Annotated in this window: 57 protein-coding genes and 1 pseudogene (1 of these 58 cut by a window edge); 24 read left to right on the forward strand and 34 right to left on the reverse strand. The window is 67.4% G+C overall.

Going from position 1 to position 57,001, the window contains the following annotated elements; all coding sequences use genetic code 11:
- The first annotated feature begins 56 nt into the window (after positions 1–56).
- Both JK358_RS15345 and JK358_RS15350 read left to right on the forward strand, forming a co-directional pair.
- Positions 57–851 (forward strand): DsbA family protein, encoded by a 795-nt coding sequence (locus tag JK358_RS15345; RefSeq protein ID WP_232851287.1) that lies wholly within the window; start codon positions 57–59, stop codon positions 849–851.
- Positions 848–1,417 (forward strand): vitamin K epoxide reductase family protein, encoded by a 570-nt coding sequence (locus JK358_RS15350; protein WP_201948133.1) that lies wholly within the window; start codon positions 848–850, stop codon positions 1,415–1,417. The genes JK358_RS15345 and JK358_RS15350 overlap by 4 nt, the downstream gene beginning before the upstream one ends.
- Here the strand turns inward: JK358_RS15350 and JK358_RS15355 are convergent.
- Positions 1,414–2,535 carry a S1C family serine protease gene (locus JK358_RS15355; RefSeq protein WP_201948135.1) on the reverse strand — a complete coding sequence of 374 codons (1,122 nt, stop codon included), beginning with the start codon at positions 2,533–2,535 and terminating at the stop codon, positions 1,414–1,416. The two genes, JK358_RS15350 and JK358_RS15355, sit on opposite strands and share 4 nt — an antisense overlap.
- Positions 2,536–2,598: 63 nt before the next feature.
- Positions 2,599–3,330 (reverse strand): ZIP family metal transporter, encoded by a 732-nt coding sequence (locus JK358_RS15360; protein ID WP_201948137.1) that lies wholly within the window; start codon positions 3,328–3,330, stop codon positions 2,599–2,601.
- Between the two features lie 107 nt (positions 3,331–3,437).
- Between JK358_RS15360 and JK358_RS15365 the strand changes: the two genes are divergently transcribed.
- The 3 genes from JK358_RS15365 to JK358_RS15375 are packed head-to-tail and all read left to right on the forward strand — an operon-like array spanning position 3,438 to position 5,943.
- Positions 3,438–4,490: an NAD(P)-dependent alcohol dehydrogenase gene (locus tag JK358_RS15365; RefSeq protein WP_201948140.1), complete on the forward strand. Its 1,053-nt coding sequence runs from the start codon at positions 3,438–3,440 to the stop codon at positions 4,488–4,490.
- Entirely contained in the window at positions 4,490–5,638 is a 1,149-nt protein-coding gene (locus tag JK358_RS15370) for an AI-2E family transporter (RefSeq protein WP_201948142.1), read from the forward strand. The genes JK358_RS15365 and JK358_RS15370 overlap by 1 nt, the downstream gene beginning before the upstream one ends.
- 56 nt (positions 5,639–5,694) lie before the next feature.
- Positions 5,695–5,943, forward strand: coding sequence for a hypothetical protein (locus JK358_RS15375; RefSeq protein WP_201948144.1), 249 nt, complete (start codon positions 5,695–5,697; stop codon positions 5,941–5,943).
- Positions 5,944–6,041: 98 nt separating this feature from the next.
- On the opposite strand, the gene JK358_RS15380 is transcribed toward JK358_RS15375, so the two are convergent.
- From JK358_RS15380 to JK358_RS40015, 3 genes are all read right to left on the reverse strand, one after another.
- On the reverse strand, positions 6,042–7,931 hold the full coding sequence (locus tag JK358_RS15380) for an FAD-dependent oxidoreductase (RefSeq protein WP_201948146.1): 1,890 nt from the start codon (positions 7,929–7,931) through the stop codon (positions 6,042–6,044).
- Between the two features lie 102 nt (positions 7,932–8,033).
- The gene (locus tag JK358_RS15385) at positions 8,034–8,231 is read right to left on the reverse strand and encodes an antitoxin (RefSeq protein ID WP_307817536.1); all 198 of its coding nucleotides are present in this window, start codon (positions 8,229–8,231) and stop codon (positions 8,034–8,036) included.
- 89 nt (positions 8,232–8,320) lie between these two features.
- The gene (locus JK358_RS40015; protein WP_269811814.1) at positions 8,321–8,446 is read right to left on the reverse strand and encodes a hypothetical protein; all 126 of its coding nucleotides are present in this window, start codon (positions 8,444–8,446) and stop codon (positions 8,321–8,323) included.
- 172 nt (positions 8,447–8,618) lie between these two features.
- Between JK358_RS40015 and JK358_RS40020 the strand changes: the two genes are divergently transcribed.
- The 3 genes from JK358_RS40020 (at position 8,619) to JK358_RS15400 (ending at position 10,418) form a co-directional block, all read left to right on the forward strand.
- Positions 8,619–8,885, forward strand: coding sequence for a hypothetical protein (locus tag JK358_RS40020; protein ID WP_201948148.1), 267 nt, complete (start codon positions 8,619–8,621; stop codon positions 8,883–8,885).
- 146 nt (positions 8,886–9,031) lie between these two features.
- The gene (locus JK358_RS15395) at positions 9,032–9,439 is read left to right on the forward strand and encodes a hypothetical protein (protein WP_201948150.1); all 408 of its coding nucleotides are present in this window, start codon (positions 9,032–9,034) and stop codon (positions 9,437–9,439) included.
- 109 nt (positions 9,440–9,548) lie between these two features.
- Positions 9,549–10,418 (forward strand): AraC family transcriptional regulator, encoded by an 870-nt coding sequence (locus JK358_RS15400; protein ID WP_201948152.1) that lies wholly within the window; start codon positions 9,549–9,551, stop codon positions 10,416–10,418.
- A 41-nt stretch (positions 10,419–10,459) separates the two neighbouring features.
- On the opposite strand, the gene JK358_RS15405 is transcribed toward JK358_RS15400, so the two are convergent.
- Together JK358_RS15405 and JK358_RS15410 are read right to left on the reverse strand one after the other, a co-directional pair.
- Positions 10,460–10,873, reverse strand: coding sequence for a VOC family protein (locus tag JK358_RS15405; protein ID WP_201948154.1), 414 nt, complete (start codon positions 10,871–10,873; stop codon positions 10,460–10,462).
- 431 nt (positions 10,874–11,304) lie between these two features.
- Positions 11,305–12,324, reverse strand: a complete 1,020-nt coding sequence (locus JK358_RS15410) for an aldo/keto reductase (RefSeq protein WP_201948156.1) — start codon at positions 12,322–12,324, stop codon at positions 11,305–11,307.
- Positions 12,325–12,474: 150 nt separating this feature from the next.
- On the opposite strand from JK358_RS15410, the gene JK358_RS15415 reads away from it, so the two are divergent.
- The gene (locus JK358_RS15415; protein ID WP_201948158.1) at positions 12,475–13,059 is read left to right on the forward strand and encodes a TetR/AcrR family transcriptional regulator; all 585 of its coding nucleotides are present in this window, start codon (positions 12,475–12,477) and stop codon (positions 13,057–13,059) included.
- Between the two features lie 74 nt (positions 13,060–13,133).
- Here JK358_RS15415 and metE read toward each other — a convergent pair whose 3' ends face one another.
- The 7 genes from metE to JK358_RS15450 form a co-directional block, all read right to left on the reverse strand.
- On the reverse strand, positions 13,134–15,446 hold the full coding sequence (gene metE / locus JK358_RS15420) for a 5-methyltetrahydropteroyltriglutamate--homocysteine S-methyltransferase (RefSeq protein WP_201948160.1): 2,313 nt from the start codon (positions 15,444–15,446) through the stop codon (positions 13,134–13,136).
- Positions 15,447–15,723: 277 nt separating this feature from the next.
- Entirely contained in the window at positions 15,724–16,611 is an 888-nt protein-coding gene (locus JK358_RS15425) for a 3-hydroxybutyryl-CoA dehydrogenase (protein WP_201948162.1), read from the reverse strand.
- Between the two features lie 341 nt (positions 16,612–16,952).
- Positions 16,953–18,242, reverse strand: a complete 1,290-nt coding sequence (gene aceA / locus JK358_RS15430; RefSeq protein WP_201948164.1) for an isocitrate lyase — start codon at positions 18,240–18,242, stop codon at positions 16,953–16,955.
- 448 nt (positions 18,243–18,690) lie between these two features.
- A complete protein-coding gene (locus JK358_RS15435) occupies positions 18,691–21,819 on the reverse strand; it encodes a molybdopterin-dependent oxidoreductase (protein ID WP_201948167.1) in 3,129 nt (1,042 codons plus the stop codon).
- Entirely contained in the window at positions 21,816–22,634 is an 819-nt protein-coding gene (locus JK358_RS15440; RefSeq protein ID WP_201948169.1) for an FAD binding domain-containing protein, read from the reverse strand. The genes JK358_RS15435 and JK358_RS15440 overlap by 4 nt, the downstream gene beginning before the upstream one ends.
- Positions 22,635–22,764: 130 nt before the next feature.
- Entirely contained in the window at positions 22,765–23,076 is a 312-nt protein-coding gene (locus tag JK358_RS15445) for a hypothetical protein (RefSeq protein WP_201948170.1), read from the reverse strand.
- Positions 23,077–23,078: 2 nt separating this feature from the next.
- Positions 23,079–23,483: a hypothetical protein gene (locus JK358_RS15450; protein ID WP_201948172.1), complete on the reverse strand. Its 405-nt coding sequence runs from the start codon at positions 23,481–23,483 to the stop codon at positions 23,079–23,081.
- A gap of 280 nt (positions 23,484–23,763) precedes the next feature.
- Between JK358_RS15450 and JK358_RS15455 the strand changes: the two genes are divergently transcribed.
- Complete coding sequence (locus JK358_RS15455) at positions 23,764–26,595, forward strand: tetratricopeptide repeat protein (protein ID WP_201948174.1); 2,832 nt, start codon at positions 23,764–23,766, stop codon at positions 26,593–26,595.
- Between the two features lie 7 nt (positions 26,596–26,602).
- On the opposite strand, the gene JK358_RS15460 is transcribed toward JK358_RS15455, so the two are convergent.
- From JK358_RS15460 to uraD, 5 genes are all read right to left on the reverse strand, one after another.
- Positions 26,603–27,850 (reverse strand): M20 family metallopeptidase, encoded by a 1,248-nt coding sequence (locus JK358_RS15460; protein WP_201948176.1) that lies wholly within the window; start codon positions 27,848–27,850, stop codon positions 26,603–26,605.
- Between the two features lie 2 nt (positions 27,851–27,852).
- Complete coding sequence (locus JK358_RS15465; RefSeq protein WP_201948178.1) at positions 27,853–28,551, reverse strand: 2OG-Fe dioxygenase family protein; 699 nt, start codon at positions 28,549–28,551, stop codon at positions 27,853–27,855.
- A 251-nt stretch (positions 28,552–28,802) separates the two neighbouring features.
- Positions 28,803–30,170 carry an 8-oxoguanine deaminase gene (locus JK358_RS15470; protein WP_201948180.1) on the reverse strand — a complete coding sequence of 456 codons (1,368 nt, stop codon included), beginning with the start codon at positions 30,168–30,170 and terminating at the stop codon, positions 28,803–28,805.
- Positions 30,171–30,172: 2 nt separating this feature from the next.
- The gene (uraH, locus tag JK358_RS15475; RefSeq protein ID WP_201948182.1) at positions 30,173–30,493 is read right to left on the reverse strand and encodes a hydroxyisourate hydrolase; all 321 of its coding nucleotides are present in this window, start codon (positions 30,491–30,493) and stop codon (positions 30,173–30,175) included.
- Positions 30,490–30,999 carry a 2-oxo-4-hydroxy-4-carboxy-5-ureidoimidazoline decarboxylase gene (uraD, locus tag JK358_RS15480; protein ID WP_201948184.1) on the reverse strand — a complete coding sequence of 170 codons (510 nt, stop codon included), beginning with the start codon at positions 30,997–30,999 and terminating at the stop codon, positions 30,490–30,492. The genes uraH and uraD overlap by 4 nt, the downstream gene beginning before the upstream one ends.
- A 140-nt stretch (positions 31,000–31,139) precedes the next feature.
- On the opposite strand from uraD, the gene JK358_RS15485 reads away from it, so the two are divergent.
- Together JK358_RS15485 and JK358_RS15490 are read left to right on the forward strand one after the other, a co-directional pair.
- Entirely contained in the window at positions 31,140–31,874 is a 735-nt protein-coding gene (locus JK358_RS15485) for a nucleotidyltransferase family protein (protein ID WP_201948186.1), read from the forward strand.
- A 13-nt stretch (positions 31,875–31,887) separates the two neighbouring features.
- The gene (locus tag JK358_RS15490) at positions 31,888–32,901 is read left to right on the forward strand and encodes an XdhC family protein (RefSeq protein ID WP_201948188.1); all 1,014 of its coding nucleotides are present in this window, start codon (positions 31,888–31,890) and stop codon (positions 32,899–32,901) included.
- Here JK358_RS15490 and JK358_RS15495 read toward each other — a convergent pair.
- From JK358_RS15495 to JK358_RS15540, 11 genes are all read right to left on the reverse strand, one after another.
- Complete coding sequence (locus JK358_RS15495; protein ID WP_201948190.1) at positions 32,874–33,971, reverse strand: ABC transporter substrate-binding protein; 1,098 nt, start codon at positions 33,969–33,971, stop codon at positions 32,874–32,876. The two genes, JK358_RS15490 and JK358_RS15495, sit on opposite strands and share 28 nt — an antisense overlap.
- A gap of 79 nt (positions 33,972–34,050) precedes the next feature.
- Entirely contained in the window at positions 34,051–34,845 is a 795-nt protein-coding gene (locus JK358_RS15500; protein ID WP_372440675.1) for an ABC transporter permease, read from the reverse strand.
- Positions 34,846–34,886: 41 nt separating this feature from the next.
- On the reverse strand, positions 34,887–35,648 hold the full coding sequence (locus JK358_RS15505; protein WP_201948192.1) for an ABC transporter permease: 762 nt from the start codon (positions 35,646–35,648) through the stop codon (positions 34,887–34,889).
- Positions 35,645–36,451 carry an ABC transporter ATP-binding protein gene (locus JK358_RS15510; protein WP_201948194.1) on the reverse strand — a complete coding sequence of 269 codons (807 nt, stop codon included), beginning with the start codon at positions 36,449–36,451 and terminating at the stop codon, positions 35,645–35,647. The genes JK358_RS15505 and JK358_RS15510 overlap by 4 nt, the downstream gene beginning before the upstream one ends.
- Positions 36,452–36,523: 72 nt before the next feature.
- A complete protein-coding gene (locus JK358_RS15515) occupies positions 36,524–36,931 on the reverse strand; it encodes a hypothetical protein (protein WP_201948196.1) in 408 nt (135 codons plus the stop codon).
- Between the two features lie 58 nt (positions 36,932–36,989).
- Positions 36,990–37,937 (reverse strand): hexose kinase, encoded by a 948-nt coding sequence (locus tag JK358_RS15520; protein WP_307817537.1) that lies wholly within the window; start codon positions 37,935–37,937, stop codon positions 36,990–36,992.
- A gap of 137 nt (positions 37,938–38,074) precedes the next feature.
- The gene (locus tag JK358_RS15525) at positions 38,075–38,902 is read right to left on the reverse strand and encodes a class II fructose-bisphosphate aldolase (protein ID WP_201948198.1); all 828 of its coding nucleotides are present in this window, start codon (positions 38,900–38,902) and stop codon (positions 38,075–38,077) included.
- Positions 38,893–39,855: a hexose kinase gene (locus tag JK358_RS15530; protein WP_307817538.1), complete on the reverse strand. Its 963-nt coding sequence runs from the start codon at positions 39,853–39,855 to the stop codon at positions 38,893–38,895. The genes JK358_RS15525 and JK358_RS15530 overlap by 10 nt, the downstream gene beginning before the upstream one ends.
- A complete protein-coding gene (locus tag JK358_RS39265) occupies positions 39,852–41,006 on the reverse strand; it encodes an N-acetylglucosamine-6-phosphate deacetylase (RefSeq protein ID WP_232851291.1) in 1,155 nt (384 codons plus the stop codon). The genes JK358_RS15530 and JK358_RS39265 overlap by 4 nt, the downstream gene beginning before the upstream one ends.
- A gap of 114 nt (positions 41,007–41,120) precedes the next feature.
- Positions 41,121–42,074, reverse strand: a complete 954-nt coding sequence (locus JK358_RS15535; protein WP_232851292.1) for an ROK family protein — start codon at positions 42,072–42,074, stop codon at positions 41,121–41,123.
- A gap of 11 nt (positions 42,075–42,085) precedes the next feature.
- Positions 42,086–43,030 carry an SIS domain-containing protein gene (locus JK358_RS15540; protein ID WP_201948206.1) on the reverse strand — a complete coding sequence of 315 codons (945 nt, stop codon included), beginning with the start codon at positions 43,028–43,030 and terminating at the stop codon, positions 42,086–42,088.
- A gap of 119 nt (positions 43,031–43,149) precedes the next feature.
- Here JK358_RS15540 and JK358_RS15545 point away from each other — a divergent pair, with 119 nt between their 5' ends.
- From JK358_RS15545 to JK358_RS15595, 11 genes and pseudogenes are all read left to right on the forward strand, one after another.
- Entirely contained in the window at positions 43,150–44,403 is a 1,254-nt protein-coding gene (locus tag JK358_RS15545; RefSeq protein ID WP_307817540.1) for an extracellular solute-binding protein, read from the forward strand.
- Positions 44,400–45,296, forward strand: coding sequence for a carbohydrate ABC transporter permease (locus tag JK358_RS15550; protein ID WP_232851293.1), 897 nt, complete (start codon positions 44,400–44,402; stop codon positions 45,294–45,296). Before JK358_RS15545 ends, JK358_RS15550 begins: the two co-directional genes overlap by 4 nt.
- Entirely contained in the window at positions 45,293–46,180 is an 888-nt protein-coding gene (locus JK358_RS15555; protein WP_201948208.1) for a carbohydrate ABC transporter permease, read from the forward strand. The genes JK358_RS15550 and JK358_RS15555 overlap by 4 nt, the downstream gene beginning before the upstream one ends.
- Positions 46,181–46,202: 22 nt before the next feature.
- A complete protein-coding gene (locus tag JK358_RS15560) occupies positions 46,203–46,991 on the forward strand; it encodes a DeoR/GlpR family DNA-binding transcription regulator (RefSeq protein ID WP_201948210.1) in 789 nt (262 codons plus the stop codon).
- 264 nt (positions 46,992–47,255) lie between these two features.
- Positions 47,256–48,866: a CocE/NonD family hydrolase gene (locus JK358_RS15565; protein ID WP_201948212.1), complete on the forward strand. Its 1,611-nt coding sequence runs from the start codon at positions 47,256–47,258 to the stop codon at positions 48,864–48,866.
- Positions 48,863–50,494, forward strand: coding sequence for a beta-N-acetylhexosaminidase (locus JK358_RS15570; protein ID WP_201948214.1), 1,632 nt, complete (start codon positions 48,863–48,865; stop codon positions 50,492–50,494). Before JK358_RS15565 ends, JK358_RS15570 begins: the two co-directional genes overlap by 4 nt.
- Complete coding sequence (locus JK358_RS15575; protein ID WP_201948216.1) at positions 50,491–51,297, forward strand: esterase/lipase family protein; 807 nt, start codon at positions 50,491–50,493, stop codon at positions 51,295–51,297. Before JK358_RS15570 ends, JK358_RS15575 begins: the two co-directional genes overlap by 4 nt.
- 86 nt (positions 51,298–51,383) lie before the next feature.
- Positions 51,384–51,827, forward strand: coding sequence for a DUF4254 domain-containing protein (locus tag JK358_RS15580; RefSeq protein WP_201948219.1), 444 nt, complete (start codon positions 51,384–51,386; stop codon positions 51,825–51,827).
- 280 nt (positions 51,828–52,107) lie between these two features.
- A pseudogene (locus JK358_RS15585) lies at positions 52,108–52,751 on the forward strand (dihydrofolate reductase family protein).
- A gap of 94 nt (positions 52,752–52,845) precedes the next feature.
- Positions 52,846–53,331: a DUF4265 domain-containing protein gene (locus tag JK358_RS15590; protein WP_201948221.1), complete on the forward strand. Its 486-nt coding sequence runs from the start codon at positions 52,846–52,848 to the stop codon at positions 53,329–53,331.
- A gap of 36 nt (positions 53,332–53,367) precedes the next feature.
- Positions 53,368–53,682: a hypothetical protein gene (locus tag JK358_RS15595; RefSeq protein ID WP_201948223.1), complete on the forward strand. Its 315-nt coding sequence runs from the start codon at positions 53,368–53,370 to the stop codon at positions 53,680–53,682.
- A 141-nt stretch (positions 53,683–53,823) separates the two neighbouring features.
- Here the strand turns inward: JK358_RS15595 and JK358_RS15600 are convergent, their stop codons facing one another.
- The 3 genes from JK358_RS15600 to JK358_RS15610 all read right to left on the reverse strand — a co-directional run bounded on the left by JK358_RS15600 (position 53,824) and on the right by JK358_RS15610 (position 55,702).
- Complete coding sequence (locus JK358_RS15600; RefSeq protein ID WP_201948226.1) at positions 53,824–54,162, reverse strand: hypothetical protein; 339 nt, start codon at positions 54,160–54,162, stop codon at positions 53,824–53,826.
- A gap of 89 nt (positions 54,163–54,251) precedes the next feature.
- On the reverse strand, positions 54,252–55,181 hold the full coding sequence (locus JK358_RS15605; protein ID WP_201948442.1) for a LysR family transcriptional regulator: 930 nt from the start codon (positions 55,179–55,181) through the stop codon (positions 54,252–54,254).
- A gap of 2 nt (positions 55,182–55,183) precedes the next feature.
- Entirely contained in the window at positions 55,184–55,702 is a 519-nt protein-coding gene (locus JK358_RS15610; protein ID WP_201948228.1) for an SRPBCC family protein, read from the reverse strand.
- A gap of 483 nt (positions 55,703–56,185) precedes the next feature.
- On the opposite strand from JK358_RS15610, the gene JK358_RS15620 reads away from it, so the two are divergent.
- Positions 56,186–56,644, forward strand: a complete 459-nt coding sequence (locus JK358_RS15620; RefSeq protein WP_201948232.1) for a hypothetical protein — start codon at positions 56,186–56,188, stop codon at positions 56,642–56,644.
- Between the two features lie 325 nt (positions 56,645–56,969).
- Here JK358_RS15620 and JK358_RS15625 read toward each other — a convergent pair whose 3' ends face one another.
- A protein-coding gene (locus JK358_RS15625) for a hypothetical protein (RefSeq protein WP_201948235.1) crosses the window boundary here: on the reverse strand, positions 56,970–57,001 show its end. The gene runs 373 nt beyond the window's last position; only the last 32 of its 405 coding nucleotides appear in the window; its start codon lies off the right edge, out of view — the gene reads right to left on this strand; its stop codon occupies positions 56,970–56,972.

Below are 57,001 nucleotides of genomic sequence, written 5' to 3' on the forward strand. Positions count from 1 at the left end.
TGCGCGTCTCACGGAGAGTTCTCAGGTTTTCGGGCGAAGATGGCCACTGACATTCGTTGACGACGAAAGGCGTGGTGAGCGCGCAGGTGAGCAGCAAGCCGGGTGACCGTAAGAATCCGCTCGCTAAGGCAGAGCGTGCCGACCGGAACCGCAAGATCCTCATTCAGGCGGGCGTTGTCGCCGTGCTGGTCGGCCTGGTCGCCGCCATCATCATCGGCATCGCCATGAAGAAGGACGACAAGGACAGCGCCGGGTTCGCGCCCGTCGTCACCACCTCGAGCGCGGTCCCGCCGGGGCTCACCGAGGGCGGCGCGATCCGCGTCGGCAAGGCGGATGCCAAGGTGAAGGTCCAGGTCGTGGCCGACCTGCAGTGCCCCGCCTGCCAGATGTTCGAGAACTCCAACTCGAAGACCATCGAGGAGGAGGTGGCCAACGGCACCGCCGTGGCCGAGTACAACATCATCTCCTTCCTGGATCGCGCGTCGAACGGCAACCAGTACTCCACCCGCGCCGCGAATGCCGCCTACCTGGTCGGCACGATCGCGCCGGACAAGTTCCAGCAGTGGCTGGGCGTCATGTTCGAGAAGCAGCCCCAGGAGGGCGCGAACGGCATGACCGATGAGCAGCTGATCCAGATCACCAAGGATGTCGGCATCACCGATCCCGCTGTGGCCGAGGGCATTACGAGCCAGAAGTACGTGGGCTTCGTGAAGGACGAGACCCAGGCGGTGTTCAAGACCGGTCTGCAGTCGACCCCGTCGGTGTTCGTGAACGGTGAGCAGATCCAGGACTCCAAGGCGCTGATGAGCCAGGGCGGTCTGAAGCCGGTCATCGAGGCCGCGGCGAAGTGACGATCTCGGCTCCACCCCGGTCCGCGTGGCCGCTGCTGCTGCTCGGATTGGTCGGCTGGGGAGCGTCGGTGACGCTGCTGGTCGAGAAGTTCAAGAGTCTCACCGAACCCGGCTATGTGCCGGTGTGCAGCATCGATTCGGTGGTCTCGTGTACGACGGTGATGGATTCGGCGGAGGCCTCGGTCTTCGGTTTCCCGAATCCGATCATCGGCGTGGTCGGGTTCAGCGTGGTGGTCACGCTCGGCGTGCTGTCGGTGGCGGGTATCGGTTTCCCGCGCTGGATCTGGGGCAGTCTGTGGTTCGGGCTGCTGCTGGGTGTGGTGGCCGTGTTCTGGCTGATCTACCACGCGGTCTTCATGATTCACGCGCTGTGCCCGTGGTGCATGGTGGTGTGGGCGGTGACGCCGCCGCTGCTGGCCCTGGTGACGGGGCAGCTGTGGGGTAAGGCGCGCGGGTTCGCGCAGATCGTCGTGGAGTGGCGGTGGACGATGGTCGCCGTGTACTACGCGGTGGTCATCCTGATCGTGTACATCCAGTTCCAGGACTACTTCAACTCACGTCTCTAATTGGGCGGGCCGACGGTGAGCGTCACGCTCACCGTCCGCTGCGTCCCCCCGGGTTCGGTCAGGTCGAGCCGGACCACCTCATCGGGTTTGCGGGTGTTGAGCACGGCTTTGAGCGCCTGCACGCCGTCGATGACGCGGCCGTCGACAGCCGTGATCACCTCTCCTTCGAGCAGTCCCGCCGCCTGGGCGGGCATGCCCTGCACGGTCACCTCGATGCGCGCGCCGGCGGGCCGCTGCGAGTCGGCGGTCATGACGCCGAGGGTGGCGGTGGGGCCTATGTGCACGGTGTCGGTCGGTGTGCCGGAACGGATCTGCTCCACGATGTGCATGGCGGTGTCGATGGGCACCGCATATCCGTTGGGGCCCTTGCCCAGTGCCTTCTGCACCTCGCCCGAGGCGGCGGTGACGACGCCGACGACCGCGCCGTAGCGGTTCACCAGCGCCCCGCCGGACTGCCCGGCGGCGACGGCGGCGGCCACTTCGATCATGCCGCGCAACTGTTTCCGGCTCAGGTCCGAGGAATTGCGGGCGACGATGCTGTTGTCGAGTCCGGTGATCTCCCCGCCGACCGCGGTGGGCGAGCCGGTGCCGCCCGCGTTGCCGATGGCGAGCACCTCGTCGCCGAGTCGCAGGATCGAGGAGGTGCCGAGGCGGGCGGCGGGCAGTGCGTCCGCGCCGGACAGCTCGAGCAGGGCGATATCGGCTCCGGAGTCGTAGCCCAGCACCCGCGCCGGATAGGTCTGTCCGGTGCCGATATCCGAAACCGTCACGCTCTCAGCGCCTTTGATGACGTGATGGCTGGTGAGCACCTGCCCCTGCGCGGTGAGCACGATGCCGGATCCGGCCGCGCCGAGCCCGAAGGGTCGGACGGTCGAATTGATGTTCACCAGGGTGGGTTCCACGACCCCTGCGACCAGCGCGGTGTCCAGCGGCGGCAGCGGCGGCGCGATGAGGGTGTAGGAGAGGTAGTCGTCGCGCAGGGACCAGCGGGCGAGATCGCCGTTGTAGCCCAGGAACGCGGTGACGCCGAGCAGGGCGGCGAAGAGCAGGGCGAGGAGGCGGCCGCCGCGGCCTTCGCGGCGCGGGCCCGGCGCATTCGGAAGGGTGTCGTCCCGCATGAACGCCTCCGACTCTCGTACGTCCATCGCAGCTGGACGTCTGTATCTATTGGTGTACCAGGGTCAGTGGCTCAACGCAGCCACTCCGAGCATGAACAGCACACCCCCCAGAGTGCACAGCATCGGCCATTTCGAGGGTTTGCCCGCGTGCGCCTCGGGCAGGATGTCGGCGGTGGCGAGGTAGAGCAGGAAGCCCGCGAAATAGCCGAGGTACATGCCGACCAGTTCGGTGGGCACCTTGACCAGCGTGCCCACGATCGCGCCCACCACCGGCGCGATGGCGTCGGCCCCCAGCAGGATCAGCCCGCGTCGGCGCTCGTTCCCGTACAGCGTGGTGATGGTGAAAGTATTGAAACCGTCGGCGAAATCGTGCGAGATGACCGCGATGGCCACCGCGATACCCACCGCCGAACCCGCCTGGAAGCCGAATCCGAGGCTGAGCCCGTCCAGGAAGCTGTGGAACACCAGCCCGGAGGCCGCCAGTATGCCCACGGTCGCGAAATCGTGGTGGTGCGAACCGAATTCGTCCTCGTGCCCGGTGTGCAGCGCCACCGACTTCTCCATGATGTGCACGGTGAAGAAGCCGACCACCGCGGCCAGCAGCGGCACCGGCACGCCGAGCGCCACCCGGGTGTCGGCTTCGAGCGCCTCGGGCATCAGGTCGAAGGCGACCACCCCGAGCATCACACCGGCGGCCAGTCCGAGGACGAGCCGTTTGCGGTCGCCGATGCGCACCGCGACCAGTCCGCCGATGAGCGTCGAGCACATCGACACCAGAGCCAGCAGGATCGCCATCGCCCCAGCATGCCGACCGTTCGCGAGAGCGCGGGCACGCCGCGCCGAACGTGTGAAATCGAACCGATGCTTGGTGAATCGACGCGTGCGCAGGTAGGCATGTAACCATGAGCACTGCTGCCGCGTATGCCGTGAACGCCCCCGACGGGTCCTTCGAGAAGCAGGCCATCGAGCGCCGCGAACTCGGACCGCACGATGTGCTGATCGATGTGAAATACGCCGGTATCTGCCACTCCGACATCCACACCGCCCGCGACGAATGGGGCGGCACCAGGTACCCGTGCGTCCCCGGGCACGAGATCGCGGGCCTGGTCGCGGCGGTCGGCTCGGCCGTCACCAAGCACCGGGTGGGCGATCGGGTGGGCGTGGGCTGCATGGTGGACTCCTGCGGCACGTGCGAGGCCTGTCTCGCGGGTGCGGACAACTACTGCGTGCCCGGCGCGACCATGACCTACAACTCGACGGTGTCACCGGATCTGCAGCCCGGCGGATACACCATGGGCGGCTACTCCACCCAGGTCGTCGTCACCGAGAATTTCGTGCTGTCCATTCCCGAGGGCATCGGGCTGGATGTGGCCGCGCCCCTGCTGTGCGCGGGCGTCACCCTGTTCTCGCCGCTGCGGCACTGGAACGCCGGCCCCGGCAAGCGGGTCGCCATCATCGGCATGGGCGGGCTCGGCCACATCGGCGTGAAGATCGCCGCCGCCATGGGCGCGGAGGTCACCGTGCTCAGCCATTCGCTGAGCAAGCAGGAGGACGGCAAGAGGTTCGGCGCGCACCACTACTACGCCACCAGCGAGCGGCAGACGTTCAAAGATCTGCGCAGCCACTTCGACCTGATCCTCAACACCGTCTCCGCGGACCTGCCGATCGACCACTACCTGAAGCTGCTCCGCCTGGACGGCACCCTGGTGATCCTCGGGCTGCCCGAAAACCCGCTGGCGGTAAAGCCTTTCACCGTCGCGGGCTACCGCCGCTCATTGTCCGGCTCCATGATCGGCAGCATCGCCGAAACGCAGGAGATGCTGAACTTCTGCGCCGAGCACGGCATAGGCGCGGAGATCGAGCTCATCTCGGCCGACCGCATCGACGAGGCCTACGACCGGGTCGTGGCCAGTGACGTGCGCTACCGCTTCGTCATCGACGCCGCCACCATGTGATGACGGATCCGAGCACCGAACCATCGAATGATTCGGAGCCGCAGCCGGTTCCGGTCTCGAACCTGATTCCGCCGTGGCTGCCGCGGGCCTATCTGCTGGCGGCGGTCACGGTGGCGGGGATCTTCACGGCGTACTGGGCGATCACGAAACTGCAGGGGCTGCTGACGGTTCTGGTGGTGTCGCTGTTCCTGGCGTTCGCCATCGAACCGGCGGTGAACTGGTTGTCGGCGCGCGGCTGGCGGCGCGGCCCGGCGACGGGGCTGGTGTTCACGCTGCTGCTGATCGCCGTGGTCGCCTTCGTGTGGACCATGGGCGAGCTGGTGGTGGACCAGGTCACGGCCATCATCAACAATGCTCCGGACTATGCCGAAGACGTTGTGCGCTGGATCAATTCGACGTTCAACACGGATCTGTCGGGGATCGACATCACCAAGAAGGCGACGGAGATGAGCTCGTCGCTGGAGTCCTATGTGCTGGGGCTGGCCGGGGATGTCTGGGGTATCGGCACCACCGCGCTGGGCGTGCTCTTCCAGGGGCTCGGAGTACTGCTGTTCACCTTCTACTTCGCCGCCGACGGGCCGCGCTTCCGCAATGCGGTGTGCTCGGTACTGCCCCCGCGCCGGCAGAAACATGTGCTGCGCGCCTGGGACATCGCCGTGGAAAAGACCGGCGGCTATCTGTATTCGCGGGCGCTGCTCGCCCTGGCGTCGACCATCGCGCACTACCTGGCCATGCGATTCCTCGACATGCCACAGGCTTTCGCGCTCGCGCTGTGGGTCGGCGTTGTCTCCCAGTTCATTCCGACCGTCGGCACCTACCTGGCGGGTGCGCTGCCGGTGATCGTCGCGCTCGCGCAGAGCCCGCGCACGGCGCTGTGGATTCTCGGCTTCATCGTGCTCTACCAGCAGTTCGAGAACTATGTCCTGCAACCGCGGATCACGGCCACCACCTTGGACATGCATCCCGCGGTGGCCTTCGGCGCGGTCATCGCGGGCGCGGCCCTGTTCGGCGCGACCGGTGCGCTGCTGGCCATTCCGGTGACGGCGACCGCGCAGGCCTTCATCGGCGCCTACATCCGCCGCTACGACGTTGTGTCGGCGCCGACACACTCCCAGCGCCAACCGGACGACAGAGAACAATCGCGCTGAGCAGCACTATTGCTGGCAAGGGAAATACCCGAAGCACAGCACCAGGAGCACAGCACATGTCGACCAAGCGCCTCGTCACCGTCCTCGCGGCCGCCCTGTTCACCCTCCCGGTGGGCGCGGGCGTCGCCTCCGCCCTCCCCGTGGGCGCGGGCACCGCCGCCGCCGACCGCGACGAGAACTACTGGTACCACTACTACTGCGACAGCAACAGCAAGGGCTACGACTGGAACTACTGCTGGAGCCACTACCGGGACTGGTACCAGCGCGATCACGGTCGCAACAACAACGGCGGACGCGGCTACTGATGCGTTCCGAAGCCGCGGCGACGAAGCCGCGAAGAGCGGTGCGGCGGTAGCGAATCCGGCGGCGATGGGGCCGTCGGCGCTCGACGAGGAGCATTCGCCTACCGCCCCGCCTCTCCATCCGAAATACGTTGTGCGCGTGGCAGGATCTGCGCGCCCAGCACATCTTCCAGTCGTTCCCAGCGGGTGACGAGATCGGTGAGCATGCTCATCATGACGTCGGGGAACGCGTAGAGGAATGTCTTGTACCGGTAGTGATCCAGGTGGTAGACGAGGACGTCGTCCATCGCGGTGACGCTGGTGGTGCGGGCATTGAAGAACAGGTCGTGGCCACCGGCCAGGGTGCCGCGACCGAGGGTGGCGGGTTCGTAGATGCCACCGAAATCCACCTCGACCGTACCGTCCGCGACGAGGTAGACGCCGTGCGCGGCATCGTCCTCGCGGCAGATGGATTCCCCTGGGGCGAAGGACAATACGTCGAACATGGAGCCCAGGATCTCCAGTTCGGCATCGGTCAGGGATTCGAACATGCGGACGCCGAACGGGTCCAGGCTCTCGCTCAGGCAGAGCATCCGGGTGCGCAGTTCCGCGGTGTCGATGGTGGAGATGCGCAGTCGCGCGAACCGTTTCATCCGGTCGATGTCCCGGCGCTGCCGCCGTGAGATCTCCGTGGTGGGCGGCAGGTACAGGGTGCCGTCACCGCTGATCCGGGCGGCCTCCCGCAGCCCGGACTCGTAGGCGCTGTGCACGCAGCCCCAGTGGTAGCTGTTGGTCGCCTCGCCCGCGAAATGGATTCGGCCGCCGACCGGTTCGGCGAGGACGTCGATATCGCGGGGCGTGGCGTTGAAACCGATACACGCGTACGACCCGTGCGAGTACGGGTCCGATGACCACGCCGTGCGCGTGATCCGCTCGGGCGCGGGCACATTCGCGCCGAAGATGTCGGAGACAACGGTGGTGGCGTAGTCGTGGACCTCGTCGTCGGTCCAGCTCTCCATCCGGCGGCCGAGGGATGCGCCGAGCAGCATCACCAGGATGGGTTTACCGTGCGACCGCCACATATTGATGACGACCGTGGGGTAGCGGTCGGTTTCGCGGCACAGGTATCCGAACACGTATTGCTCTGCGGGCCAGAACCTTTCGGGATAGTGCAGGGCGATCTTGTTGAGTGTGCCGAACCCCAGCTGCTTGATGGCCGCGAGTTTGGCGTCCGGCAGCGGCGGCACGAAGTTCACGTCGCCGTGCTTGAGCACGCCCAGCGGCACGGTGACCAGCACCCGGTCGGCCCGGAATTCACGCTGTGCGGTGACGACCCGGGCCGACGCGGACTCGTCGCCGTATTCGATCCGGGTGACGGCGTGGTTCAGGTGCACGGTGAGCCCGTCGGCGAGCGCGTCCACGACGGGCTGATATCCGTTGTGCAGCACGCTGTCCCCGTACCCGTAGACGAGGTAGCCGTCTTCCCAGTGCTTGAAGGACAGCAGCGCCGGATCCTCGCCGACGTCCTCGCGCAGCACCACATTGAGGTGGTAGCGGACGGCTTCCTCATCCTCGGGCGCGTGGGCGCGTTCGCGCAGCACGGCGTCGATGGCCGCCGCGAGCGGCATATCGGGCAGGTTCTGCCGCCGCGCCACCTCGGCTCGCTTCTCGAGTTCGTGCAGCAGGGCGTCGGCCAGTTCGAGGGTGCGGTTCTTGGCGGCGCGCGCGGCGGGCGCGTGGTCCACGCCGAAGAGGTTCAGGCAGTCGAAGCCGCCGGTGTAGGCGCTGTCGCCGCCGACGTAGCCGTACGAGATGTCGTGCTGCTCGGCCAGTTCGGTGATCGGGTTGCCCTCGGTGCCGTGTATCCAGTGCGCCCCGCGATCCACGCCGTCTTCGTCGGTCCAGATGCGGCCGCCGAGGCGGTCGCGCGCCTCCAGCACCGTCACGGCATGACCGAGTCGGTGGAGTGCGCGTGCCGCCGCGAGGCCCGAGATGCCTGCACCGATGACCACTACGCTGGGTTTTCCCTCTGGGCCCATTGCCAGAGTATGACCCAGGTCACATCGTCACGGGAGCCGGATCGACGGTACGCGCACGTTCCAGCGATCGGCGGGCTACTTCTGCGCCTGCTCGCGCAGCGCCTTCTTGGCGGCGTCCTGCGCCTTGTCCACCTGCTCGGCGTACTTGCCCTCGGTGCGCTGATCCACCAGGTCTCCGGCCTTGTCCACCAGCGGGTCCAGCTTGTCCGCGTGCTGGACCGCGAGATCGGCGGCCTTGCCCGCGGCATCCTTCAGATTGTCGAACAGTCCCACGGTGGTACTCCTGTCTGCGAATCGAGTTCGTGCACAGGCTAACCGGCCCCGGGACCGGGGCCGGTCAGGTCCGAATGCGTTGTTCGCCACTACCGCGGTCCCGGTTTGGCGGTCTGCGGACTGTGCGTCCGATCGCCCTTCTCCCCCGCGGACTCGTTGTACTCCTTGGGCGGCTGCGCCTCTTCGGTGCGGTCGCCCTTGCCCGTCGGATCCATCCCGTTCGCCTCCTCGAATCAGCCCGAAACAACCTGGAGCACAAGCTATCCGGCGATTCGTGAAGCAATCGTGATCGCACCCGCGGGCCGCGCGCACAGTACCCGGGTATGACTCCGGAATCGCGCTTCAGCGTGAGGTGGACGTGGGTGCGCGCCTCATAGCTTCATTCCCATGCCGAAGATCGAATCCCCCGCCACCGCCCGGAACACCCGCGCCCCCTGGGCCCGTCGCCTCACCCTCACCCTGGGCGCGGCCGCCACCACCATCGGCGCGACCCTGATCCTGGCCACCTCGGCCCACGCCACCCCCGCCGTCGCCCGCCCCGACACCGAATTCGACTCCTACTGCGTGGGTTCGCAATTGGTCGAGGGCACCGCCTACTCCGACCGCGGCCCCACCTGGTGCCCGCCGGACGCGGTGCTCTGGCCCGCCCCCTGACATCCCGCGCATCGGTGTCAGTCGACGTGTCAGCCGCCTGTCAGACCGGTGTCAGCCGCCCCCGCCAGAGTGTGTACATCGAACGAAGCGACCTGAACCACCGGGGTTCCGGTCACTCCCACAACGGATTTCGAGGAGTACACACCATGTCCATCACCACCGCCGCCCCGACCGCCGACACCCAGAGCACCATCCGCACCGCCGCCTACGGCGCGGTCTCCCTCCTGGCCGCCGCGGGCGCTCCCCACAAGGGCATCAAGAACGCCTCCATCGCCCTGACCTCCGCCACCGGCCTCGTCGGCCACACCCTCTCCACCAAGTCCAAGGACATCCATCTGACCGGCAAGAACACCGCCGAACTCGCCGAGCAGGTCCTCCCCGCTCTCTCCGCGGCCATGACCGTTCTCGCCCAACAGGATTCGGCCGAGGCCGCCAACTTCCGCACCACTGTGCTGGTGGCCGTGGAAGCCGCCGTCCAGTCCGGCAAGGGCGTACCCGCCCCCGCCGTGACGGCCATGGCTCGCAAGATCGCCGAGGCCCTCACCGCGGCATGAGCACGGTACCCGGTGAGGTGCATGATCGAATCGACTGATCGGATCGGTTCGCCGCGATCGGGTGCGGCAATGGTGCGATGCACCAGTGTCGATGACGGAAGGAGGCCTCGTGATCGCCGCACTCAACAGGCTCGTCGACCTGGTCGAGCAGCACCTCACCGAAGAGCTCGACCTCGGTGTCCTGGCCCGGGATCTCGGCACCACCGAGTACCACCTGCGCCGAATGTTCTCATCCCTGGCCGGCATGCCACTGTCGGAGTACCTGCGCCGACGCCGCATGACAGTCGCCGCCGCCGAGGTGATCCGGGCCGAATACGACCTGCTGACCATCGCGGTCCGCCACGGCTACGGCTCCGCCGAGGCATTCGGCCGCGCCTTCCGCGCGGTCCACGGCGCCACCCCCGGTGACGTCCGCCGCGACGGAGGCCCCCTTCGCACCCAACCCCAACTCAGGTTCCGCCTGACCGTCGAAGGGACCACCCCCATGACCACCCGCATCGTCGACCACCCCGCATTCCGCCTGATCGGCCACGCCACCCGCGTCCCCCTCATACACGAGGGCGTCAACCCCCACATCCAGCAGCACATCACCTCCCTTCCCCCCGAGGAGCACCTACGGCTGAAATCCCTCAGCGACACCACACCATCCGGCCTCCTGCAGGTCAGCGACGACCTGGACCCCGACAACACCGAGGGCAGCACGCTGACCTACCTCCACGGGGTCGCGGTCACCCCCGAGACCCCCACCCCCAACGATCTGGACGCCATCGAGGTCCCATCCGGAAAATGGGCCGTCTTCCGCACCACCGGCCCGCACCCCCAAACCCTCCAGAACACCTGGGCCGCAACCGCAACCGACTGGTTCCCCTCCAATCCCTGGCGGTTGCGCCCCGGCCCGTCCATGGTCGCGATCCTGGACCATACCGCCGACTTCACCACCGCCACCTGCGAGCTCTGGCTCCCCGTAGAACCCGCCTGACTTCCTAGGTTGCGGCGACCACTTTCTCGATGCGGCGACGGCTACTCGGCGTAGGGCTGATCGGCGCCCTGGGCGCTGTACCCGAGACTCCAGATGTAGCCGTCCGGATCGGCGAAGGTGCCGCCGTACCCGCCCCACGGCAGTGCACCGGCGGGCTTGAGGACAGTGGCCCCCGCCTTCTCCGCCTCCGCCATGATCTCGTCCACCCGCGCCTCGGTGCGGACGACATAGGTCAACACCAGACCGCTGAAACCACTGCCCTCCGGATCGGCCCCCACCTGCCCCGCCAGACCCTCGCGACTGTAGAACCCGACCGGCGAGGCACCGTCCGAAGCGAAGAACACCGAGACCCCATAGTCGTTCTCGACCTTCCACCCGAGCCCCTCGGTGTAGAACTGCTTGGCCCGGTCCATATCCCGGACACCCAGCAGAATCGAACTGACATGCGCTTTCATAACCACTCCTCGCATCGTGAAGGGAATGCGTACCGAATCGATGGATTCGCCGATACTCGCGGCGATTTCGACGTGCACAACACTAAAAGCGGTCCGCCTCGCCCACATCCGTGCCGACCACGTAGCGCACCACGGAAACCGCCACCGTACGACCACGGATCCCCGGCCCAAAGCCATCGCGCGACATAACATGGCACGGTTGTCACCGCCGGACCTGAGATTCACCAACCGCGTTCCGAATTCTCTTGAACCGCTTGTTGATTCCAGTGCCAACCGCACCTTCGGCGCGGTGACAGCGCCGGGGAGGTATCCCTGCTCCGTGCGGGATCCGGTGCGCCGTGAGCGGTTCCGCTCGCTGCTGGTCATCGCGATCGCCACCTTCGGAGTGGGTCTGTCGGCCTTGCCGTTCGTCGTCATCGGCGCAGGTCTGATCAGCGGCGGCGCAGCGCTGCGTCGAGTAGGGCGGGTGGGGTGTCGTTCTTTTCGCTGGGGGCGAGGTCGGTGCCGGGGGCGACGATGGTGTCGATGGCGTCGAGGGTGTCGGTGGAGAGTGTGGTGTCGGCGGCGGCGAGTTGGGAGTGCAGGTGGTCGATTGTTCGGGGGCCGATGATCGCGCTGGTTACGGCGGGGTGTGCGGTGACGAAGGCCAGGGCGAGCTGGATCATTGTCAGGCCGGCGGAGTCGGCGAGGGTGGCCAGTTGTTCGACGGCCGCCAGCTTGGATTGGTTGGAGGGGATGGTGGGGTCGAAGCGGTGGGGCATGAATGTCGAACGGCTGGTGGCTATGTCGCGGCCCGCGCGGATCGCACCGGATAGCCAGCCTGAGGCCAGCGGACTCCAGGTGAGGACGCCGAGGCCGTACTGCTGGGTGACGGGCAGGACGTGAGATTCTATGCCGCGCTGCAGGATCGAGTAGTTGGGTTGTTCGGTGACGTAGCGGGTGAGATGGTTTTCGCGGGCGGCCCACTGGGATTGGACGATCCGGTAGGCCGGGAAGGTCGAGGAACCGAAGTGGCGGATCTTTCCGGAGCGCTGGAGGTCGGTCAGGGCCCGCAGCGTTTCCTCGTCGCTGGTGCGGGGATCCCACCGATGGATTTGGTAGAGGTCGATGTGGTCTACGCCCAGGCGGCGCAGGCTGTCTTCCACCGACGTGGTCAGCCAGCGGCGCGAACTGCCTTGATGATTGCGCGAATCACCCATGGGCAGGCCCGATTTCGTGGCCAGCACGACGGCGTCGCGGCGGCCGGCGATGGCCTTGCCGACCATTTCCTCCGACTCGCCCCGGCTGTACACGTCGGCGGTGTCGATGAGGTTGATGCCGCGCTCCAGGGCGGTGTCGACCATGGTGGTCACCTCGTCCTGGGTGGTGTGTCCCAGGCTTCCGAAGTTCATCGCGCCCAGCGCGAGGGTGCTGACCTGAATGCCGGTGTGGCCCAGGGTGCGGTACTGCATGAGATGGTCCTCCATCAGAGGTGAAGCGACTTCGCGATGCATGATTTGGATCGGCCCGCTTGTTCTGACATCGTGGACAAACGGAACAACGTTCCGCTAACGAATATATGGAACATTGTTCCGCTTGGCAAGAGGACGGGAAGTGATGTGATGACCGGCATCGACAGCGAGGAAGCAGCAGCGCCGCGGAAGCGGGCCGACGCCCGGCGTAACGCACAGGCCCTGCTGGACGCGGCGGCCGCGGCCTTCGTCACGGCGGGTGTCGACGTGCCCGTCCGGGAGATCGCCGCCAGGGCCGGCGTCGGCGTCGGCACGATCTATCGGCATTTCCCGACCCGGGCCGACCTGGTGGTCGCGGTGTACCGGCACCAGGTCGAGGCGTGCGCCGAGGCCGGTCCGGCGCTGCTGGCCGATGGCGGTTCGCCGTATACCGCGCTGTCGCGATGGATCGACCTGTTCACCGATTTCCTGGTCACCAAACACGGCCTCGCCGCGGCCTTGCAATCCGGTGATCCCACGTTCGAGACCCTGCACGCGTATTTCCTCGACCGTCTAGTGCCGGTGTGCGCGCAGTTGCTCGACGCCGCCGCGGCCGCGGACGAGATCCGCCCCGGCATGGACGCCTACGAGCTGCTGCGCGGCGTCGGCAACCTGTGCATCGGCGCCGACAGCGACCCCCGCTACGACGCTCGCCGCATGGTCGAACTCCTCATCACAGGACTACGCGGCCGTTAGCCGGGGAACGACTCGAAAACGACGGCGGCACCGGAGGGAATCCGGTGCCGCCGTGGTGTTTTCGAAGGATGCGCCTACTCGCCCGCCTGCTGGGCTTCGGCCCGCCGGCGCACGCGACGCGCGGCGGCCACCATATTGCGCAGCGACGGATCGAGCTGCCAGTGGTGGCGGGTCTTCAGACCGCCGTCGGGGTTGGCCCAGAGTCGTTGCGGGGTAACGGCTTCCGCAGCGGCGGTGAGCAGTTCGTCGAGTTCGTCGATGTCCGGGATACGGGCGGAACGGGACTCGTAGACACCGGGGCCGACACCGTGGGTGAGGCCGTGGCCTTCGGCGCAATCCTCGGTGAGCGCCTCGAGCACCCATTCGATGGAGCGGGTGGCGACGATGGCGGTGACGTCGGCATCGAGTTCGTTGATCGCGGCGACGACATCGCTACGGCTGGAATAGCCGATGTGCGTGTGGATTTGGGTTTCGGGTTTGACCCCCGCGGTGGCCAGCTTGAACGCGCCGACCGCCCAGCGTAGGTACTCCGGCCGCCCATGGGCGCGCAGCGGCAACAGTTCGCGGATGGACGGCTCGTCCACCTGGATGATGGAGATGCCCGCCTTCTCCAGATCCACGACCTCGTCCCGAATGGCAAGGGCCACTTGGTCGGCGGTCTCGAACAGCGGCTGGTCCTGGCGCACGAACGATCGCGCGATCATGGTGACCGGGCCGGTGACCATGCCCTTGACCGGCTTGTCGGTGAGCGACTGCGCGTAGGCGGTCCAGGACACCGACATGGGTTCGGGCCGCGCGACATCCCCGTACAGGATCGGCGGTCGCACGCAACGGGATCCGTACACCTGCACCCAGCCGAAGTGGGTGGTGGCGAAACCGTCGAGCAGTTCCGCGAAGTACTGGATCATGTCGTTGCGTTCGTGTTCGCCGTGCACGAACACGTCGAGGCCGATGTCCTCCTGCAGGCGGATGGTGGCTTCGATCTCGGCTTCGATGCGCTTGCGGTACTCGTCGAAGGACAGGCGTCCCTGACCGAGTTCGTACCGCGCCTGCCGGGCCGTATTGGTCTGCGGGAAGGAGCCGAGAGTGGTGGCGGGCACCAGGGGCAGTTGCAGTTTGGCCTGCTGGGCGATCTTGCGCGTCTCGTAGGGTTCGCGTTCGCGCATCTGCGGGGTGACGTTGTAAACCCGTTGCCGCACAGCGTGCTTCTGCTTGAAGTGCACGGAGGTGGGCTTCTTGCGCCACTTCTCGGACGGCCCCTCGGTGAGTGCCTTCGCGAGCGAAACCACTTCCAGGACCTTCTGTTTGGCGAAGGCGAGCCGGTCGGCGACATTGTCTTCGATGTCGTATTCGACGAGCAGGTCGTAGGGCACGTGCAGCAGGGTCGCGCCGGTGGACACCACCATGTCCGGGCACACCTTGGACAGCTGGTTCAGGTAGTCCAGGGTGATGTAGCGGTCGGCCTTCCACACATTGGTGCCGCTGATGACGCCCGCGTACAACCGCTTCCGCGAGATGCCCTCGATCTTGGCGAGATCCTCGGGCCGCACCCGGTAGCTGGCCAGGTCGAGCCCGATGGCCTCGACCTTGGTGCGCGCCAGGATCTCGATGGCCTCACCGAAGTCGCCGTACTGTCCGGTGACGAGGATGCGCGGCCGCAGCGGCGCCTTGCCCAGCCGCTGGTAGGTCTTCTCGAACAGCTCCATGGTGGACGGCGACCGGTCGCTGGTGAAGCACGGCTCGTCGAGCTGCACGCAGGTCGCGCCCCGCTTGGCGAGGATCTCGAACAGTTCCTCGTACACGGGTAGCAGCTTGTCGAGCAGCACCAGCTTGTCGAATTCGGTCTCGCCGGGAACGTGGCCGGTCTTCGACAGCAGCAGCAGCGACAGCGGTCCGAGCACGACGGGCCGCAGCTCGATACCGACGGCCTTGGCACGGTCGAATTCGTCGAGCAGCGCCTCGGGGTGCAGCGAGAATTCGGTGTCGAGATCCAGCTCCGGCTGGCGGTAGTGGTACGGCGTGTTCAGCAGCCGCACCAGTTCCAACGGCGGCAGATCCGGCCGCCCGCGTGCCATCAGGAAGTAGAAGTCCAAGGGGTGCAAGCCTTCTCGCTCCGCCTCGAACCGCTTCGGCACCGCGCCGAACAGCAGCGCGTTGTCGAGAATGTGGTCGTAGTAGGAGAAGGTGTTGCCGGGCACCTGGGTGAGCCCGGTGGCTGCCAGTTCCAGATACTGGCTCTCCTGAATCTCGCGGCCGACCGCGAGCAGCTCGTCGCGCGAGAGCGTGCCGTGCCAGTAGGACTCGAGCGCACGTTTGAGCTCGCGGTGCTGCCCGACCCTCGGGTAGCCCAGAACGCTGGACCCGAAGCCGTCGCTGACATTGACCATGATGCGGACACTCCTTCCAAGCTGCCGGTCCGACTCGACCTCTTTGCAGCTTATGCCCGGTAAAGATGGACGCCGCCACTTGCCCGGCGACGCGCCACCTGGAGAAAGAAAGGTCGACACCCTGGGCGGCGCCTAGGGCCGAAGGCCCGGCGAGCCCTGGATCCCAACGCGACAACTGATTTCGCACGGGCCGGGTAACTCGCCGGGGACGTCCGGAATCGGATCGGCACCCAACCGTCGGCACGGGTGCGTGACGCCGACGGCTCTCGGCCGCCCGCTAAGTACGCGGAGAGGCGGGGGAGCCGTACTGGTAGAAGCCCGCACCGGTCTTCTTACCCAGCAAACCTGCCTCGACCATGCGCATCAGCAGCGGAGGCGCGCTGTAGAGCGGCTCCTTGAACTCGGAGTACATGGAGTCGGCGATGGACTTCACGGTGTCGAGGCCGACCAGGTCGGTGAGGGCGAGCGGGCCCATCGGGTGGGCGCAGCCCAGCACCATGGCCTTGTCGACGTCTTCCTTGGTGGCGAAACCGGATTCGACCATGCGGATGGCGGACAGCAGGTAGGGCACCAGCAGCGCGTTGACGACGAAGCCGGAGCGGTCGGCGGAGCGCACGACCTGCTTGCCGAGGATGTCGGAGGCGAACTGCTCGGCGCGCTTGGTGACCGAGTCGGAGGTCTTGAGCGTGGTGATGAGCTCGACCAGCGGCAGCACCGGCACCGGGTTGAAGAAGTGCATGCCCACGACCCGCTCGGGGTTGTTGGTGGCCACGGCGATCTTCATGATCGGGATGGAGGAGGTGTTGGAGGCCAGCACCGCGTTCGGGTCGGTGACGACCTTGTCGAGCTCGGCGAAGATGGCGGTCTTCACGTCTTCGTTCTCGAGCACGGCTTCGACGACGAGCTGACGGTCGGCGAAATCGCCGAGGTCCGAGGTGAAGCGGAGCCGCCAGGCGGCCTGCTCACGCTCCCGCTCGGTGATCTTGCCACTGGACACCCCGCGGTCCAGCGACCGCAGGATGCGGGCACGCCCGGCGGCGGCCAACTCACGGGTCTGTTCGAAAACGAGGACATCGACATGCGCCCGAGCACAGACTTCGGCGATACCCGCACCCATCTGTCCGGCACCGATGATGCCGACGCGCTGAATCTTTTCGTTGCTCACGTCCCGCTCCGTTCCGCCTCCCCGCAACTTTTGCGGGCGGCTAAATACCGTTGCCAGTCAGACACCCGTGCCTACGTCAGGTTCCGAACCGATTTTGGCCGTACCCGGTGAGTTACCCCGACCGGAACGAAATCAGTTGTCGCCTACCGAACGACTCGAAGTCTTTGGTCAAGCTGTGTGAAGGCGTCGTATGGAGACCCTGCGCCTTCGTAAGGTCTTGCGTTTTGAAGTTATAAGAAAAAGCCCTCCCCGCCGGGGCTGTCGACGGGAAGGGCGACCCGGGGCGGCAGCGGTGTGATGCGACAGCCGCCCCGGGTTCAGTTCTCAAGAACCTATGTGGCTCAGTGGAACTGGCCCTCTTCGGTGGAGCCCTTCAGCGCAGCGGTGCTGGTGTTCGGGTCCACGGTGGTGGCGATGGTGTCGAAGTAGCCGGCGCCGACCTCACGCTGGTGCTTGATGGCGGTGAAGCCATGCTCGGCGGCGGCCTTGAACTCGCGCTCCTGCAGGTCGACGAAGGCGGTCATGCCCTCGCGGGCGTAGCCGTAGGCCAGGTCGAACATGCCGTAGTTCAGCGAGTGGAAGCCGGCCAGAGTGATGAACTGGAACTTGAAGCCCATGGCGCCCAGCTCGCGCTGGAACTTCGCGATGGTGGCGTCGTCCAGGTGCGCCTTCCAGTTGAAGGACGGCGAGCAGTTGTAGGCCAGCAGCTGGTCCGGGAACTCGCTGCGAACCGACTCGGCGAACTTGCGCGCGACCTCGAGGTCCGGCACGCCGGTCTCCATCCAGATGAGGTCGGAGTACGGGGCGTAGGCCTTGGCACGCGCGATGCAGGGCTCGATGCCGTTCTTCACGCCGAAGAAGCCCTCGGGGGTACGGGTGCCGTCGAGGAACTCGCGGTCACGCTCGTCCACATCGGAGGTGATCAGGGTGGCGGCCTCGGCGTCGGTGCGCGCGATGATGACCGACGGGACACCGGCGACGTCGGCCGCGAGGCGAGCCGAGGTCAGGGTGCGGATGTGCTGCTGGGTGGGGATCAGCACCTTGCCGCCCAGGTGGCCACACTTCTTCTCGGAGGCCAGCTGGTCCTCCCAGTGCACGCCGGCGGCGCCGGCGGCGATCATGGCCTTCTGCAGCTCGTAGGCGTTCAGCGCGCCACCGAAGCCGGCCTCGGCGTCGGCGACGATCGGGGCCAGCCAGTTGCTGACCGAGGTGTCGCCCTCGACCTTGGCGATCTCGTCGGCGCGGAGCAGCGCGTTGTTGATGCGGCGGACCACGGCCGGAACCGAGTTGGCCGGGTACAGCGACTGGTCCGGGTAGGTGTGGCCGGACAGGTTGGCGTCACCGGCGACCTGCCAACCGGACAGGTAGATGGCCTTCAGGCCGGCGCGAACCTGCTGCACGGCCTGGTTGCCGGTGAGGGCGCCCAGGGAGTTGATGTAGTCCTCGTTGTTGACGAGGTCCCAGAGGATCTCGGCACCACGACGGGCGAGGGTGTGCTCCTCGACAACGGTGCCCTGCAGCTTCACGACCTGCTCGGCCGTGTAGTTGCGGGTGATGCCCTTCCAGCGGGGGTTGGTGTCCCAATCCTGCTGGAGTTCCGCAGCGGTCTTCGGGGTGCCGACGTTCGACATCTCTGACTCCACTTCTTCGTTCGGTCTCGGTTGCCCCGCCGGTCGGACACTCGCGTTGTTCGACCACTGCTGGAGCGGCAATTCGCAGACTTGTTAGGCCCGCGGGGTGTACTTCCACACGATGGCACAGGAAAAAATGTGCGTCTACCTGTTGCAAGTGTGAATCGCCGCTAGCTTTCGCCTGCACTTTGCTAAGTCTGCGAAATTTGCTTGCGAATAGCAGCGGTGGAATCTACTTGCCAGTAGCGCTGACGTGCAGTTTTGCATAACGCCCGTACTGTTTGCGTGATCGGGGCCACCAACACTCGACGCGCCGGGAACCATCCGACTGTGAGCACCTTCACAGCTCATTGTGATCTTGAAGGTTGTGGCGCACGCCACCGGGGTGGTCCCGACAAACCGGACGGCCGACTTCTGTGCGCCGACACCCGTCGAACGTAAGACCAGTTCAGACCGGGTCCGCGGCCGTCACCACGGCCCGTCCGGCCAGACTCCAGATCCGGTCCGCCGTCATGGGAAGCCGATGCGGGCGAACGCCGACAGCATCGCGAACGGCATTGGCGATGGCGGGCGCGACCGGGTTGTAGGGCGATTCACTCATCGACTTCGCGCCCAGCGGCCCGAGCGGGTCGGCCGTCGCGGCGAAGTAGATCTCGGTGCGCGGAATATCCGCGAACTGCGGAATGTGGTAGTGCCGCAGCGTTTTCGTGGTGACCTCACCCCGATCGGTGCGAATCTCCTCGTACAGCGCGGTGCCGACGGCCTGTGCGACACCGCCCTCCACCTGCCCGCGCAACTGCACCGGGTTGAGGACGGTGCCCGCGTCGGCCGCGTGCACGGATTGCAGAATGCGGACCTCGCCGGTGCCCGGGTGCACCGCCACCCGCACGGCGTGCACGTTGAACGCGACCGACCGGGGTGTGCCGTCGTGCGTGGCCTCGGTGTGCAACGGCCCGTCCGCGACCAGGTCGGCGGCGGTGAGGAAGCGATCGAGGTAGCGGATGCCACCGGGTTCGAAGGTGTGCGAGGCCGCGGGGATGCCGGTGAGCGCTACCGCGCGCTGCAGGATGCGCCGCCGCAGTTTCTCGCAGGCGGCGTGCGCGGCCCGCCCGGCCACGGTGATTCCGGTGGAGCCGAACGCACCGGTGTCGTGGTCGGTGGCATCGGTGTCGGCCTGCCGGATGCGCACCCGGCCGGATTCGGTGCCGAGCACCGTGGCCGCCAGCTGCGCCAGCACGGTCGTGGTGCCGTTGCCGAATTCCGCGGTGCCGACCCTGATTTCGTAGGTGCCGTCGGCGAGCAGCGCGGCATGCGCGGTGGAGCGGTGCCCGCGCGGCGGGATGGTGGCGATCATGGACGGGGCCATGCCCTCGCCGATCAGCCACTCCGGACCGGGCGCACCGACTCCGTTCCCGCGCCGCAGCGCCTGTTCGGCGAGGTCGAGACACTGGTCGAGACCGTAGCTGCCGATGGCGAGGTCCGGTTCCCGGTGACAGAATCCGCCGATCAGATCGTCCCCGGGCCGCACCACATTGCGGCGGCGGAATTCGAAGGGGTCCACACCGATTCGCCGCGCGAGTTCGTCGAGCGCGGATTCGACGCCGAACGTGACCTGCCCGAGCCCGTAGCCGCGGAACGCGCCGGAGGGCACATTGTTGGTGTAGACCGCACGCCCGTCGACCTGTTTGGCGGCGCACCGGTAGATGGCCACGGATTCCCCGACCCCGTGGAAAAGCACTCCGGCACTGTGGTTTCCGTACGCACCCGCATCGGAGAGCACATCCACGGCGAGGGCGGTGAGCCGTCCGGCGGCGTCGGCCCCGGCGGTGACCCGCACCCGCATGGGATGGCGGCAGGTGGTGAGGAATTCGTCGCCGCGTGTGAGCTCGTACTGCACGGGCTGCCCGGTGCGCAGGACGGCCAGGGCCACCAGATCCTCGGTGAACATCTCCTGTTTCGCGCCGAATCCGCCGCCGACCCGGGCCGCGAACACCCGCACCCGGTCCCGCTCCAGCCCGAAGATGCGACTCAGTTCATCACGCACCAGAAACGGCACCTGGGTGCTGGTGCGGACCACGAGCCGTCCATGCTCGTCCAGCCATCCGATGCTGCCGTGTGTCTCCAGGTGCACGTGCTGCACCCGCTGCGTCTCCCAGATGCCTTCCACCACATGGTCGGCGGCGGCCAGACCGGCGGCGAAATCTCCCGTCCGCCCGTGTACCTCGGCGACCAGGTTGCGCGCCGGATCGGCGATCCGCGACGCGGTCTTCTCGCCGTGCAGCAGGGGCGCATCGCCGAGCAGCGCCTGCTCCGGGTCGAAGACCGCGGGCAGCACCTCGTATTCGACACGCAGCGCCCGGCATCCAGCGCGTGCGGCGGCCAGGGTGTCGGCAACCACGGCGGCCACCCGCTGCCCGTGGAAGCGGACCACCCGATCCAGCACCCGGGTGTCGTCCGGGTCGTCCGCGCGAATCTCGTGCCGCGCAGTGGAATACAGGAAGTCGGGACTGTCCGCGTGGGTCAGCACGGCACGGACGCCGGCGACGGCCTCGGCGGCCGTGGTGTCGATGGACAGGATGCGCGCGTGCGGATGCGGGCTCCGCAACACCTCCAGGTGCAGCACCGCACCGGGCGGCACCCGGCCCGGATCGGCTGCGTCTTGCGAAACATCCACGCCGCCAACGGCATCCGACATCAGCCGGGGGACGGAAAGGCGCTGGTCCGGCGTACCGAAGCCGGGCGCCGCAGCCGGGACATCCATGGTGAATGGTTCGGTGCCGGTGACGATGCGAGGTCCGGCGGGTGCTCCCACCCCGGTTCCCGCCACCCCGCGTGCCTCGGGAGCGGCGGTGGCCGCTTCGCCGGATTCCCGTCCGGGGCCGGGCCGGACGCTGGTTCCGCAGGAGGAGCTGTGACACGGCAGCGCAGGCAGCGGCGAGGTCGCCGGATAGCGAAACTCGTTGGGCTGACCGCACAGTCGTGGCCCGCCACCCGGTTGCGGCCCCCCACCCGAGTAGGCCCCCTCGCTACCCGGTTGCGGCACACCGCTGCCCGGTTGCGGTTGGCGGTTGCCGGGCGCAGAAGGGGCGGCTGCCCCCTCCCCCGCACCCAGCGGTGCGGCGGCCCCACCCCGCGCGCCCGGCGGGGCGGCGGCGGTGAGGGCGTCGGCGATGGCGCGGTAGCCGGTGCAGCGGCAGAGGTTGCCCTTCAGCGTCTCGGGCAGGGTGGCCGGGTCGAGTGCGCCGTGGATGGCGAGGTCGGTGGCGGTGACGAGCATGCCGGCCGTGCAGAATCCGCATTGGAAGCCCGCGTTCTCCACGAATGTGCGCTGAATCGTGTTGGGCCCGTTGGCCGCGAGCCCGGTGGCGGTGGTGACGGCGCGGCCGTCGGCGCGGTGCGCCGGGTAGACGCAGGAGTGCACGGCAGCCCCGTCGACGAGGACGGTGCAGGCCCCGCAGTCCCCCGCGTCGCAGCCCTTCTTGGGTGCGAGGTGACCGTTTTCTCGCAGGAGGGTGCGCAGGCACTGTCCGGGCCGCACGGTGACGTCGACTGGGTCGCCGTCCACATGGAACCTCATGCGCTCCCTCCCGCGAGTTCGGCCGCCACCTCGATGGCGAGCACGGTGCTGACGTGGTGCCGCCAGTCGGGTGAGCCGTGCGGGTCGTCGAACCAGAGTCGCGGATTCACCGCATCGATGGTTGCCGACAGTTCGCTCTCGCCCGGCACCTCGTCGAATTCGAGGACGACGGGCCGCAGCGTGGCGGCGCTGATGGTGAGGTGGCAGCTCCCGTCGAGATTGCGCCGCCCCATGACGACCGACCCGGATCGCCCGAGCGGCGCGAGCGCGATCTTGCGAAATGCGGTGCGCGAGCGCAGATTGGGTTCCGGTATCCGGATGGCCCGCAACAGGTCCCCGGTGTTGAGCCGAGTGACCCCCGGCCCGAACACGAACTGCGACAACGGTATCCATCGGTCGACGCGCTGCCCCCACACCAGCGCGTACCCGCCGAGCGCGGTGAGCGCCGCCAGCACCGCCCCCGCGGGCAGCGCCAGGCAGACGTTCCCGCCGACGGTCGCGGTGCGCCGGATCTTGTGGGAGGCGAGCAGCGCTCCGCAGGCCTGCCCGAACAGCGCGGTCCCGGTCCACCGTTCCGGATACCGGCTGTCGGTGAGCTGAGCGAGTGTGCAGGTGGCGGCGATTTCCAGCCCGCCGGCGTCCATCTCGACGGGCGTCCACCCGAGTCCGGTGATGTCGACGAGCCGTTCCAGCCCGTCCTGCGGTTCGGAGTACAGCCAGGTCCCCCCGGCCAGGACGGCGGTTCCGGCCCCCAGCCCGCCGAGATCGTCCCGATCCCGGGCCACCACCACTTCGCGGATCGTGTCCAGATCCATCCGTCTCACCCGCTCTCACCTACGGGGCCGCTCCCTGCGGGCGGTCGCGACCTCGTTTCCACCCTAGAACCGGCGGGTTGCGCGGAGATTGCGGAACTCCGCGCCCCTGTTTCAACTTCGTTACTCTTGGTCAGAACGTCCCTGTTGGGGACGTCTCGGTACTGCCCGCGTCGTCCTCGACCGCGCCGCAGAACGGCGCGCAGTCGCCGGCCTCCACCGGTGTCGAGATCCCGGGCACGCCGGGCTCGGTCGCCACCTGGGTCTCGCAGCCGCTGACCACCGCGAGCATGACCAGCACCGCGAAGGCCAGCACCGCCGCGAGCGACCCGAAGAACCAGCTCGCGCTGCCGGTGTAGCTGTAGCAGCAGCAGTGCTGCCACCGGTACCCGTAATGCCGTGCCCGATATCCACAGTGCCATGCGCATTCCCCGCACCCGAACATCGTCAGCTCCCCTCTCTGACACAGTCCTGCGCACGCCGGGAGACCGTGGCGGAAACGCACCGCCCCAGCGGTTTCCGCCACGATCCCCCGTCGTCCCCCTCGTCCGCGTCGCGCCCGCTCATCCGCAGCGCGAGCAAGCACATGACATCGGTGACGCTGACCCCCAGCACATCCGCATGCAGCGCCGCCATCTCACTGTCGAATTCCCCTCCGGCCCTGAGCAATCCGAGCAGGATCATTTCGGCCAGCACGAGACCGGCGAGCGCCTGCTCCTTGTTCAGCCGCATGGCGGTGGGCAAGTAGGACAGCACCCACCGGCCGCGTGCGGATTCGGGCAGGTCGATCCGGAATGCCACCTCCTGCGCGACATCGCTGGTGATGATCCATTCGAATTCGTTGATCGCCATCGTTCCGATCCCTTCTCGCGCCTGGACCGGTCCCCCGCGTCCCCCCGGTCCGCTTGTTGTATGTCAATGGTGGCCGCGCGTGCGGGTCCACTTCGAGACCAGGGGCCGAGGTGATTTCTTCGTTTCGAAAACCTGCCACTACCAGGCATGACACCACCGGAAGCAGTGAAAACTTCACAACCCGCCGGGAGGTTTCTGCTGTTTCCACGGCGACGATGCGACCGAATTCGTGTTGGTACCAAGTAAATTGGGCGTATTCGGGCCGAGCGGGAGGTAACCGGTGCCGAGAAAACAGACCTGCGAGGGCTGCCCCTGCGCTCCCGCCGACAAAGACGAACGCCGTCGGCTCCGCGAGAAACTGCGCGGGTTGGGGCTCTCCGATCGTCAGGTGGACGAGCCGCTCGCCGCGGAATTACGCCAGCGAGGCTATCGTCCGCGGGTGGCGTGGCGGCTGGCCAGGGACTTCAGTCAGCAGACCGTCGCGGACGAGTTCAATACCCTCAGCGACAGCGGCGGTATGCGTGCCAGCCGAATCTCGGAGTTCGAGCGCTGGCCTTTCGCGCCGGACGGTTCGGTGCGACCGGACAAGGGAGCCCGGCCCAGCCTGGATGCCCTGCGCACCTTGGCGACCGTATACGGCACAACCTGGGACCAACTGGTGGATCTGGCCGATCTGGAGCACCTGTCCGAGGAGATTCAGACCGAGTTCCGTACCAGCATGTCACAGCGCACCAACGACCGCTCGGTGGTCTCCGAGGGCGAATTGCCGCCCGAGGTACCGCATTTCACCGGTCGGCATCCGGCGCGAACCGAACTGCGGGAGCGGGTGCGGGCACACGTCTACCACGGTGGCCCGGCCGTGCACGTCCTCGACGGCCCGCCCGGGGTGGGCAAGACCGCGCTCGCCAGGTATGCCGTCACCGAGTTCGCGAAACAGTATCCGGAGGGCGCGATCTGGGTGGATCTGTTCGGCTTCACCCCCAAGCGCGAACCACGCACCAGCGCCGATCTGCTGGAGCGCCTGCTGCTGGAAATCGACGTGCCGCGGGAAACCATCGAGGCCGATCCGGATCGCCGGGCCGCGCAGTGGCGCGGCGCGATGAATACCCGCCGCATGCTGCTGATCTTCGACAATGCGGCGGAGACCGCGCAGGTCCGGGAACTGCTGCCGAATTCGCCCGGCTCGTTCGTGCTGATCACCAGCCGCAGCCGGCTGCTGGGTCTGGTCGGCGCCCGCCCGATGCATCTCGATGTCATGGATCCCGACGAGGCGGAGGAGTTGCTCGCGAAGTTCGCCAATCTGCGTCTCGGTCACTACGACCGGACGGCCGCGCGCCGGATAGTGGCCGCGTCGGGCCGACTTCCATTGGCACTCAAACTTTTCGGCAGCCAGCTCGCCCATCACGATCCCGGCATGCTGGCGGAGAGCGCCACTGATCTGACCGCGCTGACGGAGGAACTGCGCGGTTCACTCGATGAGTCCGTCAACCGTGAACTGGCGGAGACGATTCTGGACCAGTTCGCCGCCGGCGACGAGTCCGTGCGCACCACGTTCGAGAAGTGGTACCAGCGGCTACGCGATCCGGAACTGCAGCGCACCGTACGACTGCTCGGCGCCTTCCCCGGCCCGGAGATCAGCGCGGAACCGCTGGCCGCCATGGCCGATATGCCACTGGTGCGCGCAAAAACATTGATACGCAAGCTTTTCGAGGCAGGTCTGCTGGATCCGCTGGATGGCTCGCACTATCGCATGCACGATATGACGAAGCTGTATGCCAGCATGCTCGCCAAACCGGACGACGGCCTTCCCGCGGCGAGCGAGCGCCTGGTCACCTTCGGCCTCACGATCGCGCGCCGGGCCAGTGTGCCAGGCCCCGTCGAGACGCCGGCCCGCACGCCGCGGCCCGCCGATGGGGCGCAGGCGCGGGCCTGGCTCAGCCGGGAACGAGAACTGCTGGTCGGCTGTGTGGAAAACACCGGCGCGAGTGGGCAAACCGCCGAGCTTGCCCGGCTGGTGGCCTCCCATCTGTGCGGGCGTGGCCGGTGGTCGGCGGCCTACCGGCTCTATGAGCGTTCTGCGGGCATCGCGAGCGCACTCGGTGATCAGGAGGCCGAGGCGTGGGCGCTGGCGGGCCTGGGCCGGGTCGATCGGCTGAGCGGCAGGCACGAGGCGGCGGGGGATCGATTCGCGGCCGCATTGGCCTTGGCCAGGTCGCTGCAGGATCGGCGCTGCGTCGCCGAGGTGCTGTGCGAACGGGGCAAATTGGCGTGGATCACCGGGGAGCACGATGCCGCTCGCGACGACTTCACGATCGCCTTGGACATCTCCCGGGCAATCGGGCACCAGCCCACGGAATGCGATGCCCTCGACGGATTGAGCATGGCGCACCGCATGGTCAGTGATTACGCCCAAGCGCGGGCCTGCTCGGACGCCATGCTGGGCGTGGCGAAGAGTTTGGACGATCCGGAACGGGTCGGCACGGGCCAGTGGAGTCTGGCCGAGTGCCTGCGATTGGGCGGTGACCACGGCCCAGCTCGGGACCACTATGTGAACGCGCTGCGCATCGCGCGCGGTATCAACTACCGCAAGCTGGAGGGTGACGCGCTGCGCGGGCTCGGCCATTCCGAGCGCATGAACGGCAGGCTGGACGCGGCGCAGCGGTATTTCGAGGAAGCGCTCGCCATCGCCCGGCGGATTCACGATCGCTATGGGGAGGGCTGGGCACTGTGGGGGCTGGGCAATGTGAGCCGCGCCGTAGGCGATTCGACGGCGGCCAGAGCGGCCTTGGAACAGTCGAGCAGGCTCGCGGCCGAGGGCAACGATCCGCTCGGCCAGATGGACGCACTGCGTGGTCTGGGTCATCTCGAGCGGCACGCGGGCCGCTACATTCCCGCCCAGCACTACTACCAGGAGTCGCTGGGCATCGCCCGGCAGGTGGGCAACCCGCAGGGCGAGGCCGACGCACTGCGCAATATCGCCCGGGTGGAGGCGCTCCAGGGCCACGTCGCGCAGGCCTGCGAGCGATTGCGCACCGCGGTGGCCATCTGCGCGAGGCTCCGTTTGCCTTTGCTGGCCGGCATCGAGGAGGAGATCGGAAGGCTGGGCTGCTGAAGGACTTTCAGGTGCAGCGCAGGATGGCGAGCGCGGCGAGGGTGCGCGCGCAGGCCATCATTTCGCTGATCAGCACATGATCTTCGGTATCGGGTCCTTCGCCGCGTGGCCCGAACAGGCAGCATTCGATGCCCGCGCGGGACAGGTGTGTGGTGTCGTTCCCGCAGTAGGAGTACGGCAGCACGAGTCCGGACGCTTCGACGACGTAGTCGGAAACCTGCGGCAGAAGCTTCGAGATATCTTGCACCACAGCCGAATCAGGCGAGACATCCATGGGCGGCATCACTGTTCCGCCGACGCGGAAGACCGGGTCCGGCGGCTGATCCACGGTGATGTCGGCGGCCTGGAACAGCGCTTTTGCTTCGCGCTCGAAGGCTTTCAGGGCCTCGATGACCGCATCCGGCTCATGCGGCGGCGGGTAACGCAGGTCGTAGATCGCGGTGGCCTTGTCGGCGCTGTAGCTGACCCCCGAGGGATCGTGCCGGTCACCCCGACCGGCGATCAGGCTCGACAGCTGCAGGCGGGGTAGATCTGGAAACTCGTTGTCTCCCAGCCGTAGATCTGCGCGCTCCAGCCGGTCCATGAGCTCGCGCAGAATCGCGATGGCGTCGACGCCCTCGGCGTGCCGACTGGTGTGCGCGGTCTTTCCCCGCACCACCAGCGCGAACTTGTGGACCCCGGCGGTGCGGGTGAGGACGCGGCGTACCGAGTACGGCTCGGGAACGACCGCGGCGTCAGCGGTCAACCCCTCTGCCAGCGCGTGCTTCGTACCGGTCCCGCCCTGCAGTTCGCCGGCGACGAATTCGAGCAGCAGCCCGCGGTTCAGCTGTATCCCGCTGCGCTGCACCATGATTGCCGCGGCAATCATGGAGGCGAGCCCACTCTTCATATTGTGCAAGCCCGCACCGTACAGTCGGTCGCCCTCGACTCGGGCGGTGAAGCGGCCCGCTCGGTCGTCGACCGGGTCCATATCGAGATGGCCGTTGAACATCAGAGCGGGTTTACCCGCCGCGGGTCCGAGATGACCGATGGTCTGGCAGCGGCCGCGGTCGCCGGGGTGGGCGGCAGCCGCGACCTCCTGCAGGTGCGCGGATATCCCGTTGTGCAGCAGCGTATCCCGCACATGGACGGCGAGCGCCGTCTCGTCGCCGGTGTAGGACGGGATCGCTGTCAGATCCGCCGCTATCGTGACGAGTTCGCCGACATCGAGGAGTTCGTCGAGCGCTGCGATGAACTGGCCGATCTGGTCTGTCACGGCTAGCGGAATCCGATCAGCAGTACGTCCCGATACGAGGGGCAGTCCGGGTCGGCGGGCAGAATCGGATGGGTGTAGTGCAGAACCCGGGAGTCGTCGAAGACGAGGGACTTCAGTGGCTCGTCCAGCTGGAATTCTGCCAGGGAGGTCTGCGTGTTGTCGTACACCTCGGACAGGCCGCCGGTGATGTTCTCGCGGTGCACGAGGTGTACGGATCCGCCGAGCAGTCCGTCTCGATGAATCCCCTCCGGAGCGGGTTCACCCGGCGCGGCTATGCGAATGAAGTGCACGTCCACCGCGACCTCCGGCGTCCGCTCGGCGTTCAGCACGTCCGCCGCCACCAGGTCGGCGGCCACGGAGTGCGCGAGCTTCCTGGTCACGGCGGTCACCGGGTGTTCCGGCGAGATGACCCGGAAGATGCGTTCGATACCGCCCTGCAGCGGATTCACCGACATGGATTGGATGTACGGGCCGGGGTCGGCCTCGGGTTCGAACCGCAGATCCGCGACGGTCAGGGAGAACCGCTGATAGGAGCGTTTGCGGCTGCGGCTACCCGCGGGCAGCCATTCGTCCAGCGCCAGCTCGTCGTCGTACACGGCCGTGAGGATGGCGAATTCCTCCGGCGTGAGCCGATCGTGCATCGCGACGACCGCATAGCCCTTTTCGCCGATAGCGGGCTGTGCGGCGTCCCCTTGCGACACACCGCTTGTTGCACGCAGCTGAGGCTCCTTCCACGAGTGGTGGTCCCTTACACAGCAACTCCGCCGAGAACCATATCTGTTCCGGTGATTTGCCGAATGACAGCGTGGTGGTAGCGATTCGAGACGCGGCTCGCGCGAAATCATGGCGGCGTTTGCAGTCGGGCGTTCCTGCCCTCAAGGTGATTAGACCAGTCTGCGGCTGAGTGCGCACAGCGACCGGGCTCACCTGCGGGGTTGCCTGCGGGCAGCGCTCACCCGGCTTTCTCGACCAGCCTGGCTTGGGCACGAGCCACCTGGCTGCCCACCTCGGCATCGTCGACCGTGCGAATTTCACCGTGGCGCAGCACTATTCGGCCATTGACGACCAGCGCGGACAACGGTGGCGCCGAGCCGAGGACCAGGGCGGTCACCGGGTCGTCGATGCCGTCGTAGGCCGAGCCCTGGAGATTCCAGAGCGCCAGGTCCGCGAGTTTGCCTCGCTCGAGGCTGCCGATTTCGGCTGCGCGACCCAGGATTCGGGCGCCACCCATGGTGGCGAGTTCGAGGGCGGTGCGGGTGGTGAGGGATTCGGGGCCGGTGCGCTGGCGGGCGAAGAGGAGAGCGCTGCGAGGTTCCGCTATGAGGGAGCCGGATTCGTTGCTGGCGGCGCCGTCCACTCCGAGGCCGACCGGGACGCCCGCGGTCACCAGGTCGGCGAGGCGGGCGATGCCCGCGCCGATGCGGGCGTTGGAGGTGGGGCAGTGGGCCGCGCCGGTGCCGGTGCGGGCCATGGTGGCGATGGCGGTGTCGTCGAGGTGGATGGCGTGCGCCCACCAGACGTCGGGACCGACCCAGTCGAGGCGTTCCATGTATTCGGCGGGGGTGCAGCCGTGTGTTTCGCGGCAGTAGCGCTCTTCATCGTGGGTTTCGGCGACATGCGTGTGCAGGCGGACGCCGAGTTCCCTTGCCATTACCGCAGATTCGCGCAGCAGGTCGGCGGTCACCGAGAACGGGGAGCAGGGTGCCAGGCCGATGCGCAGCATCGAGTCGAAGGACGGATCGTGCCAGCGGGCGACGGCGTCGGCGCTGGCCTTCAGAATGTCGTCGAGGGATTCGACAACCGAGTCCGGGGGCAGGCCGCCCGCGCTGCGGCCGAGATCCATGGAGCCACGGGTGGGGTGGAAGCGCAGGCCCACGGCGGCGGCCGCGTGGATTTCGGCGGCGAGCAGGTCGCCGGCGTCGCGAGGGAAGACGTAGTGGTGGTCCGTCGTTGTGGTGCAACCGGTTCGGGCGAGGGCGGTCAGTGCGCCGGTGGCGGCGACACGGGTGGCGTCCTCATCGATGCCCGCCCAGATGGGGTAGAGGGTGGTGAGCCATTCGAACAGGCCGGCGTCGGCGGCCAGGCCGCGGGTGATCCACTGGTAAAGGTGGTGGTGGGTGTTCACCAGCCCGGGGGTGAGCAGACAGCCGCGGCCGTCGATGCGGGTGGCCTGCTCTTGCACGGACGGCGCGGGCCCGGCTCCGACGGCGTGAATCCTGTTGCCGCACACGATCACATGGCCGTCGCGGTATTCGGTGCCCGCGGCGTCGACGGTGGCGACGGCGCAGCCTTCGATCACCAGGATCGTGGCGTCGGTCATGGTCAGCTCCCGCGGTAGGTGGAGAACGCGAAGGGGGAGAGCAGAAGGGGGACGTGGTAATGCCGCTCGCCGGTAGCAACGAAGGCGATGGTGACCTCGGGGTAGAAGGATTCGACACCCTGTGCCGTGAAGTAGGCACCGGTCTCGAACCGCAGCCGGTAGGTCCCGGGAGGCAGCGTGCCGCCGAGGGAGCCGATGCGCCCATCGGAATCCGTTGTTCCCGAGCTGATTTCCGCAGAGCTGCCGTCGAACAGTGTGACGCCGACACCCGCGGCGGGCGCACCGTGCACGGCATCGAGGATGTGTGTGCTGAGTGTGCTCACGACGCGCCTTCCTCGCCGATCATGCGCCGCAACCGAATCCGGTTGATCTGCACCAATTCACGACGCACGATGCGTCTTTCGTCGGCCGCCGCGTTGCCGAGCCGCGATTCGAGGATCGACAGCAGTTCGGCGGGCGTCCTGCCGGTGGCGCACACCAGGTACACGTGCCCGAATCGCTGCTCGTACACCCGGTTTCCGTCCGCGATGGCGGCCCGGACGACGTCGTCGGCCGTCGCCATTCCCGCCTGTTCTCGCGCCGAGTTCGCGCTGTCCGGCCGCTCCCCGATCCGTGGATGCCCGGCCAGCGCGCGGTCGATCTCCGCCTCGGTCAGGGCTTCGAGCACGGCGTCGGCGGCCGACAGCAACGACTCCAGGTCGGCGTAGGGTCGTCGCGCCGCCACTCCCGCCGCCCACGCCGGGGACGAACAACAGCTCAGCAACGTTTCGACGGCAGCGGATTCCGGCAGCGCGTCGAATGCGGTCAATCCGATCTCGGTCTGTGTCATCACCGTCCAGCATCGGGCACGGCAACCCCGGCCGCCACTCGACTGGCCGTCCCGTTCGATCGAAGTCCGCCGCACCCTGGCCGCACTCAACGCGTAAAGACCACCCAGCGAAAACCGCCCGCTACCAGTACGGTCGGCATATGATCCGCGAACGCTGTGACGGCATCGTGCTGGCCGCCGGGGCAGGCACCCGCTACGGCATGCCGAAGGTGCTGGCGCAGAACGGCTCCTGGCTGCGCACGGCCGTCGCCGCCCTGCGCGACGGCGGCTGTGACCGCGTCTATGTGGTTCTCGGCGCGACCGGTCCGGCCCAGCCTCAGCCCGCCGGGTCGACGGCTCGCTGGCTGGTCTCGCAAACCCCTCGCATCGAGCTGCCCGAGGGGGTCCGCCCGGTCTGGGCGGCGGACTGGGCAACCGGGCTGAGCGCTTCGTTCCGTGCGGGTCTGGCCGCGGTATCCGCCGGTGGCACGCTGATTTCTGAGGTTGCGACGCGGACTGCTCCGGCGCGGAAGAATTCCACAGGGATTATTGACATGGGGATAACTTCGGCGCGGAGCTTCGGGGTGGGGGCCTCTCCCGCGGACTATGTGGCGATCATGCCCGTGGATACCCCGGATGTCGGGGGTGAGGTGGTGGCGCGGGTCGTGGCGGCGGCGCGGGCGAGTGCCGGTGGGCTGGCGCGGGCGGTGTTCCGGGGGATGCCGGGGCATCCGGTGGTGCTGGGCCGAGGGCACTGGGCGGGGGTTGTCGCTGGTGCGGCGGGAAATTCCGGGGCGGGCACTTATTTACGGGAACGAGCGGATATGGTGTGCGTCACGTGTGACGACCTCGCGACTGGGATCGACTGGGATTACCCCGGCGGCGGCACACGGTAATCGGGAGCTAGTGATGCGGGATATCGTCGATGACCTGATGCGGGTGTGGCACAGCGGGCGCACCGGCGGGTTGGTCACCCTGGTGCGGACGGTCGGTTCGACACCCCTGCCGATCGGTACGGCGATGGTGGTGGACGGTGGCGGCCGGGCCTTCGGCTCGCTGTCCGCGGGGTGTGCGGAGGCGGCCGCCTACCAGGTGGCCGTGGAGGCCGCGCGCACCGGCCGCCGCGGCCTGCACCGGTTCGGTCCGGGCAGCGGCCTGGACGCGGGCACCGACTGCCACGGAACCCTCGATGTCTTCGCGGAACCGTTCTCGCGCAACCATTTTCCGGAGTTCCCGGATGTGGCCGCCGATATCGCCGCACAGCGCCAGGTCACCGTGTTCACGGTGGTGTGGCATTCGGATCCGGATGTGATCGGCCAGCATCTGGTGACCGACCGCCGGCACGGCACGGAGCTGGTGTCGCTGCCCGATTCCGATATCTTCGTCTCCTCCTTCGCCCGCCCGCCGCATCTGATCCTGGTGGGCGCCAACGCTTTCGGCAGTGCGCTGGCCACCCAGGGCAAGCTGCTCGGCTATCGCGTCACCATCTGCGATGCCCGCCCGACCTTCGCCACCGCGGACGCCTATCCGGGTTGCGAGGTGGTGGTGGACTGGCCGCACCGCTATCTGAACTCGCTGGCGTCGGCGGGCGAAATCGATTCCAGCACAGCGCTGGTGGTGCTCTCGCACGATGCCAAGTTCGAGATCCCGCTGCTCACCATCGCGCTGCGACTACCCGAGATCGGGTATCTGGCGGCGCTGGGCTCGAATACCGCGCACACCCATCGTCTGGAGGCCCTGGAGGCGGGCGGGTTCGATGCCGCCACCCTGGACCGGCTGCGCTCCCCCGCCGGCCTCGACCTGGGTGCGCGCACCCCGGCCGAGGTGGCGGTGTCGATCATGGCCGAACTGCTGTCCGTCCGGAACGGCACCTCGGCGAAACCGCAGTCCCCGCACTATATGAGGCTCGGGTCCTCGGCGTAGATCTCCTTCAGCACCGACAGATCGAACAGCTTGTCGGCGCTGATGTCGATGCCGGATTTGGCCAGGGCGGCGATATTGCTCGCGATGAGCGCGTCGGTCATGGTGAAAAGCCCGTTGGCTTTGGTGTCCGCGGTTTCCACCAGCGTGTTCTGCGCCAGCGCCTCCTGTTTCTGCTCGCGCAGGTCGAGCTGCTGGTCCTTCCCGTATACCTCCACGGCCAGCCGCGCGGATTCCGCCGGATCGGCGACGGCGTCGCGCCAGCCTCGGATATCGGCCTTCAGCCAGGCCTTCAGTTTGTCCCGCTCGCTGTCGATGGTGCGCTGGTGCACGGTGAGCGTTTCCGCGACCAGCGGCAGGCCGTAGTCGGCGAACATGAAGTTGTAGTTGGCGAATCCCTTGGCGCCCAGGGTGATCGGCTCATTGGTCACGTAGCTGACCCAGCCGTCCACCTCGCCGTTTGCCAGCGGGGTGGGATCGAACTGCGCGGGGACGACCGTCAGATCCGATCGCGTCATGCCGTTGGCGGCGAGCAGGGCGTCGAACACCAGCTGATTGGTGTCCTGCACGCCGATCTTGCGGCCTTTCATCTCCTGCGGCGTCCGGATCGGATTGGCCGCTGAGCTCACGATGCAGAAGGGGTTCTTCTGATAGGTGGCTCCGACGATCTTGAGCGGCAAGCCCTTCAGGACGGCGGGCGCGGTGGTCTGCGGCGCGGACATGCCGATCCAGATCTTGCCGGTGCCGATACCCGATTCGACGGAGGTGCTGGCCGCACCGCCCGCGATCAGGTTCACCGACCCGAATCCTGCCTCCCTGTAATAGCCCTTGCTGTCGGCGAAGTACTCACCGGCGAATTCGATGTTCTTCAACCAGGACAGCTGCACCGCGACGGTGCCGTATTTGGACCCGTCGGGCGTGGTGCCGTTGCTCGGCCCGGACGAGTCCGAGCCGCAAGCTGCGACCAGTCCGGCGCTGCCGATCGCGGCGGCGGTGAGCCCGGCGTAGCGGAGGAAGGATCGCCGATCCAGGGACAGCGGTGCGGCCTGATCGGGCCCGAACAAACGACTCATGCCGCGAATGTAGGGGTTTTCGATTTCGATTATTTTGCTTTCGGGGATGTGTTTGTATGCGCTGCGTTAATTCGAGTATTCACTCGTGTTCGGGCTGCGGCGAGAAACGGGCGAGCACCAGTCCCTCCAGCACGCCGACGACGGCGTACGCCACCACCGACACCAGCGTGACAATGGCGATGGAGGCCCAGAGCTGCTCGTACTCGAAGCGTGGAATGGCCTGGATGAGCCCCGCGCCCAAACCCTGTCCGCTGCCCAGCCATTCGCCGAGCAGTGCGCCGATCAGCGCTCCCGGCACGGAGATTCGAGCCGCCGCGAACACCGAGGGCAGGGCGGCGGGAATCGCCACCAGGCGCAGGGTTTTCCACTGCGAGCCGCCGTAGGCCGCCACCAGTTCCATGGCCTGCCGGGGCGCCGAGCGCAGCCCGTTCATGATCATGACGAGGGCGGGGAAGAACACCACGATGGCCGCCATCACCGTCACGCCGAGCAGGCCGCGGCCGAAGATGAGCACGATGATCGGGGTGAGCGCGACCAGCGGCACCGACCGCAGCAGCATGGCGACCGGCATGAACGCCTGTGCGAAAGCGGGCACGCCGACGAACAGCGCGGCCACGCACAGCGCCGCGCCCATCCCCGCGAGGAACCCGATTGCCGCGTCGCGCAGGGTGATCCGGAGTTGACCGAAGATCAGCTCCTGCGCGGACTCGGCGGTGGAGCCGGTCATGAGGTAGCGCCAAACCTCGCCGGGCGTCTTCCCGACCATGCCGACCTGGGGATACAGCTGCAGGAACCCCCACCACAGCAGGACCAGCAGGACCAGCGAAACCAGTACGGGGAGCAGGAATTTCCCGATGGGCCGCAGCACATTCAGGGTTTTCATCGCGCCGCCGTCCCTACTCGCGTCGGTGTCCTTCATCGTGCCTCCGCCCGGGTCCAGGGCACCGCGACGCGGGCGATCACGGCGATCACCGCGTAGCCGAGTCCCGCGAGCGCGGCGGCGGCGATGGCCATGCCCCAGGTGCGCGGCACGTTGTAGGCGGTCTGCGCGGCGGTCAGCGCGACGCCGATACCGCTGTCCACGCCACCGAGATACTCCCCGATGATCGCGCCCAGGACCGCCGAGGGCGCGGCGATCTTCAACGCCGCCAAGGTATTCGGCAGCGCCGAGACGAGCTGCACCCGACGCAGCTGCTGCCAGCGTCCGCCACCGTAGGCGCGCACCAGGTCGAGCGAGGTGCGGTCCGCCGAGCGCAGGCCGGACACGGTGCCGACCATGGTGGTGAAGAAGCAGTACATGGCGGCCAGGAAGATGGTCGGGGTGCGACCGCCGAACACCACCAGGATGATCGGCCCGAGCGCCAGCAGCGGCGTGCAGTAGCTGAGGATGGCCAGCTGCGTCACCAGCATCTCGATGGGCGGGATCAGCACCACGAGTACCGCGAGCGCGATGGCCAGCGCGTTTCCCCACAGAAATCCTTGCAGCGCACCGAAAGCCGTCACCTCGAAGTTCGGTCCGTAGAGCGCCCAGCCGTCCTGGTACATGGTTTTCAGCACCAGCCACGGTCCCGGGACGGTGCCGCCCGCCACCTCCAGTGCCGCCAGCACCTGCCAGATCGCCAGCAGCGCAAGCAGTCCCGCCGCGCCGCCGAGTTTTCCCGTTCGGCCCCGGATCATTCCGCCACCACCCCGCCGTGACCGCTGCGACCGAAGAGGAGTTCGGACAGGTAGTCGCAGAGTTTGTGGAATTCGGTGCTGCGCATCATCTCCGGTGTGCGCGGCCGGGGCAGATCGATGTCGACGACCTCGACCACGCGGCCGGGCCGGGGGCTCATGACCGCGACGACGTCGGAGAGGAAGACGGCCTCGGCGATGCCGTGCGTGACCATGAGGGTGGTGGCCGGTTTCTCGGTCCAGATGCGCAGCAGTTCGAGGTTGAGCCGCTGGCGGGTCATATCGTCGAGTGCGCCGAAGGGTTCGTCCAGCAGCAGGATGGCCGGTTTCACCACGAGGGCGCGGGCGATCGAAACCCGTTGCCGCATACCGCCGGACAGCTGCACCGGCTTGGCCTTCTCGAAGCCTTCCAGACCGACCAGGCGGATCAGATCCGCGATCAGTTCACCGTCCACCGGCAGCCCGGCCACCTGCAGCGGCAGTTTGATATTGGCTTCCACACTGCGCCACGGCAACAGCGCCGAATCCTGGAACGCGATCCCGAACTGATGCCGCTTGCGCAGTTCCGCCGGACTCTCACCGTTGATCAGCGCGGTGCCCGCGGTCGGCGTATCCAGTCCGGCGAGAATCCGCAGGATGGTGGACTTCCCGCAGCCGGAAGGTCCGAGCAGGGACAGGAACGCGCCCTGTCCGGTGTGCAGATCCACCGCGTCCAGGGCATGGACGGTGCGCCGCCCGGCCCGGAACGTCTTGCTCAATCCGCTGATATGGATGCCTGTTCCACCGGCGGTCGCTTCCGAACTCATAGGGTCACGGTAAGCGGCGGGAATTGCACGTAGATTGCGAATCAGCCGACTGGATTTCGGAATTGTTACCCCTTACCAGCCCGGCGGCTCGAACCAGTCCCGCGCCTCGCGCCGGAACAGCAGCACGATCACCACCAGCGACGCGATCGGCCCGACCGGTCCCGGCGGCTGCCCCTCGGTTATCGACGGCACCGTCCACAGCATGTTCAGCGCGGCCAGCAGAATCCCCCCGATCCGCACCGACTGTCCCTCGGAGTTGAAGGTCAACGCCACCAACCCCAGCAACCACGCGGCAAGGAACGGGATCCCCGTCTGAATCGCCGCCCGGCTGCCCAGCAACCACCCCGACGACGCCGTGCACAACACCCCGAGCAGCGCCAACCCCACCGCGACCACCTGCGCCGCCCGCACGGCCCGCGGCATCCGATACATGTCCTCGACACCCGACCCGGGATCGGGCGGCATATGCAGATCGGACACGAGCCGACCCTAACGCTCCGACCGGTCGTTTCCGGTCTCCCACGCCGCTGGTTCGGTTTCAGGCGGGCCGGGCAGCGACGGCTTCCAGTTCGCGGACGCGGACCGTCGGCAGCAGCCGATCGCGCAGCACCCGATCGATCTCGCCCGCGACCGGAATGACCACGGCGGCAGCCGAAGTGGCGACGGCGTCGACCAGCAGGGCCGGCCAGTCAGGGACTCCGGTGGCGGCCAGACCCGCGACGATCGCCGCGACGGCCGCGTCACCGGCACCGGTCGGGTTGCCCGCCAGAGGTTGCGCGAGCCCTGCCGACCAGGCGCGTTCGGCGGTCACCGCGACCATGCCCGCGCCGCCGCGGGTGACGACCACCGCGCCCACGCCGTCGGCGATGAGCGGGTCCACGGCCGTGAGGATTTCGGCCACGGTGGTGGCGGGGCGGCCGGTGAGGCGTTCGAGCTCCTCCACATTGGGCGTGAGGATGATGCCGGGCACGCGCGCCGCGAGTTCCAGGGCGGGCCCGTCGAAGTCGCAGATGGTGGGCACGCCGGCGGCGAGGGCGAGGCGGGCCAGCTCGGCGGGCAGACCGGGGTCGACGCCGCCGGGCAGCGAACCCGCAATGACCATGCCGCTCACATCGGAGAGCATGCCGGTGACCCGGACCCGCAGCTGATCCACGGCGTGTGGTTCGGAGATGCGCGGCCCCGGCTCCCACAGCGCGGTGGCGGTGCCGTCGGCCGATTCGCTGATCACGACGGTGCGGCGCACCCACGGCAGGGCGTGCACGAAATCGACCGGCATTTCGAGTTCGGCGGCGGCCGCGAACTGGTGATCGGCGAATCCGGTGGCGCGCGCGTACTTGCCGAGCTGGTTCAATACCCGTGTGACATTGATGCCGCGCCCGCCGAGCCGCTGATCGACGGACCGCACTCGATGCGCACGCCCCCGCTCGAAATGCTCTACGCGATAGGTCATGTCGTAGGCGGGGTTCATGGTCACCGTGAGAATCACCAGTACAACTCTCCAAATGCCGGGGCAACCGGACGCAACCCCTGCACCAGGGTAGAGCACCGAATGTCATTGCCTATCAGAAGCATTCTCACCGACGCGGCCCAGCATCACACTGTAATCGGTTCCAATTAGCGGATTCACCCCGCCAGCACACGCAGCGCAACCTCCACGTCCCGCTGGATTCCGGCCCGTCCCGGCCCCAGATACAAGCGCGGATCGGAGACTCCGGGAGCCTGCGCGAGCACCCCCGCGACCGCCTCGGTGAGCGCGATATTCAACCGCGTCCCGAAATTGATCTTCACCATGCCGTGCCGGATCGCCGACCGCAGCCCCTCGTCCGGCACCCCGGAGGACCCGTGCAGCACCAGCGGCACCGGCAGCGCGGCGGCCAGCCGGGCGATCAGCTCGTCGTCGAGGACGGCGTCCCTGGTGTGCATGGCATGCGTGGACCCGACCGCGACCGCCAGCGCGTCGACCCCCGTGGCCGCCACGAACTCCGCCGCCTCCGCCGGATCGGTCCGCACCCCCGGCACATGCGCGCCGCCCTTCCCCCCGACCTCCCCCAGCTCGGCTTCCACGTACACGCCTCGCTCATGACACCATCGCGCGATGTCGGCGGTGCGAGCGATATTCTCGGCATAGTCGAGCGCCGCCCCGTCGTACATCACCGACATGACCCCGGCATCCACCGCGTCCCGGATCAGTTCGACCTCGGTGGCGTGGTCCAGATGCACGGTCAACTCCGCGGAACTCTCCTCCGCGATGGTCAGGCACGCCCGCGCCAGCGGCTTCACGCCACCGTGATACCGCGCGGTGTTCTCCGAGATCTGCAGAATCGCGGGCTGCCCGGCGGCTTCCGCCGCGGCGGCGATGGCCTCGGCATGCTCGAGCGTGACGACGTTGAACGCACCCAGCCCACCGGGAGCGGCAGCGGCGACGAGTTTCGGAACGGCGATCAAGGGCATGAGAATTCCTGCGAGTTCGGCGCGCTCACCGGATACACCCGGACCTTCCGGAGCAGATGAGCACGCAGTGATAGGTCCAGTTCCCCCGCCACCGGCGCGGCCACCGCCGCCGCCGAGGTGGCCACCGCATCGGCCAGCAGCGCGGGCCACGGCGATACGACGGCGCTCCCGGCCTGGGCGAGATGGGAGATCACCGCCGCGGCGGCGGCATCGCCCGCGCCGGTGGGATTTCCGGTGATCGGTTCGGGGAGCCGGGCGAACCAGGCTCCGTCGGCGGTGACGGCCACCATGCCGTCCGCGCCCCGGGTGGCCACGACCGCGCGCACGCCGTTCGACAGCAGCGGATGGACGACGCGCACCACCTCGGTGGCGCTGTGCGTGGCGAAGCCCGTGAGTTCCCGCAGCTCCGCGGTATTCGGCATGAGCACGACACCGGCCACCGCGACCGCGTAGCGCAGTGCCTCGCCGTCCACGTCGCAGATGACCGGCACGCCCGCCGCGACGGCCATGCGGGCGAGTTCGGCGGGCAGGCTGGGCCGGACGCCGCCGGGCAGGGAGCCGGAGATCACCAGCCCGCGCGTCTGCGGCAGCAGGGCGCGAACGCGGGTCATGAGGGTGTCGATCACCCCCGAATCCCGCACTGTCGCACCGGGTTCCCAGAGCCCGGTGGCGGTGCCGTCGGCTTCGGCGACCACCAGGGTGCGCCGCACCCTGGGCAGGCCCGCGACGAAGTCCACCGGCACCGCCTCGGCCGCGAACTCCGCGAAGTCGTTGTCGGCCAGCCCGGACGCCACCGCATAGGTCCCGGTGACGTTCAGCACGCGCGCGACGTTCACGCCCTTCCCGCCCGGCCGTACCTCCACCGCCCGAACCCGTTGCGCGCCACCGCGTTCCATCCGCTCCACGCGGTAGGTCACGTCATACGCCGGATTCGGTGTCACGGTCAGAATCACGACAACCAGCTCCCCCGGTACAGCACGCGCCGCAATCGCAGCGCCTCGTCCACCACTATCAAATCCGCGTACGCCCCCGCCCGCAGATCGCCGACATCCCGTAGTCCGGCCGCCGAGGCGGGTGTGAGCGTGGCGGCCCGCACCGCATCGGCCAGCGACACCCCGCACTCCCGCACCGCCCATCCCACACACTGCAGCAGGTGCGCGGTCCCACCGGCGATGGACCCGCTGGCCACCCGCGCCACGCCACCGTTCACGAAGACCTCCTGCGGCCCGAGCCGGTACACCCCATCGGGCATCCCGGCGGCCTGCATGGCATCGGTGATCAACGCGACCCGCTCCGGCGCGGCGGCGAAAACCATTGCCCCGAAACCGGAGTCGACGTGCACGCCGTCACCGATGAGTTCGACGGTCGCCTGCCCCTTCGCCGCGGCCGCGACCGCCGCGGCGACCGGCCCGGCCGCGCGGTGGTGCAGCGGCGGCATCCCATTGCCGAGATGTGTCACCGACGCGGCCATGCCGTTCGGCCACAACGCATCCCGGAAGGTCGCGTAGGTCGCGTCGCTGTGCCCGAGGGAGACGGTGACCCCATGGCCGGCCAGCAGCTCCGCCACCTTCTCGAACCCGGGCAGTTCCGGCGCGATGGTCATCACCCGCAGCTGCCCGTCCGCGGCGGCGAGCAGCCGCCGCGTGAGCTCAGGGTCCGGATCCCTCAGATAACGCGGATCCTGTGCACCACAGCGGATTCCGGCCAGGAACGGCCCCTCCGCATGGATACCGCCGATGATCTCGTCCGCCGCGAGTTCCCGCAACGCCGCCACCTGCGCCACCATGTCCCGCGGGCTCGCGGTGACGATTCCCGCCAGCACCGTGGTGGTTCCGAGTGACCGGTGGTACTCCGCCGCCGCGGCGGCTTCCGCCACGTCGGTGGTGTCGAACCGATTTCCCGCCCCACCATGATTGTGAACGTCCACCAGACCCGGCAGCACGGTCCCCACGTGGGCGGGCAACTCCGAATCGGGCCGTCGTGCAGCCCATTCCGCGGCGCTGCGCACCGCCACCACCCGCTCCCCCTCGACGGACACGACCCCGTCGTCGATCACATGGGAGGGGGCGACGATCCGCCCCCGAATATGCCGAGCATCATTCATGTCCGCCCGCACCCCCGTCATTCCGGCCGACGCGATGCACGCCGTGGCGGAACCGACCGTGCGCGAGGAGACGGCGCAGGTCTTGTCCGCCGGGGCGACACCGATTGCGCGGGCTCATGTCAGGGATCCGTGGCGAGCGAAGCGGGCCGCGCCGACCAGACCTGCGCGAGCACCGTATTCGCCGATGACGACCTGCGGTCCGGGGATGACGCGGAGCCGGTCGGTGAGCGCGTCGTGGAGTCGTTCGGCCAGGATCTCGCCCGCGCCCGCCAGGCCGCCGCCGAGCACGATCGCCTCGGGGCAGACGGCGTGTACGACGCCCACGAGCCCATCGGCGAGCGCGTCGACGGCGTCGGCGACCACCGCCTGGGCATCGGGGTCGGTCGCGATCATCGCGAAGACATCTGCCGCACTGGAACATTCGCTTCCGGTGCGGCGTGCGTAGGCGCGGGCGATGGCGGCGGCGGAGGCGACCGTCTCGACGCAGCCGATATTGCCGCAGGGGCAGGGGATGCCGTGGGTGCGGCGGACGGGGATGTGGCCGTACTCGCCGGCCTGCCCGATCGCGCCGCGAACGAATCGGCCTGCCACCGAGAGAGTTCCGCTGATACCGGTGCCGATGATGATCACGCAGACGGTATCGCGGTCGCGGCCACCGCCGAAACGCCATTCGGCCCAGCCCGCCGCCGCCACATCGTGTTCGATGAGGACGGGCATGCCCCAGCGGTCGGTGAAGCGGGTGCCGACCTCCACGTCGCGCCACCCGACATTCGCGCTGAACACCGCGATTCCACGCGCCGAGTCCACGACGCCGGGCAGCAGGACAGCGGCACGGCGAACCCGCGTCCGGGCGGCGTCCGGCAGCGTTGCCAGCAGTTTGTCGCCGAGTTCGATCATCGCGTCGAACGCCGCTTCGCCGCGCGGGGTCGCGACCGCGTTGGCGGCGAGCACTGTGCCTGCGGCGTCGGATATCTCGGCCTTGATCGTGGTGCCGCCGACATCCAGGCCCAGTACCAGATCATCCGCTCCCACCACCAGATCATCGCCGCCGGTTGTCGTGCTGCGCATCGGCTTTCCTGTCATGAACCGAGGATGACCGAGCGGCTCAGGCTGCGTGGGTGATCGGGGTCCAAACCAAGGTCGGCGGCCCGGCGGACGCACAGGCGTTGCACGCGGACCAGATCGGCGAGGGGGTCGATGTCGCGGTGTTCGAAATGAGCGCCGGTGGCGGTGATTTCGGTGGCGAACCCGGCGGGTAGCGCACCCAGGCCCCAGACGACGCGGCCGGGGGCTGCGATGCTGATGGGGCCGTGACGGTATTCGGTGGCGAGGTAGGACTCCGTCCACGATTGGCAGGATTCACGTAGTTTGAGCGCGGCCTCGTCGGCGAGGGCGGCGGCGAAACCCATTCCGACGAATGTGATCTGGTCGGCGTAGCGCACCGCGTGCAGCGCGGTGGCCTCGTCTTCGGCCAGCACCGCGTTCGCCTGGGCGATCACGGGTGCGAGATCCTCCCCGAAGTGCCGACGCAGGATGGCCAGAGTCGTTGTGGCGAACCGGGTCTGCACCACGGATTGTTCGTCGGCCTCCTCGATCAGCAGCGGTGCGCCGAGCTCGAGCACGGGTGTGCCCGCGCTGGAACTGATCACCGTGCGCGCCGCCCCCGGCGGCAGCGCGCGCATGGCTTCGATCACCTCGGTGGTGGTGCCGGAGCGGCAGATCACCAGGTATCGGTCGTACTCGCGCCCGCCCGGCATCTGCCCGGCCGGCCAGGCGTCGGTGGCCCCGTGCCCGGCCCGTTCCCGCAGTGCCGCCACCGCCCTGGCCATGAAAAACGATGTGCCACAGCCGATCACCGCGACCCGTTCGCCGGGTGCGGGCAGCAGCGCGCGGTGGTCGGCCGCGAGGGATTCGGCGCGCGCCCACAGCTGCGGCTGGGTGGCGATCTCGGCGGCGAGGTGGGAGGCGGGGCTGGAATCGGGAGAGGTCAGCACCACAACAGAGTGCGCCCGGTGATCGTTCATGTCAAATTTACGGCTGAACCAGTCAAAAACGATCACCAGTGCGTTAGATTCAGATCAAACGCCCGATCGGTCCGCGCATACAGCGTTCGGCCCGGCGGGTGCGATTGAAAGGTTTGTTCGTGAAAACTCCATTTCGCCGCGTTCTGGCCGGAGTCGCGATGCTCACCGCGGCGGTGCTCGCGACCACGTCGTGTGGGTTCGGCTCCGATGACTCCGACGACAAGGACCCGAACTCCATCGCCCTGCTGGTGCCCAGCTACAGCGACGGCCCCACCGGCACGAAGGCCCTGTGGGACGGCATCATCGCCGGATTCCAGAAAGAGAACCCGGACCTGAAGGTACGCCTCCAGGTCGAGTCGTGGGACTCGATCAACGATGTGGTGCGCACGAAACTGCAGTCGCAGTCCACCACCCCCGACATTCTCAACATCGACGCCTACTCGACCTTCGCCACCGACGGCCTGCTCTACCCGGCGAAGGACATCGTCTCGGAATCCGTTCTGGCCGATATCGATCCGGGTTTCGCGTCGAACGCCTCCATCGACGGCACCCAGTGGGCGCTCCCCCTGTTCGCCTCCACCCGCACGCTCTTCTACAACACCGACCTGTTCGCGCGCGCCGGTGTCACGACCCCGCCCAAGACCTGGACCGAGCTGACCGACGCGGCCAAGAAGATCCAGGCCCTCGGCGGCGGCATCTCCGGTTACGGCCTGCCGCTGGGTTCGGAGGAGTCGCAGGCGGAAACCTCCATCTGGACCTTCGGCGCGGGCGGCAACTGGTCGGACGCGGGCAAGCTCACCATCGATTCGGCCGCCAACCTGAAGGGCGTGCAGGCCATGGCGGCGCTCGCCTCCTCCGGTGCGACACAACCGAATCCGGGCGCGACCAACCGCAAGGACGTGCTGAACTCCTTCATCCAGGGCCAGATCGGCATGGTGGAGGGTCTCCCGCCGCTGCTGGGCATGATCGCGGAGAAGAACCCGAACCTGAAGTACGCCACGGCTCCCTCTCCGACCGAGACCGGCTCCCCGGTGACCCTCGGCGTCGCGGACCATCTCATGGCGTTCAAGAAGGACGGCGCGAAGCAGGCCACCATCAAGAAGTTCCTGGACTACTTCTACGCGTCGGCCAACTACACGAATTTCGTGAAGTCCGAACGCTTCATCCCGATCACCAAGTCCGGTCTCACCGCGCTGGCCGACGACCAGGTGACGAAGATCTTCGGCCCGACCCTGCCGGTGGCCCGCTTCTACCCGAGCAACAACCCGAAATGGGGTGCGGCGCAGGGCGCGATCCAGCAGCAGATGGGCACCATCACCCAGGGCGCGGACCCCGCCTCGGTACTCGCCAAAGTCCAGCAGGCCGCGAGTTGACCAGGGGCAGAAGCAGATTCACGGCGGGGCTGTCGGCCCTGCCGTGGATCGGCCCGGTACTGATCCTCATCGCGGCGATCGTCGCCTTCCCGGCCGGCTACATGCTGTGGACGAGCACCCGTGATCTGAACGCCTACGGTCAGGATCGCGGCCCCGCCGGACTCGCGAATTACCGTGCGCTGTTCCGCATTCCGGAGCTCGGCTCGGTGCTGTGGCACACGGTGGTGTGGGTGGTCGCGGTGGTGGCGCTCACGCTGGCGCTGTCCCTGGCGCTGGCGCAGTTCCTGAACAAGGATTTCCCGGGCCGCACGGCGGTGCGCCTGGCGGTGCTGGTGCCGTGGGCGGCCTCGGTGGTGATGACCACGACCATCATCTACTACCTGCTGGACCCGAATATCGGTCTGGCGAACCGCTTCCTGGTCGATATCGGCCTGCTGGATCGCGGGTACGGCTTCACCAAGCAGCCGGGTCCGGCGTTCCTGGTGGCGATCGGCGTGGCCGTGTTCGTCTCCATCCCGTTCACCACCTACACGATTCTGGCCGGGCTGCAGTCGATTCCGGCCGAGACGCAGGAGGCTGGCCGGGTGGACGGCGCGAACGCCTGGCAGCGCTACCGCTTTCTGACGCTGCCGCAGCTGCGTCCGGCGATCGCGGTGGCGACCATCGTGAACATCATCAACGTGTTCAATTCGCTGCCGATTCTGCAGGTGATCACCGGCGGCATCTCCGGCTTTTCCGCGGACACCACGACTACGCTCACCTTCAAGCTGATTCGGCAGAACCAGCAGGTCGACACCGCGGCGGCGATGAGCGTGCTGAATTTCGCGCTCATCGTGGTGATCATCGCCGTATATGTGAAGGTGGTCCGCCCGACCGAACAGGTGGATGCATGACGACTGTGCTCACCCGCCCCGCGGATCCGCCCGCCGCGACGGAAACGGTTGCGCCGCGGCGGAAACGACGCCGCTGGGATCTGACCGCGGTCGGCGTCGCACTGGCCGCGATCTTCCTGATCCCCTACATCGTAATGCTGCTCGGTTCGCTGAAGTCGCGGCCCGAGATCCTGCGCATCCCGCCGACGTATCTGCCCGAGCAGTGGCGGCCGGGCAACTACGCCACCATGTGGGACACCCCGGAGACGCCGCTGCCGTTCAATCTGGCGAGCACGATCATCATCTCCGGGTTCGCCACGCTGCTGGTGCTGGTGGTGGCGATTCCGGCGGCGTATTACACGGCGCGCAAACGGTTTCCGGGGAAGGCGGCGTTCCTTGCGCTGGTGCTGATCACCCAGATGCTGCAACCGACGGTACTGGTGACGGGCCTGATCCGGGAGTTCTTCACGCTCGGCATCACCGACACCTGGCTGGCCATGATCCTGGTGAACTCGGCCTTCAACCTCTCGTTCGCGGTGTGGATCATGCATTCGTTCTTCGCCGCCGTGCCGGTGGAGATCGAGGAGGCGGCGGCGCTGGACGGCCTGTCCCGCCGGCAGACGCTGCTGCGGGTGAGCCTGCCACTGGTGTGGCCGGGCATCGTCACCGCGACCATCTTCACGGTGGTGGCCTGCTGGAACGAATTCGCCGCCAGCCTCGTGATTCTGACCACGCCGGAGAATCAGCCGCTGTCGGTGGCCTTGACGAAGTTCATCGGCCAGTACGACACGTCTTGGCAATATGTCTTCGCGGTCTCTACGGTCGGCATCGTGCCTGTTGTCATTCTCTTCGCGCTCATCGAGAAGCGCCTGGTCGCCGGTCTGACGGCCGGGAGCGTGAAATGACCACACCGACCGAAGGGCGGAAATGACGACAGCGGCCGATCGACCGCAACGCTGGAATCGCCTGCTGGAACTGCTGGCGGAGTCCGGGCGGCTGTCCGTGGAGGAGGCGTCCGAGCAGCTCGGCGTCTCCGCCGCGACCGTGCGCCGCGATTTCACCGCGCTCGCCGAACAGCAGCTGGCGACGCGCACGCACGGCGGCATCGTGGCGACCTCGGTTGCCTATGAATTGCCCGCGCGGTATCGGCACGGCGACGAGGCCAAGCACCGGATCGCCGAGTACGCGGCCGGCCTGATCGATCCGCAGTGCGTGGTCGGCATGAACGGCGGCACCACGACGACGGCGGTCGCGCGCGCACTCGCCGGGCGCTCGGATCTGTCGAATTCGGTCGACGAGCAGTTGACCATCGTGACCAACGCGCTGAACATCGCGTCGGAGCTGGTGTTGCGCCCGCACCTGCGCACGGTGTGCCTGGGCGGCACGGCCCGGCGCGAATCCTATGAGCTGTACGGCCCGCTGGCCGAACGCTCTCTGGCCGAACTGCGTTTGGACGCACTGATTCTGGGCGTCAACGCCATCTCCGCGGAGGGCGGGGCGCAGTGCAAGCATCTCGGCGAGGCCGGGGTGAACGCCGAAATGGTCCGGCGCGCGGGCGAAGTCATCGTGGTGGCCACCTCCGACAAGCTCGGGCGCACCGCGCTGGCCCGTATCTGCCCCATCGGCCAGGTGCAGCGCCTGGTCACCGACACCGAGGCCGATCCGGAGGCGGTGGCGGAGCTGACGGCCGCCGGGGTGCACGTGGATCTGGTCTGAACCTCCGAATTTCCGGAAGCCGCTCGGCGTTTGCCGGGCGGCTTCTTCATTGCCCTACACAAGGGTTTGTGATTGTTAATGATTGATTTCGCCATATACAACGCATAAACGAGCAGATACTGTACGAACACACCCCGTTCGACGGCAGGACATCCGCATGACCCAGCTCCCCGACCCCGATGTGCTCAGCACGATCCTCGGCTATCTGGCCATGGCCCCGAACTCCCTCCTCCACAACCTCGGCCTGCTGCTGGGAGCCCTGCGGTGACGGCCCGCGCCCGTTTCCGGAGGCGGTTGTTCTGCGCCGTCGCCGCCACCGCACTCGTCGGCGGGGCCGCCACGCTCGCGGAAGGTCCGGCCGGCGCGGTGCCCATCCCCGGCGGGCAGATCACCACGCTGTGGATTCCGGGTGCGGGCGGCGTGCGGCTGAACGCGGTCGTCACCGCGCCGCCGGATATCGCCACCCACAAGAACCCGCTGGTACTGCAGCCATCCGGCTGGGGCATGCCCGCCATGGGCAGCATCGGCTCGGCCTACAAGCTTTCCAGCGGTGAGAGTTTCGTATCCATCGAGTACACGGCACGCGGCATGTACCTGTCCGAGGGCGAGGTGGATATGCTCGGCCCCACCGACGCCGCGGACGCCTCCGCCATCATCGACTGGGCCATCGCGAATCTGAATGTCGATCCGGATCGCATCGCCGTGGCGGGCGGGTCGTACGGGGCGGGCATGGCGCTGATCGCGGCCGCGCAGGACCCGCGGATCAAAGCCGTCGTCGCGGATTCACCGCCCACCGATATCGGGGAGGCGCTGGCGCCCAACGGGACTCCGAAGACCGGCGGTCCGATCGCGCTGGCGCTGGCGGGCGTACAGACGAATCGGTTCACTCCGGATCTCGTCGCGCGCGGCCTGCGGATGATTCTGGACGGTGATGCCTACGCTCTGCAGGGCGTACCCAACGAGCACCTGCTGGCCGATGCGATTCCGAAGTTGAACGCCAACGGCACCGCCGTCTTCCTGGCGCACGACTGGCAGGATTCGCTGCTGCCGTCCGGGCTCGCGTACACCATGTTCGACGAGCTGACGGGGCCGAGGATGCTGTACATGCAGGCGGGCGATCACTCCACCGGCGGTGGCCCGGGGCAGGTGGCCGGATTGCCGAACGCAGTGTGGGACACCGGGATTCGATGGCTCGACCACTACGTGAACGGCGCGGACAACGGTATCGACCGGGAGCCGTCGGTGAACCTGGCCCCGGCCAACGGCGGACTCGACGCCGCGTACCTGCGATTCGATTCGGCCGCCGCGGCGATGGCGGCAGTACGCTCCTTCCCGCTCTCGGCTCCGGCCACCGGGGTGATGGGCGCGGATCCTGGCGAATCCTGGAGTCAGCCACTGGTTTCCGGCCCGACCACCGCCGTGGCGGCGGTGCCCTACGTGAGCGGCGTCGCGGCGCAACTGGGCATCGCCCCGGCCATTCCGCTCGGCGGGGTGGACCGCGCCCTGGCCGGCGTCTGGCGCACCGAGCCGTTCGCGGCGGGCGGGGTCGTATCCGGAGCGCCGCGAGTGAAACTCACCGTGCTGCCGCAGACCTCGGACCTCACCCTGATCGGCATCCTCTACGACGAGGCCCCGGACGGGACCGGGAAGTCGATCGGCTACGCGCCCATCACCCGGCACGGCCTGACGCCGGGCGCGCCGAACGAGATCGCCTGGGAGCTCGCCGCGACGTACTGGAATCTCGCACCGGGACACCGGCTCACGCTGACGGTGACCACGCAGGATCCCATCCCGTTCACCAGCTCCACCCCGGTGGGCAGCGTGAACGTATTCGCCGCACCATCGGTCGTGGAGATCCCGGTGGACGCGGCATGAGGTCCCGGCCACGCCCCACCACTGACCCGCGTGTCGCCCTGTTCTCGAAATCACGCGCCGCACACCCATCGGCTTCCGCCGCCCTCTCGAAACTGGCGCTGGCGCTGCTCATATCGCTGCCTACACCGCTGTACCTCCCGGCGACCGCCCAGGCCGAGAACTCCATCGCGCTACCGGCGACCGTCCCGGCTGTGCGCGAGTGGCGTTCCGGTGCAGGTGGTTTCGACCTTCCCGCCACGGCGCGGATCGTGGCATCCGGCGGAGCCGACGCTGTCGCCGCGCGGTTCGCCGGAGATCTGGTCCGCGCGGGGCGGGACGCTGTCGCGGCGTCCGGTCCCGCGCGGGCCGGTGACGTGGTGGTGCGCGTCGACCCGTCCGGCCCGGCCGCGGCCGAGTCCTACCGCATCGAGATCGGCGACACGGTCACCGCGACGGCCCGCACCGACGACGGCGCGCGGCACGCGACGCAGACTCTGCTGCAATGGTTCTCACAAACCACGCGAATCCCGCAGGGTGTGGTGACCGACTGGCCGGACTATCCCGAGCGCGGGCTGTCCCTGGACGTGGGCCGCGAGTACATGACCGTCGGATTCCTCCGGCAGCGCATCCGCGAGCTGGCCTACTACCGGATGAACGTGCTGCACCTGCATCTCTCGGATACAGGCGGGTTCCGTTTGGCGAGTTCGAGCCATCCGGAGATCACCGCGCCGCAGCACTACACCAAGGCGGAGATCGCCGACATCGTCTCCTACGCCGCCGAATACGGCGTCCGCGTGCTCCCCGAGATCGGCTTTCCGGCGCATATGAACGGCATTCTCGGCGCACACGAGGAGTTGAAGCTGCGCGCACACTCCACCAGCCCGGTCGACGCCGTGACCGACGGGCTGCTCGCGGGCAGCACCGAGGGCAAGATCGACATCTCGCTGCCCGCGTCCCGGCAGCTGATCGAGGATCTGCTGCGCGAGTTCGTGCCGCTGTTCCCCGGCGACTACTTCCATATCGGCGGCGACGAATACATCAAGGACTTCAGCCGCTACCCGCAGCTGACCGAATACGCGCGGGCGAGCCTCGGCCCGGAGTTCACCGGGGAGGACGCGGTGGCGTCATTCTTCAACTGGGCCAATGGAATCGTCCGCTCGTACGGGAAGACCGCCCGCATGTGGAACGACGGAATCCCGCACGGCGGCAGGATTCCCGTGGATTCCTCGATCCTCGTCGAATACTGGGCTGCCGGTGACGGTCTGCTGCCGTGGGTCGGCAGCGGCTACACGCCGGCGGATGTCGTCGACGGCGGGCACCGGATCATGAATTCGGGTTTCACGCCGACCTATTGGGCCAGCGGCGGCTATGCCGCGCCGTTGAACGCGCCGCCGGAGGTGCTCTACGCCTGGGATCCGGGCCTGTTCGTGGACGGTTCGCGGCTGCGGCCGGATCAGCGCGCCATGCTGACCGGATCGAAACTGCATGTGTGGTGCGATGATCCGACGGCGATGACCGAGGAGCAGATGGTCGGGCCGATCCGAGCCCGGCTGCCGATCATGGCGCAGCAGCTGTGGTCGGGGACAGGCGGGGCCGGCTATCCCGAGTTCACCGAATACGTTCGAGCAGTGGGGATCCCCTCGTCATGAAACGACTGCTGACGGCCGTCGCGGCGGTGGCCCTGTGTGCCGCGACCGGCGCACCGGCGGGCGCGGATCCGTCCGCATCAGTGCTGGATGAACCGGCTGCCTGCGTCCCCACGGCGAGTCACCCGTACCCGGTGGTGCTGCTGCACGGGACGATGGATTCCGGTTCGGCGTGGAATGCGCTGTCTCCCAGGCTGGTAGCGGCCGGGTACTGCGTGTACGCGCCGACCTACGGCGCGTATCCGTCCGTGATTCCGGTGGGCGACGGCGTGGCAGCGGTGGAGGGGTCCGCTGCCGCGGTGTCGTCGTATATCGATCGAGTGCTGGCCGTCACCGGCGCTGCCCGGGTGGATATCGTCGGCCATTCGCAGGGTGGGACCATCACCGAGTACTACGCCAAGAATCTGGGCGGGGCCGCCAAAGTGCGGGCCGCCATCCTGCTGGCGGTGGCGACGCACGGTACCGATCTGCTCGGGCTGGCCACGCTGGCGAATCGGTCGGTGGTCCTGGACGGCGTGGTGAATCAGGCGGTGCTGCCGTCGTTCTGCCCGGCCTGCATCGACCTCGAGGCCGGGTCGCCGTTCATGCGGGCACTCGGCGCGGGTCCGATCGCGCAGCCTGGGGTGCGCTACGCGGTGCTCGCGACCCGGGACGATCTGGTGGTCACACCGGCGGGTGCGGCGTCCTTCATCGAGGAGCCCGGAGTGACAAATCTGTTCGTTCAGGACCTGGGTGCGGGCACCGTTTCACACAAGGACATGCCATACGAGCCGGTCGTCATGGACTGGGTGATGACGCAGCTCTGACACCCCGTGCCACAGTTGGACAGCGACCCGCATTCCGATTGAATTTCGTTGCCAATCGGAGATATTCGCGTAGCACGATGGCCGTCGTGCATCCGCTTCCAGCCAAACAGCTGCTTCTGCAGGCGTGCCGTGGCCTGCCTCCCGCCGATCATCCGGTGCTGCGCTGCGCCGGTCTACTCGCGGATCTGCACGAGCGACGACTCTCGGCCGCAGCGGGCGCCACCGGCCACATCGATCACCACCGCGCCCAACTGGTCCACGACATCGACACCTGGGTCGCGATGGAACTACCCAAAGCGCCCCGCGACGCGCATCTGCACACCGAAACCGTGGGCACGGTCGTCGACCGGCTCGCCCAGTTCTCGGCTCTCGCCTACCTGACGCTGGTCGCCGCACAGGACGACGCTGTGCACGATGCCGCGCAGCGGCTCACCGAACTGGCCATCGCCTACGAGCATCTAGCCGGAGATCTGGCGGCGGGCCGCCGCAGGCTGCCGAATCTGACCGGCACCCAGCAGTACGAGGACTGAACAGTCTACTCGAGAACGAGGATGGCCAACGGCGCGCCCGGCAAGGGGAGCGGGCGCGCCGCCGACACAGCACAGATGGACCATCCGCATAATCCACCGTCGAGAATCCGCTCGGCCGATCCCGACGCCCGTAAGCATTCGCCCCCAAGCTTCCAGGCTGCTTCAGCCAAGCTGTGAGTTACCTGGGAGCCTCGCCCAACCCCTTGCGCGTACCGATGAGTTTCCCCGGGCCACGCCGTCACAATGACCGCCAGCAGTCTGCAACCAGGAAGGTTCGGTCATGCCCCAGTTGGTCCGAGTCCACAACTTCACCATCTCCAGCGACGGCTACGGCGCCGGTGAAGGCCAGAGCGCCGCACACCCCTTCGGCCACGCCAACCCCGCCGACCTCTTCTTCTGGGCGGGCGCCACCGCCCACTGGCCCAACCGCACCGACCCGGGCGGCACCTACGGCCTCGACGACTACTGCGCCCGCGACTTCACCAACAACATCGGCGCGGAAATCATGGGCCGCAACAAATTCAGCCCCCACCGCGGCCCCTGGGAAACCACGACTGGCAGGGCTGGTGGGGCGAAACCCCGCCCTTCCACACCCCCGTCTTCGTCCTCACCCACCACCCCCGCCCCTCATTCACCCTCTCCGACACCACATTCCACTTCATCGACGCCTCCCCCAAAGAGGCCCTCGCCCAAGCCTTCGAAGCCGCCGACGGCAAAGACGTCCGCATAGGCGGCGGCGTGGCCACAGTCCGCCAATTCCTCGAAGCAGACCTCATCGACACCCTCCACATCGTGGTCGCCCCCGCCACCCTCGACCGCGGCGAACGCCTCTGGACCACCCCCGAAGACCTCACCGACCGCTACCACCTCGAAGCCATCCCCAGCCCCAGCGGCGTAACCCACCACTTCTTCTGGCGAAAGTGACCGATCCCGGCAGCGGCCACCCCGCCGCTGCCACCCCGGAATCTCCCCCATGATCTCGGCTGGATGTCGCGAGAAGGTGTGCCAGGATCCATACATGTCCGATGACCAGAGCGCCTGCGGCAGTACACACGTCCAGGTGATCGCCGGCGCAAACGCCGCCGGCGAACCTGTCTACGAAGTACTGCCCGCAAAGCTCCTGGAACACAACGACTATGAGATTCTCGGCAGCCCCGCCCTGACCTACGATTTTGCCGCCGGAGACCACCTTCGAGTGTTCGACGACGGCCGTTTCGAAGTACTGCGCCGCGGTGGAAACCTCTGCCTGAGGGCCTACCCGAAGAGTTCGCCACCTTCCGACGTCGGGATCAGAACACTCACTGCGGCATTCGACCGGCTAGGCGGAGTGGTCGAGATGCCGTCCGACCGACGATTCATCGTGATCACGGTGCCGGTCACAGCCGGTTTCGTCGCGATCCAGGATGCGATCGAAGGATGGGCGACCGAGCACGGCTGCGTGTGGGGGTACGGCAACGTCTACGACGAAGACGACAACCCTCTTGACTGGTGGATCACCACTTGAGTGGGGACAGGCAGTGAGGGAGACTGGCGGATCGACGTGTCCGCCTCACCGGTCGACCCACAGTTCCCGATCGCCCGGCAAACCATCGGCCCCCTCACCGTAACCAAAGGGGAGCAGATCGTCGTGAACCACGAAAACCTCACGACGACTGCCAATTCGAGAACCAACGCATCGACGCACCAGGACTGGTACGGCTCCGCCATCGACCTGCCCAACGGCAACTACGCGCGCACCATCAGCCAACTCACAGAACCCGAACTCAGCAGGACACACGACGGCCCAGACTTCCACCTCCAACTCATCCCCGGTGAGACCCCGAACTGGACCACCACTGCCTGGTTCGCCCTCTGACCCGACATAGCGCTCAATTTCCGCTCACCAGCAGATCAATACGTTCGCCGGCGCTCAGATCGACGCAGCCAGTTGATCTTCCGATACCCCGCGCCGGCCGCTTCGGTCAGCGCGATATGCGGCAATGCAGGATGTTCGGTCTCAGGCCGACGGCAACCCCGGGGTCGTCGCTCTAATCTCCTTGCGCTCCTTGGTCAGCACCAATGCGCCGTGGGTCATCGCGACCGGTCGCACTGGGCCCTTCCATCCGCACCAACCGCCGCACTCGGCGACATCTTGGCTCTCGACGCGGTTGTCGTCGAACTCTGCGGTGATGTGCCACGCGCGAGCTGGATGCCTGCAGATGGGGCATTTGCCGAAGTAGTTGAGAATCTCCTGCACCTCAGAGGCGATGACACCTCGTTCGTGACCAATCACCCTGACCACCTCCCAGCCCGAGACTATTTCGGTCAGCCAGCAACGGTCCTCCGAAGCAGACATGTCTCCGATCACATCTGCCGCGGATCGGCCGGTCCGAACAGGCTTGTAAGCGGCAGAGTAGTGCGTTCGGTGGTTGGTTCAGGTCTCGACTATGCATTGCGGAGCGACGCTCGGCGCTGGCCGGCGTCATCGCATTTTGCGGCTTCGGTGATCGTTTCGGCGAACGGTTTCACGAGGGGGTTCCTTCCCGCGGTCGGCCACAGGAGGCCGTAGTCGATCGGGGGTGCGTCGTGCAGGGGTATGACGACGGTTTGTGGCCAGTCGAGAAGGGCTCCGGCCTGCAATGCGATGGCGCTGACGGCGGTGCCCTGCCTGGTGTGGACCAGCACTTCGGCGCAGAAGTTCGTGGTGGGTCCGTGGGGGATCGGCCGGCCTGTGGGGGTGCGCTGTGGAAAGTGGTGGTCCATCCAGTATCGGGGGACGAGTTCGTCGGCGATGGTGATCAGTGTTGTGCCGGCCAAGTCCTCCACCGAGACCGTGTCGCGTTCGGCGAACGGATGCAGCCGGGACATGAGCAATCCGCGTGGTTCGGAGTAGATGATCGGTCCTGTGGTGATGTCGGGTTCGGCGATGGGGAACTCGCTGAGTTGCAGATCCACTGAGCCTGAACGCATGCGGCCGAGTGGGTCGGTGAGCGGGATCTCCTCGATCTCGACAGTGATGTTCGGGAACCGGCTTCGAAAGAGCTCCGCCGCCCGCGCAACCAGATTCCCGCACCAGGGCGTGGAGAACCCCACCGTGATCGTACTGTCGGCCCCTCCTGCCTGCCTTGCCGCGAGGACGCTGGCCATGATGTGATCGTAGGCGGGCCGTAGCTCGTCACGCAGTTTCTTGCCCAGTGGGGTGAGCCCGACGGTTCGATTGTTGCGTTCGAACAGTGGTGCGTCTATGCGGCGCTCCAGTTTTCGGATCACCTGGCTGACGCGTGCGGTCGAGACGTTCAGTCGTGCCGCCGTCCTGCCGAAGTGCAGTTCCTCGGCGAGGGTGAGAAATGCCTCCAGTTCGAGACGTTCCAGCATGCTCACGGTCGGCTTCTGCTTTCGGCCAGTTGGACGAATTCGGTTACCGCTGTGGGCACTTCCTCACCGAAGATGTTCTTCAGTACGGGCAAGGAGATCAGCGACAGCGGCCCTCGGGTCTCCAGACGCCATGTGACCTCGTAGCGACCGTCCGCTCGGTGTTCGATGGTGTGGTGCCAGTCGGTATGGGTCCAGAGCAGGCTCTGGAATCGGTCGGTGAAGCTCACTTTCGGTGTCACCTCGACGATTTCGTATCGCACCGGGTCCTGTCCCTCGACCTTGACAGTGCCCGATGTACCCGCCTGGAACGGTCCGTCGATATCGATGTACTGCAGACCGCGATCCCATTCGGTACGCGCGGGCACATCGCTCCACAGCTCCCACATGACATCGGGGTCCGCCTCGGTCACCCGGGTGACGGTCACGATGTGCGAATCGCGCAGCGAACCGAGCACCGCCAGCACCGCGGCGACGACGAGAAGGAGGAGCGGTATGCCCAGCGCGAGGTGGCGACGACTCATGGCGCTTCTTTCGTTCGGCCCTTCACCAAGAGCGGCTGATACATATGTGTCAGACGTTTGTATCACACAAACGTCTGAGAACATGAGTCGACTCAACCGGCTGGTGTACGCACAGGATTCGGCAATATGGTCCGAGTTCGGCCAGGCGATCCGCCGGACTCGGACCGTAGATCTTTCGGCTGCCCCAGGCCGGCCGGTTCGGTCAGCGCGACCAGCGGCATGACAGTGCATTGGTTCAGCAGTTTGCCAGCGGAATCCCAGCGTGATGGCCTCGAGTTTCGCCCAGAACGCCGTATCGCCGGGCACCATATTTTGACTGTCCGACCGTAAGCCGACCCGTCCGTCGAGATTCGCGCAGGACGTCCACTTGCCCGGCATGCTGGCAGGTCTCGGCGAGCAGGTACAGCAAGATCAACCCGAGGGGACAAGCTGAGCCCGTCCCGACGTACTCGATGAGCTGGTCACCCGACTAGCCTTCTGCCCGTGTCAGTGAACCTCGATGTCCAGTTCCGCCTGTATCTCAGCAACCGCGAGCAAGCCGACGCTGTCAAACTGGCGCTCGACGACTTTTTCGAGCATGAGCTTGAGGGCGAGGTCGAGACCTACTGCCGCGAAAACAAAAAATCCAGCGACTTCCCGTGGATCGTGTACGGCCTGTCGTACGACTCCATCATCATCAGCCGTGGCTGGCTGTGGGCACCGCGAATCGAGGAAGATTTCCGGGCGTGCGTCGCTGCCATCGCACCTGACGTACCAAACTTACTAGTCTGGTTCGACGTCTACGATGTCGATGACGAACGTCTCAATCCGACAATCTCGAGCAAGCTCCGACGAAGCTTGCTCGCGTGGTTGCCGAAGTCCGACAGAGCATACTTCCGGGGCCCAGCCGGTGCTTGCTACCGAATGCTCTGGCAGAGCCTGCGGTCCAGGTTCGAGACCTAACAGACCGAGCCCAGCAAAGCTCGATAGCGGATCCACTAGACCAAGGGCTGGTCGGGCCGCTGACTGCGGATCCGACCCGCCTGCGGGGGCGTGGTGGTCTTCGCCCTGACCAATGGTCTGGTTGAAGAGGCTTTGGGGCTGATGGATTGATATCTCGAGCGGAACCGATTCCACAAGTGGGACTCCGCGGAACCGGTCCGCGCGGCTGGTCTGCGGCCTCGACATCCTGTAATCGGCAGAATAGTGCGTTCGAACTGCCCGGATGAATATCAGATGACAGTGAAATCGCCAGCCATGTGCGGGCTTTGGTCGACTTCCTGGATGGTCAGGGGATTGCGGTTTCGTGGACGGATTGCC

The organism is Nocardia acididurans, assembly GCF_016741815.1.
Taxonomy (GTDB): Bacteria; Actinomycetota; Actinomycetes; order Mycobacteriales; family Mycobacteriaceae; genus Nocardia; species Nocardia acididurans.

Coding starts and splice junctions, on each gene's coding strand:
- JK358_RS15535 (WP_232851292.1), bottom strand. CDS start 42,074: ATGCGCAGCACGACAACCGGCGGCGATGATCTGGTGGTGGGAGCGGAT.
- JK358_RS15600 (WP_201948226.1), bottom strand. CDS start 54,162: ATGTCTGCTTCGGAGGACCGTTGCTGGCTGACCGAAATAGTCTCGGGC.
- JK358_RS15605 (WP_201948442.1), bottom strand. CDS start 55,181: ATGCTGGAACGTCTCGAACTGGAGGCATTTCTCACCCTCGCCGAGGAA.
- JK358_RS15375 (WP_201948144.1), top strand. CDS start 5,695: ATGTCGACCAAGCGCCTCGTCACCGTCCTCGCGGCCGCCCTGTTCACC.
- JK358_RS15370 (WP_201948142.1), top strand. CDS start 4,490: ATGACGGATCCGAGCACCGAACCATCGAATGATTCGGAGCCGCAGCCG.
- JK358_RS15395 (WP_201948150.1), top strand. CDS start 9,032: ATGTCCATCACCACCGCCGCCCCGACCGCCGACACCCAGAGCACCATC.
- JK358_RS15570 (WP_201948214.1), top strand. CDS start 48,863: ATGAGGTCCCGGCCACGCCCCACCACTGACCCGCGTGTCGCCCTGTTC.
- uraD (WP_201948184.1), bottom strand. CDS start 30,999: ATGACACAGACCGAGATCGGATTGACCGCATTCGACGCGCTGCCGGAA.
- JK358_RS15510 (WP_201948194.1), bottom strand. CDS start 36,451: ATGAGTTCGGAAGCGACCGCCGGTGGAACAGGCATCCATATCAGCGGA.
- JK358_RS15435 (WP_201948167.1), bottom strand. CDS start 21,819: ATGAGGTTCCATGTGGACGGCGACCCAGTCGACGTCACCGTGCGGCCC.
- JK358_RS15525 (WP_201948198.1), bottom strand. CDS start 38,902: ATGCCCTTGATCGCCGTTCCGAAACTCGTCGCCGCTGCCGCTCCCGGT.
- metE (WP_201948160.1), bottom strand. CDS start 15,446: ATGGTCAATGTCAGCGACGGCTTCGGGTCCAGCGTTCTGGGCTACCCG.
- JK358_RS15360 (WP_201948137.1), bottom strand. CDS start 3,330: ATGGCGATCCTGCTGGCTCTGGTGTCGATGTGCTCGACGCTCATCGGC.
- JK358_RS15415 (WP_201948158.1), top strand. CDS start 12,475: ATGACCGGCATCGACAGCGAGGAAGCAGCAGCGCCGCGGAAGCGGGCC.
- JK358_RS15560 (WP_201948210.1), top strand. CDS start 46,203: ATGACGACAGCGGCCGATCGACCGCAACGCTGGAATCGCCTGCTGGAA.
- JK358_RS40015 (WP_269811814.1), bottom strand. CDS start 8,446: ATGGATCCGACGGGCAAGGGCGACCGCACCGAAGAGGCGCAGCCGCCC.
- JK358_RS15490 (WP_201948188.1), top strand. CDS start 31,888: ATGCGGGATATCGTCGATGACCTGATGCGGGTGTGGCACAGCGGGCGC.
- JK358_RS15450 (WP_201948172.1), bottom strand. CDS start 23,483: ATGGCGATCAACGAATTCGAATGGATCATCACCAGCGATGTCGCGCAG.
- JK358_RS15445 (WP_201948170.1), bottom strand. CDS start 23,076: ATGTTCGGGTGCGGGGAATGCGCATGGCACTGTGGATATCGGGCACGG.
- JK358_RS15485 (WP_201948186.1), top strand. CDS start 31,140: ATGATCCGCGAACGCTGTGACGGCATCGTGCTGGCCGCCGGGGCAGGC.
- JK358_RS15405 (WP_201948154.1), bottom strand. CDS start 10,873: ATGAAAGCGCATGTCAGTTCGATTCTGCTGGGTGTCCGGGATATGGAC.
- JK358_RS15410 (WP_201948156.1), bottom strand. CDS start 12,324: ATGCAGTACCGCACCCTGGGCCACACCGGCATTCAGGTCAGCACCCTC.
- JK358_RS15355 (WP_201948135.1), bottom strand. CDS start 2,535: ATGCGGGACGACACCCTTCCGAATGCGCCGGGCCCGCGCCGCGAAGGC.
- JK358_RS15505 (WP_201948192.1), bottom strand. CDS start 35,648: ATGATCCGGGGCCGAACGGGAAAACTCGGCGGCGCGGCGGGACTGCTT.
- aceA (WP_201948164.1), bottom strand. CDS start 18,242: ATGTCGAACGTCGGCACCCCGAAGACCGCTGCGGAACTCCAGCAGGAT.
- JK358_RS15540 (WP_201948206.1), bottom strand. CDS start 43,030: ATGAACGATCACCGGGCGCACTCTGTTGTGGTGCTGACCTCTCCCGAT.
- JK358_RS15610 (WP_201948228.1), bottom strand. CDS start 55,702: ATGAGTCGTCGCCACCTCGCGCTGGGCATACCGCTCCTCCTTCTCGTC.
- JK358_RS15575 (WP_201948216.1), top strand. CDS start 50,491: ATGAAACGACTGCTGACGGCCGTCGCGGCGGTGGCCCTGTGTGCCGCG.
- JK358_RS15470 (WP_201948180.1), bottom strand. CDS start 30,170: ATGACCGACGCCACGATCCTGGTGATCGAAGGCTGCGCCGTCGCCACC.
- JK358_RS15440 (WP_201948169.1), bottom strand. CDS start 22,634: ATGGATCTGGACACGATCCGCGAAGTGGTGGTGGCCCGGGATCGGGAC.
- JK358_RS15555 (WP_201948208.1), top strand. CDS start 45,293: ATGACGACTGTGCTCACCCGCCCCGCGGATCCGCCCGCCGCGACGGAA.
- JK358_RS15365 (WP_201948140.1), top strand. CDS start 3,438: ATGAGCACTGCTGCCGCGTATGCCGTGAACGCCCCCGACGGGTCCTTC.
- JK358_RS40020 (WP_201948148.1), top strand. CDS start 8,619: ATGCCGAAGATCGAATCCCCCGCCACCGCCCGGAACACCCGCGCCCCC.
- JK358_RS39265 (WP_232851291.1), bottom strand. CDS start 41,006: ATGAATGATGCTCGGCATATTCGGGGGCGGATCGTCGCCCCCTCCCAT.
- JK358_RS15590 (WP_201948221.1), top strand. CDS start 52,846: ATGTCCGATGACCAGAGCGCCTGCGGCAGTACACACGTCCAGGTGATC.
- JK358_RS15495 (WP_201948190.1), bottom strand. CDS start 33,971: ATGAGTCGTTTGTTCGGGCCCGATCAGGCCGCACCGCTGTCCCTGGAT.